Source organism: Campylobacter sp. IFREMER_LSEM_CL2101, assembly GCF_025771825.1.
In the GTDB taxonomy this organism is placed as follows: Bacteria; Campylobacterota; Campylobacteria; order Campylobacterales; family Campylobacteraceae; genus Campylobacter_D; species Campylobacter_D lari_C.
This window is the reverse complement of the sequence record NZ_JAKMQZ010000012.1, coordinates 1-42,856: the sequence shown is the minus strand read 5'-3', so window position 1 is coordinate 42,856 and position 42,856 is coordinate 1. Positions and strand designations below refer to the sequence as shown.

Sequence of the window (42,856 nt, the reverse complement as noted above, 5' to 3'; positions counted from 1 at the left end):
TTATTAAATGCAGGTGGTAATAATGTATTTTTAATTAATCCTAATGGGGTAATCATTACTAAAACAGGAACTATCAATGCTAATCGCTTTGTGGCTTCGACTTCGTCGATGAGTGATGGGGATATGTGGAAATTTGCTAAATCTACACAAGAACAAGCTGCAGCTTTTTCACCGGTGTTTAAACCACACAAAGCAGGTAATGTTGTAAATATGGGTAATATTAATGCTAATGATGTATTACTTATAGGGAATAAGGTAGACATACAAGGTGGTAAATTAGGGAATAAAAACTCAACTACACATTTAGTGGGAAAAAATGTGTATATAGACGCAGATAGTGCAAATTTAAATTCTACCATAAATGTAACAGCCACAGAAGGTGGTTACATACAAAGACAAATGATAAATTTTGCAAATGATGGCTATAAATTTGGAAATAATGCAAATATAAATGTAGTCAACTATACAGATTCTAGTGGCACAACTCATACAGGAAGCTCTAATTTTAAAAAAGCGTTAACTATAGGTAATATGGGGGATGAAAAGAAAAATGCTATAGAATGGTGGCACTTTGCTAAAGGTTGGAATGAAAATTTAGGTGTTAGAGAAATAGATGAGTTTAGATTGGTAGGGAATATTGATTTTAGTGGTAATAAAGGACAAGGAACAGAAGGTAAAGATTGGCAGAATTATGCAAATTATTGCATAGATGGATTAGGGTGTACTAGTATGATAGTTGGTTATGAAAATAGTTTTAATAAAATATTTGATGGACAAGGTTACACACTTAAAAATATTAATATAGATATAACATTCGATGAAGTTAAATACTACTCTCAACTTGTAGGTATATTTGGAGGTGCAGAATCTGGTGCAATTTTTCGCAATATCAATGTAGATTATATGGGTGGTGGAATAAAAGTTGATATTAATTCAGATGGACGTTATAATATTGGAGGATTTATAGGAGCTACAGATACTGAAGGAGGTAACAATGTAAAATTCTCTAATATATCTATAAATAACATAAATAATATTACTATCAATGGCAATTACTCTGTTGACGAACCCGCAGAATATATTGATGGAGTTAATGCTGGTGGTTTTGCGGGTAATTATTATGGCTCAACTGCAAAAAATATATTTATAAATAATATAAAAAACATTGAAAACAAAGGTTTTAATGCAAAAACAGGTGGATTTGCAGGCTCAATATCTTATGGAGATATTTCAAGTGTTTCTATAAGTAATATTGGAAATATTAGTAGTTTTATCAACTATAGTAATATTGGCTTTAGTCGTTCTGGTGGATTTGCAGGCTCAATATCTTTGGGAGATTATTTTATTTTATCAAATATTTCAGATATTTCTATAAGTAATATTGGAAATATTAGTAGTAATGGTCATAAATCATATTCTGGTGGATTTGCAGGCTCAATCTCTCTAGGGAGAGATAATGCTATTTCAAATATCTCTGTGAGTGATATTGCAAGTATTAATAGTAATGGTGATATAAATTATGATAGCCTTAGTCACTCTGGTGGATTTGCAGGCTCAATCTATCTAGAGAGAGACAATGCTATTTCAAATATCTCTGTGGGTGATATTACAAGTATTAATAGTAAAAGTAATGAGGCTTATTCTGGAGGATTTGCAGGGTATATTACTACAACAATGTATGATGAAGCAGGAGGAGTGTTTAAGAATATATCTTTAAACAATATAAGTAAAATTAATAGCACAAGTAGTTCTGATAGAATATTTAAAAAAGGATCATCTGGAGGATTTGCAGGGTTAGTTGAAAATGGTGTTTATTTTTCAGATATTTATATATTTTTTAATCCTAGAGTAGAAATTAATTCAAATAATAAAGTTGGTAAATTTGCTGGACACATAGATAATATAAAAGTTGACAATATCCACATTTATCACCATATAAACGATTTAGCTAATGCAACTGCCGATCAATCTTTTTGGAATGATTTTAATAAAAATGATTATGTTTCAGATAAAATAAACATTCACACTTATAACGATTCTACTCAAAGTGATGCATATAAAGACTTTTTATCTAAAGCAAATACTATAGAAAAACCATCTAAACCAACCAACCCTACAGATCCTACAGATCCTACAGATCCGAGCAATCCTGATGTTATCTTAGATAGTGATGATTTGTATGGTGGTATTATTGCAAGTATTATTAATGAAATAAGAAATGAAAAATATACCATAGATATTAAAAATCTAGTTAGTTTAATCAATGCTTTTAAAGGATTAGATAAAGATTCTAGTGAAAATGAGATTAAGGCTGTTATAAAAACACATTTAGGTATAGATGGTGATAAAGCTTTAAGTATGGCTCAAAGTATTAGCTTTTTACTAAACTATCAAGAGCATAATTTTGATGGTAGATTAAGTGAGCAAGCTAAAACTATTTATGATGGCACTATAAAACCAAATGTTAGTAATACTTTGGGTTTAATCTCATATTTAGATAAAAATAAAGATTATCTTTTAGAGCAATATAATAAACACAAAGAACTAGAACAAGTCTTTAAAGATAAAGAGCAAGCTTATAAAAAAGCAGAAGCTGAATTTAATAGATTATTAGATTTAGTTAATAAAGGAAAATTGAGTTATAATGATCTAAATTCACTCAAGCTTTTGATAACTGGCTTAATGCTTATAATGATTATAATGATTTATCAAATGATATCAGTGAATTAAATAATAATGTTGAAAAAATTGCTAATTATATTACAGATGAAAATAAAGGTTTAGCTTATACAAAATTTAGTTTTACTAAATTTGATGATATTGCTAAAATAGATTTGGTTAAACCTGAACTTCCTGATATAGACAATTCTCAAGGTGGAGATTTGCCTGCATTTGAACAAACAGCTTCGCTTAATTTAATAGGTGATAATGCTTTAGATGATGATGATGAGAAAAAAGAGATAGATGAAACCTCTTTAGCTCAAAAAAATAAAACCTGCATAGTTAGTGATAACTATAAAACTATGAATCCATGTGTAGCAGGTATGTAAACAACAACACTAGGATTTATCCTAGTGTGTATATAATGAGTATATTAATAAATACTCATATTAAATAATATTTTGATTCATCAATAATAGATATAAAAATAAAACCCATGATTTTAAAATACATCACTAAAAGGAAAAAATAAGTATGAAAAAACTTTTACTTAGCACTATAGCACTTAGCTCTTTAGTTTATGCTAATAATGGAAGTATTACCATAGCTAAAAATGATATAGAAAAGGTTATAGAATTATCCCCTGATAGAAACCTCCCTCAAAACAAAGCTATCAAAGAAAATCTAAAAACCAAAGATGATTATAAAAAAAGTCAAGAAGCTAAAAAAGACTTTGAAGAAAAAAAGAAAGAATTAAAAGAAAAACTCAATCAAGAAAATGAAACTAATGATGAAACTAACAATCAAACCACTAATAGTTCTAACACTAACTCTATTAACTCAAGTAATCAAACTAATACTACCACCACTAAACAAGTAATAACCAAATATAAATTTGTTATCACTAATGAAAACACTAGCTTTGAAAAGCTAGGTATTAAAGAAGAGGATTTACAAATACTCATTAGTGAGTTTAGTACTAGAAAATTTAGCTTACAAGATTTACAAGATATATCTAATATCATTGCTTATTATTTCCAAGTTAATGGCTATCCTGCTGCAACAGCTTATGTACCCCAACAAGAATTTGAAGATAGTGTGCAAATAAACATAGCCTTAGGAACATTAGGTAAGTATATAGTAAAGAATAAAACTAATATAAAAGATTATTTTATAGAAAGTAAGCTTAATGAAAGAATCAAAGGTAAAATCATCTCTACTAAATTAATAGAAGATAGTGTATATAAAGTCAATGAAATGTATGGCATTCAAACCCTAGCAGGTTTACAAGCAGGAGAGAATGTAGGAGAAACTGATATAGTTATAGAAGTAGTTCCTGATACTAAGGCTAATGTATTATTATATAGTGATAATTATGGTATTAAAAGTGCAGGGGATATTAGAGCTGGTATTAGTATGGGATTTAATTCTATATTTAATATGGGAGATTATTATAATTTTTACTTACAATCAAGCAATGAAAAGCAAATCAACTATGGGGCAAGTTATACTTTCTTTTTAGGAAATTTAAAAATTACTCCAAGCATATCTCAAGGCTCTTATTCTTTAGGTGGAGATTATGAAGGCTTAGGTTTTAGTGGTACTTCTAGAAATTTTGGTATAGACTTTTCTTATCCTGTATGGATTAATACTAATTCATCTTTATACTTTACTTCAAGTATTTATCATAAAATACTTAGTGATGTAACCTTAGATCTTTTAACCTTTGATAAAAGTTCTAATGTAGGTAGTATGGGTTTAGAAGGTTTATTTAGAGGCTTTGAGAATAATACCTTAAGTTATAGTGCTAAGATAAGTATAGGTAAAGTATATGATGATGGTACTACTATATTTGGAGATACCTCTAAAAGTGGAGGCAAAGGCTTTGGCTGGTTTAGAAAACTCAATGCTAGTTTGAATAATTATTATAGTATTAATGAATACATTACTCATACTTTAAATATAAACTATCAAAAGGTATTAGGAAATTTTGAATTAGATTCTTCTGAGAGTTCATCTTTAGGTGGAGCTTATGGAGTAAGAGCTTATGATAATGGAGAGGGTGATGGAGATAATACCATAGTAGCTAACTTTGGTATAAGAATAAATATACCAAATACTAATTTTTATTTTACTCCTTTTTATGATGTAGGTTATGCTTGGTATGAAAAAGCTTCAGGAAGTAGATTAGCAGATGAGCATTTTTTAGATGCAGTAGGCTTACAAATACTTTATAATAAAGCTAATGAGTATTATATAAAACTTGATGCAGCTAGAGCATTACATCAATACAAATACGATGATGAACATAGAATGAAATTATATTTAAGTGGTGGGGTGTATTTTTAAAATACACCACTTTTATAATTAAACCCCAAAGAAAATTTCAGGTTTTAATCTAAGCATTAAACAATATGCAGCCAAACTAGCTTGTTCTCTTGTGTAATTTCTATTGCCTTGTATGTGAATGCATTCTTGTAAAAAGGTTCCATCTTTATACATAGCTCCTATGTAGATGGTGCCTGCTTTGGTGTTTTTATCATTTTCTTCTCCAGCTACCCCACTAAGCGCTAAGGCAAAATCACAATTTGTGGTTTTAAAAACCCCTTTTAGCATAAAATAAATACAACGATCAGAGTATTCCCCAACACTTTCTAAGGTATCATTACTCACCCCAAGCCAAGAATTTTTTAAACGATTAGAATAAGTGATCAAAGAACCCTCAAATACACTAGAAATTCCTGAATTTTCAGCAAATTTTGAAGCACAAAGTCCTGCGGTGCAACTTTCTGCAAAGGAAATTTTTAAGTTTTTTTCTAAAAGTTTTTTAGCTATAAATTTAATAGGATCATTTCCTAAAAATACTTTTCCCGTAAAAAGTTTAAAAACTCCTTTTAAAAAGCCCTCTAGTTTTCCATACTGACTAGCGCTTGCTCTAATACAAATGAGATTATCTAATAATGCACTTGAGCTAGTTTGAATTTCAAAAGAAGTAGTAAGCGTGCTAAGTAAGATATTTGCGCTCATTTCATCTATATCCAAAAGACAAAAATACGCATAGTCAAGTTCAGGATTTTGTAAAATCATAGGCAATTTTTGCTCTATATTTATATTTAATAAATTAATATGGCATTTTTCAAAAGAACTTAAAAAGGAATTTTTTTCACGCAAAGCTTTTGAAGGTACTAAAGTATCATTTTCTAAGATTAAAACATCATCATTTAAGGTTGCTATGATTTTAGCTATGGTTGTATAGTATTCGCTAATGCTAAAAATGGTTATATAGTTATATTCTTTAGAAAGTTTTTCAAGTAAAAAAGGAAGTTCTTTGTCAGGTTTGTTTATAAATTTTAGTTCATGAAGTTCTAAAAACTGCTTTTTGTATTCTTCTTGTATATAATGCATATAATTTTCATTAATAATAATTTCACTACCTATAATGATGATAAGATGTTTCATGATTTTCCTTTTTTTCTTGCGATTATAACAAAAAAATAAGTGCAAATTAAAAGTATTTTAAGTAGAATTTACTATTTTTAAATTTTTCAAGGTGGATTATATGGATTATAAAGATACGCTATTGCTTCCAAATACGACTTTTGCAATGCGTGCAAATTTAGCAGAGCTTGAGCCTAAGCGTTTTAGCAAGTGGTTTGAAAACAACTATGCTTATGAAAAAATGAAACAAAAAAGACAAGGAATAAGCGAGAGCTTTACTTTACATGATGGCCCTCCTTATGCTAATGGACATTTGCATATTGGCCATGCTTTAAATAAAATTTTAAAAGATATCATCATCAAAATGCATTATTTTCAAGGTAAAAAAGTGCGTTTTACTCCTGGTTGGGATTGTCATGGTTTACCGATAGAACAGCAAGTTGAAGTTAAACTTAAAGATAAAAAGCAAAGTTTAAGCAAAAAAGAAATTCGTGAGTTTTGCAGAGAGCATGCGAGAGAATTTGTAAATATCCAAAGAGATGAATTTAAGTCTTTGGGTGTGATTGCTGGTTGGGATGAGCCATACTTGACTATGAAAAATGCTTTTGAGGCAGATATTTACAAAGCTTTATGTAAAATCGCTAAAAAAGGACTTTTGCTAGAAAGAAGTAAGCCTGTTTTTTGGAGTTGGGCTGCTAAGAGTGCATTAGCAGAAGCTGAAGTAGAGTATGAAGATAAAGAAGATTATTCTATTTTTGTAGCTTTTGAGCTTGATAAAACTTCCCTTGAAAAGCTAGGTGTAAAAAAAGCTAAAGCAGTCATTTGGACTACCACGCCTTGGACTTTACCGGCAAATCAAGCTATATCTTTAAATCCAAATGAAAAATATGTTATCACTGAAGAAGGTTATATTTTTGCTAAAGCCTTGCTTGAAAATATGATTAATAAAAACTTCACTCAAGGAAAAATTCAAAAAGAACTTTTAGGTTCTGAATTTGAAAATTTAAGTGCTATTAATCCACTCAATCAAAGAAAATCTACTCTTATTTTAGGCGATCATGTTTTAATGGAAGGTGGTACAGGGCTTGTGCATACTGCACCAGGACATGGTGAGGATGATTATTATGTGTGCTTAAAATATGGCATTGAAGTGATTATGCCTGTAGATGATGGTGGGTGTTATGATGAAACGCTAAGAGCTAAAGGACTTTTACCAGAACATTTGCTAAATGAGTTTATAGGACTTCATATTTTTAAAGCAAATGAGCGTATTTTAGAATTGCTTGGCGAAGCTTTGCTTGAGAGTTCTAAATTTATACATTCTTATCCATTTTGTTGGAGAACACATAAACCGGTTATTTATAGAGCTACAAAACAATGGTTTATCTTAATGGATGAGAAAAAGTTAGATGGAAAATCTTTAAGAGAGCTAGCGCTAGAGCAGTTAAATAATGTGAAATTTTACCCAGAAAGTGGGGTAAAAAGACTTAGTTCTATGATAGAAAATCGCCCTGATTGGTGTATATCAAGACAAAGAGATTGGGGTGTGCCTATAGCGTTTTTTAGAGATAAAAGCACCAAAGAAGTGATTTTTGATGATGATGTTTTAGATCATTTGGTGGGAATTTTTGAAGCAAATGGAGCTGATGCGTGGTGGGATTTAGAAATAAAAGATTTATTACCGCCAAATAGCAAATATGATCCAAATAATTTAGAAAAAGTTTATGATATTTTAGATGTTTGGTTTGATAGTGGTAGTACTTGGGAAGCAGTGTTAAACTCAGCAAGATATGATGCAGGGGAATATCAAGCTTCAATGTATCTTGAAGGAAGTGACCAGCACCGTGGGTGGTTTCAAAGCTCGCTTTTAATCTCCACTGCGATCAATCACAAAACCCCATATAAAAACATACTTACTCATGGCTTTACCGTAGATGAAAAGGGTCAAAAAATGAGTAAATCTAAGGGTAATGTGATCTTACCTCAAAATGTAGCTAAAAATTATGGGGTAGAAATTTTAAGACTTTGGATAATGCTTAGTGATTATTCAACGGACTTAAAAATTTCAGACAATATCTTAAAACAAGTAAGTGAGCAGTATAGAAAGATAAGAAATACTATAAGATTTTTACTTGCAAATACTAATGATATGGAATTTTTAGAAACAAAAAATTTCACACTTTTAGATAAGTGGATTTTAATGCGTGCGAAAGTTGCTTTTGAAGCATGTGAAGCTGCTTTTGAAAAATATGAATTTGCAAAAGGCTTTAGTGTGCTTTTAAATTTCTTAAGTGCGGATTTAAGTGGAATTTATTTAGATGTGTGCAAAGACAGATTGTATTGTAATGCAAAAGATGACACAAAGAGAGTAAGTGCGCAAAGTGCCATGGTGTTAATAGCTAGAAAACTTTTTGCGCTTTTAGCTCCAAGTTTAACTTACACCATAGATGAAGCTTTAGAGCATGCAAATGTGGCTATTAAAGAAAATGCTAAAGATGTGTTTGATTTGGTATTAAAAAATGGCTTTGATTATGAGTATAAAATCGAGGATGAATTATTTATAAAATCAAGAGAAAAATTCTTTGAGCTTGTAGATGTATTAAAAAAAGACAAAATCATCAAATCAACTCTAGAGTTAAGTTTACAAACAAGTGCAAATGAGCTTTTGAGTGAAGATATTGAAGAAGTAGCTGATTGGTTTATGGTAAGCTCAGTAGAAAGCTTAGATGATAAAGAAGCTTTGAGTGAGTTTAAAATAGATGATCATAGTTTTAAAATCGTGCGTTCTTCGTTACACAAGTGCCCAAGATGTTGGAAGTTTTTAGCAAAAGAAGAAGAATGCTTATGTCCAAGATGTAATAGTGTGGAAAAAGCAAAAAATGTTTGAGCAAGCTTTACCTTTTAGCGTGGTAGTGATTACTTTATTGAGCTTTTTATTTATCACGCTTTTTTTGTTTTATTTGGTTAAAAAATTTAAGGATAAATAATGGTAACTTTAAAAGAAGCTTTGAAATTTTCAAATGAAGAATTAGAAAATCTAAAAAAAGAATTAAATGAAAAAGCACATCAGCAAAAGCATTTGGGTGCTTATGTGGAGCAGTTTTTAAATAAAGACTTAAACACTTCAGGTGCAGGTGTGCCAGTAGCTATAAAAGATAATATTAGTGTAAAAGATTGGGAGTTAACTTGTGGTTCTAAAATTTTACAAGGCTATGTAGCTCCTTATGATGCAAGTGCTATTGTAAATTTACGCAAAAATAATTTTGCTCCATTTGGAAGATGTAATATGGATGAGTTTGCTATGGGAAGTACGAGTGCGACTTCTTTTTATGGTAAGACTTTAAACCCGCTTGATAATACTAAAGTCCCAGGTGGAAGTAGTGGAGGGAGTGCTACTGCAGTTGCTGCGGGGATAGCTTTGGCAAGTTTGGGTTCAGATACAGGTGGTTCGGTAAGACAGCCTGCTGCATTTTGTGGTTGTGTTGGGTTTAAGCCAAGTTATGGAAGAGTTAGTAGGTATGGTTTAGCAGCGTATTCTTCAAGCCTTGATCAAATCGGAGTTTTAACGCAAAATGTTGAAGATGCTGCGATTTTATATGATGCTATTGCAGGTTATGATGAAAAAGATAGCACAAGTGCAAACATAGCTTTTGAACCAACCGCGCCAAAACTAAATGCAAATAAAAAGCTAAAAATAGCTGTGATTAAAAACTATGTAGAGCAAACTAATGATGATGTAAAACAAGCTTTATTAAAAACCATAGATATGTTAAAAGCAAATGGCCATGAGATTGTATATAAAGACTTAATGGATTCTACATTTGATGTTGCGGCTTATTATATCATAGCAGCGGCTGAAGCAAGTGCAAATTTAAGCCGTTATGATGGCGTAAGATATGGTAGAAGAAGTGAAAAATGTGACAATCTTAGCCAAATGTATGTAAATAGTAGAAGCGAGGGCTTTGGAGAAGAAGTAAAAAGAAGAATTTTGCTAGGAACCTTTGTTTTAAGTAGTGGGTATTATGATGCATACTATATCAAAGCACAAAAGGCTAGAAGATTTATCAAGCAAAAATATGAAGAAATTTTAAATGATTGTGATTTGATTTTTATGCCAGTTGCTCCAAGTGTTGCTTTTGGTTTTAACGATATAAAAACTCCGGTGCAAATGTATTTAGAAGATGTATTTACTATTTCAGTGAATTTAGCAGGACTTGGTGGTATTAGTGTACCTGTAGGAAAAAATGAAAATGGACTTAATATCTCTGCTCAGCTTATATGTAAAGCTTATGATGAGCAAACTTTGTTAGATGGTGCTTTAAGCTTGGAAGAAATTATCAAAAACAAATAAAGGAAAAATTATGAAAATCATCAAACGCGCTTTGACTTTTGAAGATGTTTTGCTAGTTCCTCAATATTCTGAGGTTTTACCTAAAGAAGTAGATATCAAAACAAGGCTTACAAAAAATATCACTTTAAATATGCCTTTAATTTCAGCTGCTATGGATACAGTTACTGAGCATAGAGCCGCTATCATGATGGCAAGACTTGGTGGCATAGGGGTAATCCATAAAAATATGGACATAGCTTCACAAGTTAGAGAGATAAAAAGAGTTAAAAAAAGTGAAAGTGGCGTGATTATGGATCCTATTTATATAGGGCCTAAAGCAAGTGTTAAAGAAGCGCTAGAACTCATGGCTGAATATAGAATTTCAGGCGTTCCTGTGGTAGATGAGAATAAAACTCTAATAGGAATTTTAACTAATCGCGATTTAAGATTTGAAACTAACTTTGATAATTTAGTAGAAAATGTAATGACAAAAATGCCTTTAATCACTGCTAAAAAAGGCTCTACTTTAGATGATGCAGAAAGGATTTTCTCTACTAATAAGGTAGAAAAACTTCCTATTGTAGATGAAAATAATCACTTAGAAGGCTTAATCACTATAAAAGATTTAAAAAAGCGTAAAGAATATCCAAATTCAAATAAAGATGCCTATGGAAGATTAAGAGTGGCTGCAGCTGTGGGTGTGGGTCAGCTTGATCGTGTAAAGGCTTTAGTGGAAGCTGAAGTTGATGTTATAGTAATGGATAGTGCGCATGGGCATTCTAAAGGGATTATTGATACATTAAAAGCGATTAAAGCTGAGTTTAATGTAGATGTGATAGTAGGAAATGTTGCAAGTGCAAAAGCGGTTAAAGATTTATGTGAGGCAGGTGCGGATGCTATTAAGATAGGTATAGGACCTGGTAGTATTTGTACTACGCGTATTGTTTCAGGTGTGGGTGTGCCTCAAATTTCAGCTATAGATGAATGTGCGATAGAAGCAAGTAAATACGGCGTGCCAGTAATTGCTGATGGGGGTATAAAATATTCAGGCGATATCGCAAAAGCTATTGCAGCAGGTGCAAGTAGTGTGATGATAGGTTCACTTTTAGCAGGAACTGATGAGAGTCCAGGTGAGTTATTTACTTACCAAGGAAGACAATATAAGAGTTATCGTGGTATGGGAAGCTTAGGTGCTATGCAAAAAGGAAGTTCAGATAGATACTTCCAAGAAGGTACAGCTCAAGATAAACTTGTACCTGAGGGAATTGAAGGTAGGGTGCCTTATGTAGGAAGTATAAAAAGTGTAGTGCATCAACTTTTAGGTGGGCTTAGATCTTCTATGGGTTATGTAGGTGCAGTAGATATCAAAGCTTTCCAAGAAAGAGCTGAATTTGTAGAAATCACCGCAGCAGGGTTAAAAGAAAGCCATGTGCATGATGTAACTATCACTGCTGAAGCACCAAATTATAAGGTAAGTAATTAATGGAATTTGAAGATCACATCAAACAAGCCGAACTTTCTTTGGAAAAACTTAACGATAAAGATTTAGACCTTAAAACTTGTGTGGAAATTTATAAAGATGGTTTAAAAAGTATCAAACAAGCAAGAACTATGCTTGAAAATGCTAAATTAGAAATCGAGCAAGTAGATGAGTAGTGTTGTAGCTTTACAATTTCCCACTTTAGCTTTGAGTGAATCAAGGCTTGATTATTATCTAAAAGCTGCTAAGGAAAGTGGTGCAAATTTGGTGGTTTTGGGTGAGTATGTTTTAAATAGCTTTTTTAGTGAGCTAAAAACTATGCCAAAAAGTATGATCAAAGAACAAAGTCAAAGCAAAAAAGCAAGCTTGATAAAACTTGCTAAAAAATATGATTTAAACATCATTGCGCCTTTCATAAGTGTTGAAAATGATGGCTTAAAAAAATTATGCTTAAAAGTAGGCCCGCAAAATATAAAAGTATATGAACAACAAATTTTAATGCCTTATGCACACTGGAATGAAGAAAAATTTTTTAACAATAAAAAAACTGATAAGCTTAAACTTTTTACTTTCACACATGAGGGCTTAAAATGTGCTTTGCTTTTTGGCTTTGAAGCACATTTTGATATCTTTTGGCAAATGATCATGAAAAAAAAGATAGACTTAGTCATCATTCCTACGGCTAGTACTTTTGAAAGTAATCAAAGATGGCTAGAACTTTTAAAAACAAGAGCCTTTTTAAACTCAACAAGTATTTTAAGGGTTAATCGTATAGGTAATTTAAAGCAAGAAAATGAGTGGAAATTTTATGGAGATAGCTTTTTTATTAATGCTTTTGGCGAAGTGCAAGAGCAACTTGGCGATCAAGAAGAAATGCTTGTGGTAGAAGTTAGTAAAGCAAATGAAGCTAGAAATTTATGGGGTTTTGATAAGCTTGTGAAAAATTATGAAGAATAATCTTTTTAACAAGAGAATATTATTAAAGGAATATAATGAGAAAAATTTTATTACAAATTCTTTCTTTTAGTTTTATTTTTATGGGAATTTTTGCTTTAGTTAGGTTTTTGATGATAAAAAATTTAACTAATGAAAGTGAAAATAGCTTAATGGTATATGTATATGGACTAGGTCATGATATGAGAACCTTTAGTGCTATTTTTTTACCTTTATTTTTGTGTGGTTTATTTTCTTATATAAGTTTGGTTTTTAAGGATAGAAAATATCATGCTACGGGGGGGGGTAATCGCTAAATTTTATATTTATCTTTCTAGTTTTTATGTAGCTTTTATAGCTTTTGTTGTTTTAATTTCTGCGTTTATACATTATTATTACTTTCAACTTTATGCAAGCAAAATTGATATTTTTATTTTTGGTTTAAAAGATGATAATACTAAGGCGATATTATCTATAGTTTTTTCTGATTATCCCATTATAAAAGCATTGTTATTAGCTGTAATTTTTAGTATATTTTGTTTTTATCTTAATATTAAAATTCTTAGCTTAAAATTAGAGACTATTAAGGTAAAGCTAGTATTTTTTGTTTTATTAAACATTTTACTAATTTATGCTTATGTTGTGGCATTAAGAGGGCATTTTACCTATAATGCACTAAGAGCTTCAAGTTATGAATTTAGCACTATAAAAGCTTTTAATGAAATTTCCACAAATCCTTTAATGGCTTTTTCATGGGCATATAAAGAGTATAAAAATCAACAAGAATTTAAAAGCGTAGATATAAAACAGCTTAATCAACTAGAAGAAAAGCTTTTTCCTATATTTGATACTACTTTAGCACATCAAAATCATGCTAAAAATCATATTTATATTAACATCATGGAAAGTTTTGGTTTAAATTTAGCTGAGTTTAGCACTGAAAAAATTAATCTTTTGGGAAATTTAAAAAAACATATTGAGCAAGATGTTATTTTTACTAGATTTTTATCCAGTGCAAACAACACCATAGAAAGTTTTAATCGTTTGGTTTTTTTAAGTCCAAATATTATTTCAAATGGATTGTATCAAAAAGAAAAATTAGCCTTTACGCCTTTGCAAATTTATAAAAATGCAGGGTATAAAATAGTTTTTGTTTATAGTGGTAATGCTTCTTGGTATAATCTTGGAAATTATTTTAAAAATCAAGGTGTAGATGAAATCATAGATGAAAATACACTGATGCAAGATTTTCCACAAGCTAAAAAAACAAAACACAAATACGGTACAGCTGATGAGTTTATGTATAAAAAAATATATTCAATATTTGAAAATGCTAAAAATCCTACGCTAGTTATTTCTCTTAGTATTTCTACTCATAGACCTTATATACACAAAAGCAAAACACAACTTATTGATGAGAATGCTTTAGATGAAAAGATATTAAATCAATTTATTATCAGTGATTCTATAGGTGCTTTAAATGCTTATGCGTATGCAAATGATGAATTTGGAAAATTTTTAGATCGCATAAAAGAAAGTAGTTTTAGGGAAAATATTATTGTTGCTGCTACGGGTGATCATAGATTTAGAGATATTAAGATGGATATTAAATCCCAAAAAGCTTTTGCTTGTAGTGTGCCTTTTTATTTATATATTCCAAAGTATTTAAAAAATGATATTTATTATGATAAAAATCGTGTAGGTTCGCATAAGGATATTTTTCCAACACTTTATAGTCTTACTCTTAGCAATACAAAATATTTAAGTTTAGGAGGAAGAAATATGTTAGCACCTATAAAAAATGAAAAGTTAGAATTTGGTTTTAATGAGCTTGTTTGGATTGATCAAAATGGAGTGTATAGTGGAGATAATGGTTATTATTTTGAAAATAATACTAGTATAAAAGATACAAATAAAGCTTTTGAGCTAGATTTATATCATAAAAAATTTTCAAAAAATTATAAAGAGTTGTTTCAAAAGCAATTAAATTATAGACTAGTCAATCTCAAAACATCAAATGATAGTGATTAGATTTTATCTCTAAGGGCTTTTTATATTTTATTTTTAGTAAATAAATGATAGAATTTTGCCTTAAATTTTCAAAAAATTTGAGGCAAGAATGCAAAAAATTCATTTTATAGGTATAGGTGGTATTGGAATTTCAGCTTTGGCGAGATTTTTAAAAGAACAAGGCTTTAAGATTAGTGGTTCTGATATCAAAGAAAGTAAAATCACAAAAGAATTAGAAAAAGAAGGTATAGATATAAAAATTCCTCATCATAAAGACAATGTTAAAGATGTGGATTTAGTGGTGTATTCAGCTGCTATCAAAGAAGACAATGAAGAATTAATCAGCGCAAAAAAACAAAACATCACAACACTTTCAAGAAAAGAAGCCTTGCCTATGATTTTAAAAGACAAAAGAGTTTTTGCAGTTGCGGGAGCTCATGGTAAAAGTACAACTTCAAGCATTTTAGCAAGCTTGATAGAAGCTTCTGTGATTATTGGTGCGGTGCTAAAAGAAAGTGGCACTAATATGCTTTATAAAGAAAGCGAAAATCTCATCTTTGAAGCTGATGAGAGTGACAGTTCTTTTTTGAACTCAAATCCTTATTTAGCTATAGTGACTAATGTTGAAGCAGAACATTTAGATCATTATGGAAACGATCTTGCAAGATTACACAAAGCTTATGAAGACTTTTTGCGTTTGTCTAAAATTCAAGTGATTAATGCTGAAGATGAGTTTTTATCAAGTTTAAATTTAAATAATGCAAAAAAGCTTTATCCAAGTAAAGATATCGCTAATATTTACATGAAAGTAGAAAATTTTAAGCCAAAAACCTATTTTACACTTAAAGATTTAGGCGAATTTAGTGTTTTTGGTATGGGTGAGCATGTAGCGATGGACGCTGCTTTAGCTATTTTGGCTGCGAGTGAATTTATAAATATAGAAGAGCTAAAAACTAAGCTTTTAAAATATCAAGGGATTAAAAAAAGATTTGATATTTTATTTGCAAATGAAAATATGGCTTTGATTGATGATTATGGACACCATCCAACAGAAATCAAAACAACACTTAAAGCAGCAAGTGAGTATGCAAGGCTAGCTGGATATGAAAAAATCATAGCTATTTTTGAGCCTCATCGTTATACACGTTTAAGCGCAAATATAGAGTATTTTAGCGAGGTTTTAGCAAATGTTGATGAGCTTTATATTTTACCTGTGTATGCAGCAGGGGAAGCTAAAATAGAAATTAATATGCAAAAATACTTTCCAAAAGCTAAATTTATAAAAGAAATTAAAAGAGAAGAAAGCGCTATTTATCTTGATGATGAGTTGATTGAAAATGGTTTGGTAATTGGCTTTGGTGCGGGAGATATAAGCACAAAGCTTAGGGGAAAGTATGTTTAAGATTTTTTTATATATCTTAGCTTTTTTTGCGATTTTGCTTTTTTTCATTTTTTTGCGTAAAAAAATAGGCAAGATTAGTAATTATCTTTTGATTTTAGTGTTGATTTTAATGATTGCTTTTGCGATTAAATTTGAGCTAAGTGCTACAAGAAGTGGTGTTTTAAAAAAAGAAACACTCAATGCATTTTTACAAGGACAAAGTCTAATTTGCAAAGATGTTAATATCACTAAAGAGTATTTTAACTTTGAGCATGGAACGCAAAGTTTTATTTCAAATGGTAAAAATAAACAATTTAAAGCCTATGTTTTTGATATAAAAGATTGCAAGGTAGATAAATAATGCAAGAGCAATTTTTTAAAAAGCTAGATTTAGATGGCTATATAGAAGACTTTAGGGGACTTTTTGCAAGAGATAAAGAAATTTTTTTACAAGGTGATAGCAAGCTTCATTATAAAAGGATCAATGAGCTTTCGCTGATTGATTTTAATCCTCCACCTATGATAGAAGAGTTAAATAGTGCTTTAACTCATCTTAGCAAGCAAGGAATTTTACATTTAAGTCAAAGTTTTGAATTTATTAAAATCTGTATGTATTTTAGATACTTAAAGGATTTAAAATTTGAAGAAAGTTTAAAAGAATGGCTTTTAAAAATAGAAATTCCACAAACTATTTTAGAGCTTTTTGAGTATTTTGATGAAAAGGGTGAGATTAAAGAAAGTGTTGATGAAAGACTTGTTAATCTAAATTTAGCTCTAAAAATGAAAAAAGAAAGCTTGGTGGGTGAGTTTAAAAAACTTACCTATACTAAAAATCTTAGCGCTTATTTAATTGATACGCAAATTCATCTTATCAATGGTATGGAAACTTTGCTTTTACGTGGCGGGTTTAATCATGTCTTAAAAGCAAAAATCATAGGTAGAAGTAGCGGCGGTGGATTTTATGTGGTGCCTTTAAGTGTAGAAAAAATCCAAAGTCAAATAGATGAAATCAAAGATGCCAAAGAAGAAATTTTTTATGAGTATGCTAAAAAAATCAGTTTGATTTTTTATAAAAATTTGATGTTTTTGAAATTTATCAATAATGCTTTTGATTTATTTGATCATTATAGTGCTAGAGTTTTGATGGCTAAAAAACATGATTATGAGTTTGTTTTAGCTGATAGTTCTAATAATTTAAGCTTATATAACTTTGCACATCCGGCTTTAAAAAATGCAAAAAGTGTTAATATAGAGTTTAATAAAAAAGTTTTAATCATCACAGGTGTAAATGCAGGTGGTAAATCTATGCTTTTAAAAGGAATTTTAAGTGCAGCTTTACTTGCAAAGCATTTGCTTCCTATGAAAATTAACGCACAAAAAAGCCAAATAGGAAATTTCAAAGAATTTGATGCGATTTTAGAAGATCCACAAAATGTAAAAAATGATATTTCTACTTTTGCAGGAAGAATGTTGCATTTTTCTAAGCTTTTGGGTAAGAAAAATGTTTTATTAGGGGTTGATGAGATAGAGCTTGGGACAGATTTTGAAGAAGCTGCGTGTTTATATACTGAGCTTATTTCTAAGCTTTTAGAGCAAGATAATAAAATCATCATCACAACTCACCACAAACGCCTTGCTATGCTTTTGGCGAAAAATTCACAAGTAGAACTCATCGCTGCTTTGTATGATGAGGAATTATCACGCCCAAAATATGAGTTTTTAAAAGGCACCATAGGTAAATCTTATGCATTTGAAACAGCTTTAAGATATGGCATAAGTGCAAATTTAGTGCAAAATGCTAAAAAGCTATATGGAGAAGATAAAGAAAATTTAGAAGAAATGGTAAGTAAAAATATCAATCTTGAACTTTCTTTACGCAAGAAAAATGAAGAGCTTGAGAAAAAAGAAGCTAAGGTAGATGAAATTTTACTTTCACTTAAAGATCAAAAAGAAAAAAATGAGCAAGAATTTAAAAAGCTTATTTCTAATTTAGAATTTAAATATCACAAAGCCATAGAAGAAGCTAAAAAAACAATAAATCTAAAAGACATTAAAGAAAAACAAAGAAGTTTAAACAAAGCCAATGAACTTAAAAAAAGCATTGTTTTACCAAGTATGGAGCAAAATGAAGAACTTAGAGTTGGGGATTTTGTAAAATATGAAAAAATCAAAGGTAAAATCACTGCAATTTCAAAAAATGATGCGATGATTCAAAGCGATGGTTTAAGTTTGCGTGTGCCTTTAAAGCTTCTTAAAAAAAGTAATCAAACCCCAACGCAAAAGGTAAAATCAAGTGTTAATATAACCCGTCCAAGTGCTTTAAATATGACTTTAGATTTACACGGCTTAAGAAGTGATGAGGCACTTGAAAGATTAGATAAATTTATCTCTGATGCCTTGATAGTGGGTTTTGATGAGGTGATAGTTTATCATGGTATAGGTACAGGAAAATTAGCTTTTGCGGTAAAAGAGTTTTTAAAAGCTCACAAAAGTGTAAAAAGCTTTAATGATGCTCCGATTAATCAAGGTGGTTTTGGTGCTAAGGTGGTTAAGCTTTAAGTAAAATTATAGTAAAACCTTTAAAATAATAATGAGGTTTATTAAATGAAACAAGTGATGATTTTAAGTGGAGCAGGTTTATCCGCTCCAAGTGGTATAAAGACTTTTAGAGCTAGTGGTGGATTATGGGAAGAACATGATGTGATGGAAGTTTGCTCAGCAACTGGCTTTAGAAAAAATCCTAAAAAAGTTTTGGAATTTTATAATAAAAGAAGAAAAGAACTAGCTGGTGTCAAGCCAAACCATGCACATAAAATCATCGCTTTATTAAAACAAAAATTTCCAAAACAAATTAGCATTTTAACACAAAATGTAGATGATTTGTTAGAGCGAGCAGGTTGTGAAGAAGTGGTGCATTTGCATGGTTTTTTACCTGAACTTAGGTGTTTAGAGTGTGAAAATATTTTTAACATAGGCTATGAAAGTAGTGATGATAAAATTTGTCCTAAATGTCAAAGCAAAAGTGTAAGGCACAATATCGTGATGTTTGAAGAAATGGCGCCAAATTATAAAATTTTATATGAAAAATTGCAAAATTGTGATTTATTTGTATGTATAGGTACAAGCGGGCAGGTTTTACCGGTGGGAGAGTATGCAAGAGTATGTAAGCAAAGTATATTAAATAATCTTGATGAGGATAAATATTTAGAAAGTAATTTTACTAAAGTTTATATAGAAGATGTTTGCACGGCTATTGATAAAATCAAAATTGATATAGAAAAATTTCTTGGAAGCAAAATGCTAGAAGTAATCTTACAAGGTATAGTTTTAGGTATGGGTGTGTCTGTGCCTTTTGGGCCTGTGAATATTTTGATCTTAAATACTGCTTTATCTTCTTTTAAAAATGCTTTTTGCGTTGGGCTTGGTGCTTTAAGTGCTGATATACTTTTTTTGATTTTGATTAATCTTGGGCTTTTAAGCTTTGCAAATAATGAATTTTTTTATAAAATACTAGCAGTTTTTGGCTTTTTCTTTTTGAGTTTTATGGTGTTTTTAATGCTAAGAAAAACAAGAAAAGTCGATCTTAATAAAATAAATAAAACTCATCCTTTAAAAGGTTTTAGTAAAGGATTTTTTTTAAATGTTACAAATCCTTATGTTATAGGTTTTTGGGTGAGTGTAGCAGGACTTAGCATGCAGAGTAAAAACTCTTTTGCCTTGCTTTTTGGTTTGGTGGGTTTTATTGTGTTTTGGATTTTTACTTTATCGTTTTTTGTGTCTAAATTTAAAGCCCTTGTAAAAAACAAACATATATTTTATATCAATCTTTTTTCAGCATTTATTTTAGAGTATTTTGCTCTTTCTATGCTGTATAAAGCTTTTATAGGATAAAACATGCAAGTAGTTGAAATTTTTAAAGAATTGAGCAAATTTAAATCCATCACCCCAGATGATGATGGAGCGTTAAATTATATCGCAGTGGAGTTAAGTGATTTTGAAGCTTTTTTTATAGAAAAAGAAGGTGTGAAAAATCTTTTGCTGACTAAAAAATTTAGTGATGATGGCGAGCATTTGGCTTTTGGCGGGCATGTGGATGTAGTGCCTGCAGGAGAGGGTTGGAGTAGCGATCCTTTTGAGCCTTTAGAAAAAGATGGGTTTATTTATGTAAGAGGTGCACAAGATATGAAAAGTGGCGTGGCTGCTTTTATGTGTGCGGTTAAGGAAGTAGAAAATTTTAAAGGAAGAATTTCGCTGATTTTAACAAGTGATGAAGAAGGCGAGGCTAAATTTGGCACGCTTGAAGTGCTTAAATTTATGCAAGAAAAAGATATGCTACCTGATTTTGCTGTGGTTGCTGAGCCAACTTGTGATAAAAAATTTGGAGATAGTATTAAAATAGGGCGTCGTGGCTCTATCAATGCAAAATTACTCATCAAAGGTAAGCAAGGCCATGTAGCATACCCGCAAAAATGCATTAATCCTGTGCATAATTTTGCTTCGGCTTTGAAATTTTTAGCAGGATTTGATCTTGATCCAGGTGATGAGGTATTTGCACCATCTAAAATTGTCATTACTGATATACGCGGTGGTATGGAAGTGTGCAATGTAACCCCAAATGATTTAAAATTGATGTTTAATGTAAGAAATTCTCCACAAACTAGCTTAGAAGATGTAAAAGCTTATGTAGAAAAGACTTGCGAAGGGCTTGATTATGAGTTGTGTTTGAATCAAAGTTCAAAGCCTTTTTTAACACAAAGTGATTCTAAAATTGTACAAAAACTAAATGAGAGCGTACAAAAAATTACCCAAATAGTGCCAGAACTTAACACCAAAGGTGGCACAAGCGATGCAAGATATTTTGCTGAGTTTGGTGTGAAAGTAGTAGAATTTGGCGTGTGTAATGATAGAATTCATGCTATTGATGAAAGAGTGAGTATAGAAGAGCTTGAAAAATTGTATTTAGTTTTTAAAGATTTATTAGAGAATTTTAACTAGGAAAAAACATGGATATAATAGGAATTTAGAGTAGCCTCTCATTTAAGAGTACCTTGCAGCTACCGGCAAGTTAGCCCTCTAAACTTCTAAAATTATATCATTAATTTTTTAAAATGGAATTAATAGGAAGTAAAATGTCTTTTGAGCTTGATGTAAGTAGCTATGAAAAAATAGAAAAGCTATTTATCAATTTTAAATTAAAATGTGATTTTAAATTTAGAATGATAAAAGGGATCAATGTTTTGCATTTTGGATATTTGTGGGGAGCTTGCAAAGAAGCACAAAAGATTTTAGAAAAAAATCAAAAATGCGAAGATTTGTTTAAGCTAATTATGAAAATTTATTCCAAAAGACGCAAAAATCATCAAGCAAATTTTTTACTTTTACAATGTTATGAAAATGCTCTAAGAAGTACTTTAGCAGTAAAAATAGCAAATTTGTATAATAAGTTAGATGATGATTGGTTTAAATCTAGTGAAGAAGTTTTTAATCCTGCTTTGAAAAATCTTTTAAAAAAAGTTAAAAAGAGATGTCGAAAAATAGATGAATATAATAGCACTTGGCAAATTTTTGATGATTTTTGTTTGATTGATTTAGAAGAGATATTGATAGATCATTGGAGTGAATTTGCTTATATATTTAAAGATAAAAAAATATATAAAAATCAAGTCTTACCAAGTTTTGGCACCAAAGAACATCTTAAGACAAAACTAAGTCAAATAAGAAAAGCTAGAAATGAAACCTATCATAATAAACCTACAAAAATAAAATTTAAAAAAGATTTGGAAATTTTACTTTTGAGACTTGGTTATAATTTAGAAGATGCTATTGATATTGGAGAGGTAAAAGAAGCTATTATTTTAAGATTTAATTATAATAATGCAAGCGAGTAAGTATTTTAAGTAAAATAAATAAAGGTTTTAAATGATTATCAATGGACAAAAGCTTGAGTTAAAAGAGCTTAGATTTATGGATTATGTTAAAGAAAAGCAATTAAAAATAGAATTTATCGCCTTAGAATTAAACGGAGAAATTATCCCAAGGGATAAATTTGAAAATTTAATTTTGAAAGAAAATGATAAAGTAGAGATTGTTACTTTTGTGGGTGGTGGTTGATGAGAATTAAATTTAATGGTAGTGTGATAGACACACATTTTAAAAACACTTTGGAATTTTTTCAAAATGTGAGTAAAAATGAAAATGATGTGTGGATAGTCAATGGTTTTGCGACAAAAGAAAGTTTGGAGCTAAAAGAAAATGATGAACTTTTTTGTATAGAAAAAAATACTTTACCCCCATATGAAGCTCTTGATGCGATGATGAGGGCAAGACATACTCCAAAGCTTCATGATAAACTTAAAAAGGCAAGTGTAGCAGTGTGTGGGCTTGGTGGGCTTGGCTCGCATATAGCTATAAATTTAGCAAGAAGTGGGGTTGGTAGGCTTCATTTGATTGATTTTGATGTAGTGGAGCCAAGTAACCTTAACCGCCAAGCTTACATGGTGGAAGATTTGGGTAAATTTAAGGCTGAAGCTTTAAAAGATCAAATTAGTAAGATTAATCCTTTTATAGAAGTATTTGCACAAGTTTTAAAAATAGAAAAAGAAAATATGGCTGAACTTTTTATAAATGATGATATGGTTTGTGAAGCCTTTGACAGTGCAAAATACAAAGCCCTTTTAGCGCAAAATTTTCACCAACACTATCCTCAAAAAACATTAATTTGTGCTTCTGGTTTAGCAGGATATGGCGATAGCAACAGCATACAAACAAGAAAAATCGCAAAAAACTTTTATGTTTGCGGTGATTTAAAAAATGAGGCAAAAGTAGGCAATGGACTTATGGCACCGCGTGTAAATATTTGCGCAGGACATCAAGCAAATTTAGTTTTAGAACTTTTAGCGAGTGAGTAATGGAAAAATTAAAAATAGGAAAATATGAATTTAATTCTAGGTTTATTCTAGGTTCTGGGAAATTTTCTTTTGAGCTTATAAAATCAGCCATTGAAGAAGCAAAAGTTGAGATTATTACCTTAGCTTTGCGTAGGGTAAATGATAAAGGCATAGAAAATATACTTGATTTTATCCCAAAGCACATTAAGCTTTTACCAAATACTTCAGGTGCAAGAAATGCCAATGAGGCATTGCGTATAGCAAGACTTGCAAGAGAGCTTGGCTGTGGAGATATGATTAAGGTTGAAGTAATTAGCGATAGTAAATATTTATTACCGGATAATTATGAAAGTATAAAAGCAGTGGAACTTTTAGCAAATGAGGGTTTTACGCCTTTGGTTTATATGTATCCTGATTTATATGCAGCACGTGCTATGGCTAGTGTGGGAGCTGCTGCTATAATGCCTCTTGGAGCACCTATAGGAAGTAATAAAGGCTTAAAAACTAAAGAATTTATACAAATTTTGCTTAACGAAATTAGCTTGCCTATTATAGTTGATGCAGGCATAGGAAATCCCGCACAAGCTTGCGAAGCCATGCAAATGGGAGTAAGTGCAGTGATGGCAAATACTGCCATAGCTCAAGCTAAAGATGTAGCAAAAATGGCAAAGGCTTTTGCTTTGGCTATAGAGGCAGGACATAATGCGTATTTAGCAGGCATAGCAAATGAAAGCATGCCAAGTGCAAGCTCGCCTTTGAGTGGTTTTTTAAGAGATTAAAATGCAAAAATATCCTCATATGCAAAGTATTGAAAGTGAAATTTTAACTAAGGTTTTAAAAGAAGTTGAAAATTTTGATGAAAGTAAATTTAGCGCTTTTGATGTAAAACAAGCTTTAGCTAAAGATTATCTTAACTTAGATGATTTAAAAGCTTTGCTTTCAAGCACAGCAGAAGATTTTATAGAAGATTTAGCACAAAAATCAAGCAAGATTACTCAAAAATATTTTGGAAATTCCATTTCGCTTTTTACACCTTTATATCTTTCTAATTTTTGCAATAGCAAATGTACTTATTGTGGATTTCAAAAAGGAAATAATATTAAAAGAGCTAAGTTAAATGAGGCTGAAATTTACAAAGAAATGCAAGAAATTAAAAAAAGTGGTTTGGAAGAAATTTTACTCTTAACAGGTGAGGGCAGGGAATATGCTAGTGTAGAATATCTTGCCAAAGCTTGTGAGATAGCAAAAGAGTATTTTAAGGTCGTTGGGATTGAAGTTTATCCTATGAATGTTGATGAATATGCATTGCTTCATGAAAAGGGTTGTGAATATGTAAGTGTTTATCAAGAAACTTATAATCAAAAAACTTATTCTAAAATTCATATTGAAGGTGAAAAAAGTGTATTTGAGTATCGTTTTCATGCGCAAGAGCGAGCATTAAAAGCGGGTATGAGAGGGGTTGCTTTTGGAGCTTTACTTGGTATAGATGATTTTAGAAAAGATGCTTTTGCTACGGCTTTGCATGCGTATATTTTACAGCAAAAATACCCTCATGCTGAAATAGCTTTATCTATCCCTAGATTAAGACCTATTATCAATAATAAAAAAATTCATCCAAAAGATGTAAGCGAAACAAGACTTTTACAGGTTTTATGTGCTTATAGATTGTTTTTGCCTTTTGCTAGCATTACTATTTCTACGCGTGAAAGAGCAGGGTTTAGAGATGGGGTTATTAAACTTGGAGCTACTAAAATGAGTGCAGGTGTGAGCGTGGGGGTAGGTGAGCATCAAGGCGATAAAAAAGGTGATGATCAGTTTCAAATTAGTGATATGCGTAGTGTTGATGAGGTTTTAGCTATGTTAAAAAATGCAAATTTACAAGCTATAATGAGCGATAGTATTTATGTGGGATAAAAAAATCATTGCTATTAGTGATAGTCAAAATACCCAAGGAGATTTTTTAAATTTTATTGAAAAACTAAGCCAAAGTAGTATTGATGCTTTAGTGCTTAGAGAAAAACATTTAGATGAGTTAGAATATACTAAATTAGCCAAAGAAGTATTAAAAATTTTTAATAAAACTCAAAAGATTTGCTTTTTGCATTATTATTATGAAGCTTGTTTGAAATTAAATCATCAATTTTTTCACGCTCCTTTATTTGTTTTACAAAAATACCCACAAAGCTATAAAAAATTTGAGCTTTTGGGTACTTCCATCCATTCTAAAGAAGAATTAGATTTGGCTTATAAGCTTAAAGTAAGTCATGCTTTTTTTGGGCATGTATTTGAAAGTTCTTGTAAGGCTGATTTAACACCAAAGGGTATAAAAAATTTAAATGATTTGTTAAAAGTTTCAAAAATACCCATTTATGCCATAGGTGGTATAAATACTCAAACTATAAACCACTTAAAAGATTTAAATTTGGCAGGTGTGTGCATAAGAGAAGCTTTGTATAAAAGCGAAAATGTAAAAAAATATATTTTAAGATGTAAAGATCTTTTAGTCCAAAAGGACTAAAAGATTATAACCAAAAGAAATAAGCAATTATTGCAAGACTAATTGAGCAGAATACATTTAGTATAATTCCTACTCTTACCATTTCTTGTTGTTTGATATGACCAGTACCAAAAACTATAGCATTTGGTGGTGTAGCAACTGGTAGCATGAAAGCACAAGAAGCACCGATTGCAATGATTAAAGCAAGTCCTAAAGCAGGAACACCTAAAGTATCTGCTATAGAGATAAACAAAGGCACAAGTAAGGCTGCTGAAGCAGTGTTTGAGGTAAATTCTGTTAAAAATACTATAAAAAAGGCTACGATTAAACCTATAACAAATAAATGTCCATTTTCTATAAATGAAATGATAGTATCAGCCATAACCTTGCTAGCACCTGAATCTTTTAGCACCACACTTAGAGTAATACCTCCACCAAAGAGCATTAATACACCCCAATCAGTATTTTTTTGTATATTTTTCCAATCAATTACCTTAAAAGCACATACTAAAACAGCAGCTAATAAAGCAATAATTGCATCAAGATTTGCTATTTTATGTCCAAAAACACTCGTGATGATAGGACCTATATTGCCACTAAAAATCCAAGATAGAGCAACCACTAAAAAGATTATTAAAGTGATGATTCTAGGTCTTGTAAGCTCTATATTTTCAGTGTGTAAATCAACTTGTAGATTAAATTTAGGTTTAAACATAAAATACAAAATTAAAATCATTGCAGGTAAGAAGATTAAAACAATAGGAATACCATATTTTAACCATTGTGCAAAACTAATGTGTAATTGAGTAGCAACGATAGCATTTGGTGGAGTTCCTACTATAGTGCCTATACCACCTATACTCGCGCTAAAAGCTATACCTAAAAGGATAAAAACATAAGTGTTTCTATCTTTTTCTGGGTCAAGTGAAGCTAACATACCTATAGCAAGCGGAAGCATCATGGCAGCTGTTGCAGTATTACTCATCCACATGGATAAAAACGCAGTGGTAATAAAAATATACAAACTAGAAAGGCCTAAATGTCCTTTTGCTAGGGTTAAAATTTTATGTGCAATTAGCTTATCTAGTTTTTGATGATGCATAGCTGCAGCTAAAGCAAAACCACCAAAAAATAAAAAGATATTTGAATCAGCAAAGCCGGTTAAAGCTTTAGCAGTAGGTAATAATCCTAAGATGGCTGCTAAAACAGGCACTAAAATAGCTGTAATAGTAACATGTAAAGCTTCGCTAAGCCATAAAATAGCAATAAAAACTAACAATGATAAACCTTGATTTACTTTAGTTTCGCCAAAAGGGGAGAAATAAAGCAAAGCGATAAATAACACCAAATCAGCAACGACTATGAGTGTTTTTGTATTTGAACTCATTTTTAATAACTCCTTTTAAATATTGTAGTTTTGTAACATATTCTAAATGAATTTTCTTTTAAATGTCAATTTTTATATAAATTTTTTTATATAAAACTTTTCTTGTGTGAAAAAAAGTAAGTTTTAGTAAAATTTATTTGTTTTTGGTATAATTTTTGCTAATTAAAAATCATCTATAAATAAAGATGATTCTAAGGAAAGAACATGTTTAAAAAAATATTTATATTGACTCTAGCTTTATTTTTTAGTGCTTGTGCCATAAATTCTAAAAATCAAGGTGTAGCTAAGGTTAATGAAGTTATAAAAATTCAAGCACAATGTTATAACCCTTCTAGTCCTAAAGCCTATGAAGCAAAAATTAAAGGTCTTGTATATATTAGTGATATAGGGCTTAAGTATTGTGCAAATAAAAGAACGCTTGATAAAAGTGTTTCTTTGAAAAAAGTTTATATTCATAGAGTGTATGATTTAAATGAGAACTTAAAATATTCTTCTTCTAATGGAAATAATTATTATATTAATGAGAATTTTAACTACTATTTTTATGTGTTTTTAAAAGAAGAATTAGAAAATAGAGGTATAGTGGTGGTTGAAAATACACAAGATTCTCCTTATGTTTTAAAAGTGGATTTAAGTTTTAATGATTTTTATTCTAAATTTGATTCTAATTCTTTATTTTCAATTATTGCTAGTCAGCTAACATTAAAAGATATTAATACTAACAAAACTATTAATATTAAAACTAAACAAGAAGTTAAAGGTTTTTATAATATAAAAGATTTACCTTTCTTCACTCAGCTTCTTATAAAACAAGTGGCTAATAAATCCGCAGATATCATTAGCTCTTTGTGAGGTGTTTTAACTGCCATGGATTTTCCTTTGCGAGCTTTTGTCCAGCTTGCAAGGAAGAGCTTTTAGAATATTCTTTGGGTATAAGAGAGCTTGATAAAGGTTTTAAAGTTTATTATTTTTATCAATATGAACAAATTAAACATCTAATTTATTTTAAACACAAATTTCAAGGATATTTTGTTTTAAATGCGCTTGCAAAATTAAGCTTTGCCAAATTTAAAGATTTTTTTCAACCCTCTTGTGAAATTAACGCCATAGCCTTAGATGATAAAACATATAAAAACTACTCTCATACTGCTATTTTAACCAAACATTTAAAAACTCAATTTATAAAACCTATGTATTGCACCTTACAAGCTAATTCAGAATTTAAATATAGTGGAAAAAGTTTGCAATTTCGTAAAGATAATAAAAGATCTTATAAGCTTTTAAAGCATCCAAAATACCCTGTAATTTTAATAGATGATGTGGTAACTACGGGTTTAAGTTTGCTTGAAGCAAAAGAGTTTTTAGAAAAAAATAATATCGAAGTACTTTTTGCTTTAGTTTTAGCTAATGCAAAATTTGATACAATATAGGCATTAATTTTAAGGATTTTTATGGAAAATATTTTTACTAAAGATTCAGATATTGAAAATATAGATATAGAAAGTTCTATAAAAAGTAGTTATTTAGATTATTCTATGAGTGTTATTATAGGTCGTGCCTTACCTGATGCTAGAGATGGGCTTAAACCTGTTCATAGAAGAATTTTATATGCTATGAATGATTTAGGTGTTGGAAGTCGTAGTGCGTATAAAAAATCAGCACGTATAGTGGGTGATGTAATCGGTAAATACCATCCACATGGTGATACAGCTGTATATGATGCTTTAGTAAGAATGGCGCAAGATTTTTCTATGCGTTATCCAAGCGTAGATGGGCAAGGAAACTTTGGTTCTATTGATGGTGATGGCGCTGCTGCAATGCGTTATACTGAAGCTAGAATGACAATTTTAGCTGAAGAACTTTTGCGTGATATAGAAAAAGATACGGTTGATTTTATACCAAATTATGATGATTCTATGAGTGAACCTGATGTTTTACCTGCTAGGGTGCCAAATTTATTACTTAATGGTTCAAGTGGTATTGCAGTAGGTATGGCTACTAATATTCCTCCGCATAGTTTAAATGAGCTTATTGATGGTTTGCTTTATTTAATTGATAATAAAAATGCAAGCTTAGAAGAAATCATGCAATTTATCAAAGGCCCTGATTTTCCAACCGGTGGTATTATCTTTGGTAAAAAGGGTATTATAGAAGCTTACCGCACAGGTCGTGGTAGGGTAAAAGTAAGAGCAAAAACCCATATTGAAAAAAGAGCTAATAAAGATATTATTGTAATAGATGAACTTCCTTATCAAACTAATAAAGCAAGATTGATAGAGCAAATTGCTGAACTTGCTAAAGAAAAACAAATCGAAGGTATTGCTGAAGTTAGAGATGAGAGTGATAGAGAAGGAATTCGCGTGGTGATTGAGCTAAAGCGCGATGCTATGAGTGAGATTGTGTTAAATAATCTTTTTAAATCTACCACTATGGAAAGCACTTTTGGTGTGATTATGCTTGCTATACACAATAAAGAACCAAAAGTTTTTTCTTTAATTGAACTTTTAAATTTATTCTTAAATCATAGAAAAACTGTAATTATTAGAAGAACTATTTATGAGTTGCAAAAAGCTAGAGCTAGAGCGCATATTTTAGAAGGTTTAAAAATTGCTCTAGATAATATTGATGAAGTGATAGCTTTGATTAAAAACTCTCCTGATAACCCAACGGCTAAAAATTTATTAATGCAAAAATTTGGCCTAAGCGAGCTTCAATCTAATGCTATTTTAGATATGAAGTTAGGCCGTTTAACAGGGCTTGAGAGAGAAAAGATTGACAATGAATTAAGAGAATTATTAGCAGAAATTGAAAGACTTGATCAAATTTTAAAAAGTGAAACTTTGCTTGAAAATTTAATCAAAGATGAATTAAAAGAAATTAGAACCAAATTTGATGTACCAAGAATCACTCAAATTGAAGATGATTATGATGATATTGATATAGAAGATTTAATACCAAATGAAAATATGGTAGTTACCATTACTCATCGTGGTTATATTAAGCGTGTTCCAAGCAAGCAATATGAAAAACAAAAACGTGGTGGTAAAGGTAAGGTTGCAGTTACAACTTATGATGATGATTTTATTGAAAGCTTCTTTACAGCAAACACACATGATACTTTGATGTTTGTTACTGATCGTGGGCAGCTTTACTGGCTTAAAGTTTATAAAATTCCTGAAGGAAGTAGAACTGCTAAAGGTAAAGCTGTGGTTAATCTCATTAATCTACAAGCAGATGAAAAAATCATGGCAATTATCCCAACTACTGATTTTGATGAAAGTAAATCATTGTGTTTCTTTACGAAAAATGGTATTGTAAAACGCACAAATTTAAGTGAATATCAAAATATTAGAAGCGTGGGTGTAAAAGCGATTAATCTAGATGAAAATGATGAGCTTGTTACTGCAATTATCGTAGCAAGAGATGAAAGCGAAACGCAAGAGCAAAATTATGAAGAAAATTTAGAAAATGAAATGCTTGAACCTAATGAAGAACTTGAAAATGTTAGCGGTAAAATGCTTTTTGCAGTTACTAAAAAAGGTATGTGTATTAAATTCCCGCTTGCTAAAGTTAGAGAGATTGGTCGTGTAAGTAGAGGGGTAACTGCGATTAAATTTAAAGAAAAAGATGATGAGGTTGTGGGTGCTGTTGTTATAGAAAATGACGCTCAAGAAATCTTAAGCGTAAGCGCTAAAGGCATAGGCAAGCGTACTGATGCTGGAGAATATAGACTTCAAAGTAGAGGTGGTAAGGGTGTTATTTGTATGAAACTTACTGCTAAAACAAAAGACTTAATCGGTATAGTTATAGTTGATGAAAGTATGGATTTGATGGCATTAACAAGCAGTGGTAAGATGATACGTGTTGATATGCAAAGTATTAGAAAAGCAGGTAGAAATACAAGTGGTGTAATTGTTGTTAATGTTGAAAATGATGAGGTTGTAAGCATTGCTAAATGTCCTAAAGAAGAAGATGAGGAATTAGATGCTGAAACTAATATAGATTTAAATTTAGAATAGTAAAATTTTTTGGAATGCTTTTTGCTATTTTAATAAAATCAAATAAATTGAAGGTGTAAAAAATGAAAAAAGTTGTTTTTATGTTTTGTTTGGCTTTGGGTTTTAGTGCATGTGCGCTAGATCAAAGAGGTGTGAATCCAAATCAAACTCAAGCTGCTCAAGCTGCAAGTTCTGATGTTGTGGTTCAAAAAGTAGATAAAGATGATGTGCGTAATATCATTAGAGAAGAAAAAATGCTTGCAAATGATACAAGCACAGACAATGATCTAACTTTTACAGCGGTGGGTGAGGGTATTGCTCCTTTAAATACAGTTTCTGTTGGTCAAGCTTTGGCTTTGGCTAAAAGAGCAGCAATCACTGATGCTTATAGACAATTAGCTAGTAAGTTATATGGTGTAAGAGTTAATGGTAAAGATACAGTAAAAGATGCAATGCTTAAAAGTTCAACTATCACAGCGCAGGTAAATGGTTTGATTAAAAATGCAAGTGTGGTTGATCAAGATTTTAAAGATGGTCTTTATAGAGTAAATGTAGAACTTAAAATCGATGCTGACAAGTGGAAAGAATTGTTTGCTTATTAATCCTTATAATTTTTAATGCCACTGCCCAAGATGAATTTATATTTTGGGCAGAACTCTCTAATAAAAATTTTATCCTTTATCATCAAAATGAAACTATTTCTATAGCTATGACTAAAAGCAAAAAAAAGAATTTAGAATATGCTTGTGAGTTGGTATATACACCAAGTGATTTAAAATCTTTAATACGCAATGATTTTGGTATGGTAGATGAAGAGCAAATGACAAAGTTAGATAAATTTAACTTTTTAAATGCTCATAAAAATGATTTAATTGATTGCTTTTTTAATTCAAAAATAGATGTAAAAGATTTTGTAAAAAGTGAACAAGCAAGCGCACAAAGTGAAACTTATGTGAGAATTTTGCCTTTAAGATTTATAGTTGAATTTCACGATAATAGCGCCTTTGTATATTATCTTAAATAAATACAAAGCTAGCTTTTATAAAAATCAAGTTAAAATACTTAAAAAAATATTAAGAGTATAAAATGCAAAAAAGTATCCCTCGTTATTTATTATTTAAATATTTGCGTTTTGATAAAGATCAACCCTTTATCATGCTTTCAAAAATTTTAGCCTTTTTAGGTGTAAGCATAGGGCTTTGCGTGCTTTTAGTTGCAATGGCTATTATGAATGGTTTTGATAAAGAATTTGAGAGAAAACTTTTTACGATGAATTATCCTATCACTATATTACCGCGTTTTGGAGCGAGTGTGGATGAGAAATTATTGCAAGAATTAAGAGTTAAATTTCCAAATTTATTATTTAGTCCTTATATTGCTACTCAAGTTATAGCAAGAAATGATTTAAAATTAGAAGGTGGTATGCTTTTTGGGGTTAATTTTGAAGATGAAAAAAAAATTAATGAAGTCATAGCACAAGCTTTAGAAAATAAAAAATTAGACAATTTTGATATTTTAATCGGCAAGGGTTTAAAGGATGAATTTGGGCTTGATTATAATGAAAAAATTACTTTAATTTTTTCAAATCTAAATGCAAGCGGGCTTTCGCTTATCCCACAGGTTAAAAGATTTGATGTTAAGGCTGATTTTTCTTCAGGATTATTGGCCTATGATAAAGCTTATATGTATACAGATGCTAAAGCCTTAGCTAAAATTTTATCATATCCTCAAGGAAGTTATGATGGAGTACATGTGTATTCAAATAAACCTTTTGAGGATATTAAGCAAATTGAAGCTTTTTTGGGTGCAAGGTATGCTAGCATAGGTTGGTGGGAACAAAATGGGAATTTCTTTGCAGCGCTTGCTTTAGAAAAAAGAGCTTTGTTTATAGTATTAATGTTGATTATTTTAGTTGCAAGTTTAAATATAGTAAGTTCTTTATTAATGATAGTGATGAATAGGCGCAGTGAAATAGCTTTATTGCTTTCCTTAGGAGCTAGTAAATTAGAGATTAAAAAAACCTTTTTTTCTTTAGGTTTTTTAATAGGTGGAAGCGGCATTATAGCAGGTGTGATTCTTGCAGCTATTGCTTTGTGGGTGCTTGGAAATTTTGACATTATCTCTTTGCCAAGTGATGTTTATGGTATGAGTAAATTGCCATTAGAACTTTCTTTAGTTGATTTTTGCACTACACTTTTTGGCGCTATTGTGATTGTAAGTTTATCTTCTTATTATCCTGCCAAAAAAGCAACTCAAGTAGATATTTTAGATACTTTAAGAAACGAATAAATTGTAAAAATTTATTCGTTTAAGAATTTTTGAATTTCATTAAAAAAGCTTTCATAGCTAATATCTTTTATGGTTTTAATAAATTTTCCATTTTCATCAATCAGATAAAATTCGCCACTATGTGCTATAGAATATCCCATAGCAGAATCTTTAAGATTGATTTTTTCATATACCACGCCATAATTTTTAGTAACTTTTTCTAATTCTTTTTCATCTTTGGCAACTAAAGCAGTAGAATTTGGATAAAAATATTTTACCCATTGACTAGTTTGAGTTAGATTGCTATCTCTTGCTGGATCTAGTGAGATAAATATCACATGAGCTTTTTCTTTATTTGGCATTTTTTCTAAAACATTAGCAATCAATGCAAGCTCACTAGGGCAAACATCGGGACAATATGTATAGCCAAAATATACAATTAATTTTTTACCGATAAAATCTTTTAAACTAAGCATGCCTTTTTCGGAATTTAAGTGAAAATTGTATTTGTTATTTTCAAAATACTGCACAGATATAAAAAACACCCCAAAAATTACCACAATTAATAAAAAAATATTTATTTTTTTCATATTTTACCTTTTTACATCAAAGTCAAAATAAAAATCTAGCGGAGTTTCATCATCAAAAAGTTCTATTCTAAAACGCATCACATCTAGTGTGCAAGAACTTAAAACTAATTTAGCATGATAAGTGTTGTTGATTTTTTTAAATTGTGGAACAATATCTCCCATATACATATTAAGCCCATAAACTCTAGCATTAAGTTTTTTAAACTCACCTAAATTGGTAATGTTTAAATCAAGCTCGTTTAATGCGGCTATAGGCTTTGGATTTAAATTTACTAATACCTTTTTATCTTTAAAATTATACTCACACTCTTGGGTATTTAGATCGCATGCTAAAGGCGTTAGAGTGGTGATTAACTCTCTTTTTTTTCCGGTATTTGATGAATTAGTATAAAAATAAGCCCCGCATATAGCAAAGACTATAGTTAGGGCAAAGACAAGTAGATTTTTCATTATTTTTTAATGCTTCTTGACTTGATATCTTTTAGTTTGATTGTGCTATTATCATCAAAATAAAGTGTTAAATTAGCTTTGGTTTGAGGTGTGATATTTTCTTTAAGATTTAAAACCATAATATGCATGCCACCTGGTTTAAGTTCAGCGCTTGAATTAGCTTTTATAGTAATTTGAGGGATTTGTACCATCATTTTTTTACCATTTTCCATGATATGATCGTGAATTTCAGTTGTATCACTTAATGAGCTTTGGGCTTTGATGAGTTTTATGTCTTGATTAGAATTATTTTTAAGTTCTAAAAAAAAGGCTGTGGTTTTAGAATTTGGTGGAGTTTGTCTTACATAGGGATCATTTACAGTGATGTTGTTAGCTAAGGTAAAAGTGCTTAAAAGAGCTAAGCTGAGTATTTTTTTCATTATTTTCCTTTATATTTTTAGTCAATTATAAACATTATACACGGAAAAAATTAAAAATATATTTATTGTAAAAATATTATAATTAGCTCTTTGTTGTTTTAAATTTTAGTAGAAAGGTATAAATTGTTTAAAATTATATTAGCATTGTTTAGTTTAGCTGTATTTGCAAATGCAAGTGAACTTGCAAAAATTTATTTAAATCAAGGTATTAATGCAGTTGAAAAGGTATTAGAACAAGAATTAAGCAAGAAAGATTTTTGGCTTGATGAGATAAAAGATAAAAATGTTAGCCTTGGTTACTATGAAGAAAATGTAGCAATCGTTTTAACTAATAAAAGTGATAAAATCATTAGGGTTTATCATTATAATAATGGCAAAGTAGAAAAGAAATTTATCCAAAAAGATGTTTTAACTGGTTTGGCTGGAGATAAAGAAGTGGAAGGGGATTTAAAAACCCCTATAGGTTTTTATGAGCTTGGAAAGAAATTTTATCCTGGTGATCCATATTATGGACCATTTGCTTTTGCAACAACTTATCCAAATGTTTTAGATAAAACTTTAGGTAAAACAGGTGGTGGAATTTGGATTCATGGTTATCCTTTAGATGGAACGCGTTTAGACACTTATAAAACTAGAGGTTGTATTGCTGTACAAAATGATTTATTAGAAGATTTTAATAAATTAGTAGCCGATAGAAAAGCTTATGCAATGACAGAGGAGAAAAATAAGGTAAGAGCAAATCATGAAGAAATAGCTGTTTTATTAGCAAATTTATTTGCTTGGAAGGATAGTTGGCAAAAAAGCGATATTAATAAATATTTATCTTTTTATGATAAAAATATATTTAAACATAAAAATAAATTTTCATATGAGCAGTTTGCAAAAAATAAAGAAAGAATTTTTGCTAAAAAAGAAGAAAAAACTATTAAATTTTCAGATCTTAGCATAAGTCCTTATCCAAATGAAAAAAATGAAAAGATTTTTAGAATAGGATTTTATGAAGATTATCGCAGTACTAATTATAAATTTAAAGGAGAAAAAGTTCTTTATGTTAAGCTGGTTGAAGACAAAATGCAAATTTTAGCTGAACAATAATGGCTTATATAAAAATTAATCGCTTAGCTTATGAGCATAATCTTGATTTAATAGCCTCTAAGGCTGGGGGTTATGAAAAAGTAATTTGTGTTTTTAAAGATAATGCTTATGGGCATGGAGCTAAGCTTTTAGCTCCTATAGCTAGAGCAAAAGGTATAAATTTTATAGCAGTAAAAAATGAAGCTGAAGCAAAAGAGCTTGAAAATATTTTTGATAATATCTTAATTTTATCTCATCATCCACATGGTAATGAAAGTGAAAAATTTATTTATGCTTTAAATGATAAAAATGATATAAAAAAACTCAAAAAAAATACCAAAATTCATTTAGTTATAGATACAAATATGCATAGGAATGGAATTTTGCCTGAAGAAATTCAAGAAGTGATGCAAGAGCTAAAAAGCAATAATTTGATACTTCATGGAGTGATGATGCATTTTGCAGGAAGCGATGAAGTAGATGCAAGTTATTTTGTGCAAAAACAAAAATTTCAATATGCTAAAAAAATAATTTATGGTTTATTACAAGAAGAGGCTAAAAACTTAGTATTTCACTCTCATAATTCTGAAGCCTTATTTAGAGCAAATACTTTAGAAGATGATGAGTATTGTAGAGTAGGGCTTGTGCAATTTGGTTATGCGCATTTTAATAAAGACTTGCGTAAGGTTTTGAGTTTATGGGCTGAAAAATTAAGCCAAAGAGTATTAAAAAAAGGTCAAAGTGTTGGTTATGGTGGAATGTATAGTGCAAAAGAAGATATTGAAATAGCAACTTATGATTTGGGTTATGCTGATGGGCTTTTGCGCTATGATGGAAAAAAAGAATTTTTTCTTCCTAATGGCAAAAAAATACTTGGAAAAATGTCTATGGATAGCTTTTCTTGTGAGGATGATAGTGAGGTGATTTGTGTTATGAATGATGCGAATGTTATGGCTAATTTTTTCAATACTATTAATTATGAAATTTTAGTCAAACTTTCCCCTAATTTAAAAAGAATTGTAATTTAAGATAAAAAATACTAATATATCTAAGGAGAGATAAATTATGGCGTTTTTGAACTGGGCTATTTTAATTTTATTTTTATTTATAGTGTTTTTACTAATTAATCGCTATGAAAGGAAAATAAAGATTTTATATAAAAATATAGAAATCTTAAAAAATGAGTGTAAAAAAAATAGTGAAAACATAGAACAAAATAGAATTTTAATAGAAAAAAATAGATCGAATATTGAAAGTATAAAAAATCAAGATTAGTTTTTAATCTTGAAGTGATTTTGCTATTAATTCTAAAGGGTGTAAGAATTGTGTGGAGATTTTTTCATACTCTAATGCGTTTGAAATTTGCATTCTACAAGCTGAGCATTCTGCACTAATGATTTCTACATCACTTTTTTGTATGTTTTGAGCTTTTTTTGTGCCAACTTGCAAAGCTTTTTCATAATGATCTGTTTGCATACTTACTCCACCAAAGCCACAGCACTCATTTGACTTGATAAGTTCTTTAAAAGCATAATTTTGTTTTAGCAGGGCTCTTGGTTCTTTAAAAACCCCTTGCATTTTTCTTGCATGGCAAGGATCATGATATGCAATTTTTGTATTTATTTTTTTCTTTGTTTTTAAAAGTTCTTCTAAATTAGTGTATTCGTAAAAATATTTTGTTGCAAGTAGTATTTTACTAGAAATATTTTTAGCTCTTATTGCCCATTCTTCATTTTTTTGCATATGGAAAAAATGTTCATAGTCTATATTAATCATCGCAGAGCAGGTCGCTTCTGGGATAATGATATAGTCTAGTGTTTTTAATTTTTCCTCAAAATAAATGATATTTTTTTTAGCTAATTTTTCTACACTGCTAAAATCTCCGGTAAAATAATGAGGAGCGCCACAGCAAGATTGATCTTTTAATAAATCCACATTGATTTTAAGATGCTTACAAATTTCAAGCAAAGCAAAACCTGTATTAGTGTAAGAATAATTAGATAAACACCCTATAAAAAGTCCTATGGTTTTTTCACCTTGATTGTTTATAAAATCAGGATTAGAGGCTAAAAAACTTTTCTTGGCTAAAGAAGGAAGCAAACGATCTTTTTTGATTAAAGGTAGGCTAAATTTGGCTTTCATTCCCAAATTTTTATGTTGCAAGCTAAAGGCACAACTTTGAAAAACATAGCCAAATCTTGCTAAAATATCTAAAATCTTTCTGTGTCTTAAAAAAAAGAAAGCAAGTTTTTTATACCATGCTATACCAAATTTTTGAGCTATATCAAAGCGTACTTTTTCAATAGCACTATCTACTCTTAAATGACTTGGGCAAACTTCAACGCAATTTGTACATAAAAAACATGATTCAAAAGTTTTTTTAAGATTTTTATCAAGTTCTAGTTCTTGGTTTTTATAAGCACTAATTAAATCCAAAAAACCACGAGGGGAAGTACTCTCATCGCGGTTTATTTCATGTATAGTACAAACTGGTATGCATTTGCCACATTTTACGCAAGCATTAGAAATTTCATTAACATTTAGCATATTAAACCGTTTTAGAAAATACTTTTTTATCTTCACTAATGCGTTTTAAATATTTATCAAAACACATAGCAATATTACGTATTAAAAGCACCCCTGTTTCATTAACCTTGATATGGTTTTTATCTATAGTAACAAATTCGCTAAGCCCCTCAAGTTCTTTTAAATCTTGTTGAAAATATTCAAAAAAATCAATCTTAAATTTATTTTCTATATTTTTTATATTAAGGGCAAAATTACTCATAAGTTCCATAATAACAGCTTTTCTTAGTTCATCATCATCATCAAGCATAATACCTTTTTCACAAGGTAATCTACCCTCATCAATAGCTTTTTCATAACTTGGCATGTCTTTGAAATTTTGCATATAATGTCTTTGTCCTTCACCTATACTTGTTAAGCCAATGCCAATTAAATCAGTTCCACCTTTTGTAGTGTAACCTTGGAAATTTCTATGTAAGCTACCATTTTCCAAAGCTTTAAAAAGTTCATCTTGTGGTTTTGCAAAATGATCCATTCCTATCATTTTATAGCCATTTTGAGTTAAAAATTTTTCACAGTATTCTAAAATTTGAAGTTTTACATCAGGACTTGGCAATGTGCTTTCATCAAATTTTCTCATATTTTTTTTAAGCCAAGGCACATGCGCATAATTAAAAATAGCAAAACGATCAGGATTGATTAGTAATGCTTTTTCTAAAGTTTGTTTAAAACTTTCTAGGCTTTGATAAGGAAGGCCATAGATTAAGTCCATATTTACTGAGTTAATTCCCTTTTTTCTTACCATATCTACTGCGTTTTTGGTTAATTCAAAAGGTTGAATTCTATGAATTTCCTTTTGAACCTTTTCATCAAAATCTTGCACACCAAAACTAATACGATTAAAACCATTTTGGATTAAAACATCAGCTTGTTCTTCATTTAAAAATCTAGGATCAATCTCACAGCTTACTTCACTATCTTGAGTAAAATTTGGAAAAATGCTTTTAATTTTTAAAATCAAACTTTGCAATTGTTTAGCGCAAAAGAAAGTAGGGGTGCCACCACCAAAATGCATTTGAGCTACTTCTCTTTGAGTATTAATGATATTTGCTAAAAGATCAAGCTCTTTAAAAAGATAGTTTAAATATCTTTCTTTGCTTTCTTCTTTAGCAGTATATATTACATTACAACCACAAAAATAGCAAGCGCTTCTACAAAAAGGCAAGTGAAAATACAAAGATAATTGTGCTTTTTGTTCTTTTAAAATTTGTATATAATCTTCATATTTAAACTGAGTGTTAAACTCCACTGCGGTAGGATAAGATGTATATCTTGGGCCTGCTTTAGAGTATTTAACAAAGCTTTTATAGTCTTTCATTTGGCTTTACCTTTTGCATCATTTCTTTCATATCAATAAATAAATTAGGATGTTTTATATGAATATTGCTGATTAATTGATCTAAATCAATATTTACTTCTTTTATACCTTTAGCAACTTGATGTTTAATTTCATCCATAGCAACTGTCCAAACATCATTAAAGTCAATAGGAATTTGTTGATAAATAGCCTTTTCTAATTTAAGCTCAAAATTATCTTTTTGCATTTCCTTGGCATTTTGCAAAAACTCGATTAAGGTTTTTACAGAAAACATAGTCTTAACATCATCATTTTCATCTACTATAAACCATGGTTCAGGTGCTAACTCATGACCATTTTTTAGACTTAATTTTTTTTCTTTTTCATTAATATGGGTGAGATGAAATATGGTTTGATTATGTTTTTCTATGCCTAAATGGCTTGATAATTCGTTGATAATATCTTGGGAACTTTTTTTACTTAGACTATTCAATCTTACTCCTTGTTTAATAATTTTGCAATTTCTTTTGCATGATAAGTTATAATAAGCTTAGCTCCTGCTCTTTTAAATGCAAGCATAGTTTCAAGCACTATTTTTTCATAGTCAATTACACCTGCTTTTTGACCTGCTTTTAATAAAGCGTATTCTCCACTTACATTATATACACAAAGTGGAAGCTTAGAGTGATTTGCTATATCTTTAACTACATCTAAATACGCAAGCGCTGGTTTAACCATCAAAATATCAGCACCTTGTTTTTCATCTTCTAAGCTTTCACACAAGGCTTCTTTACCATTAGCAAAATCCATTTGATAGGTTTTTCTATCTCCATAGCTTGGAGCAGAATCAGCCACATCTCTAAAAGGCCCATAATAAGCTGAAGCAAATTTAGTAGAATAAGCCATAATAGGTAAATTTTCAAAACCATTTTCATCTAAGGTTTTTCTTAAAGTTTCAATAATACCATCCATCATACCGCTTGGTGCTATCATGTCAGCGCCATTTTTGGCATGAATTAGAGCTTGTTTAGCTGAAATTTCTAAAGTTAAATCATTATCCACGCTTTTGCTTTTTGGATCAATAATGCCACAATGACCATGATCGGTATATTCACAAAAACAAAGATCAGTAATCACTACTAAATTAGGAAATTTTGCCTTAATAGCTCTTAGACTTGTAGCAATCAAACCATCATCGCTCAATGCATCGCTGCCACAGCTATCTTTTTTAGAACTTTCCAATACTCCAAATAAAATAATCGCTTTAATACCAAGATTAACTAACTCTTCGCATTCTTTTAAAATTTCATCCAAGCTCATTTGAAACACACCTGGCATAGATGTAATTTCATTTTTAATATTAGCGCCATTGACAACAAAAAGTGGGTAGATTAAATCATCCAAATTTAAGGTATTTTCTTTTACTAGGCTTCTAATGTTTTCATTAAGTCTTAATCTTCTAAAGCGTTTAAACATAAATTTCCTTTTTGTTTGTTAAAATTGCTTAAATTCTAGCATATTTTTTATAAAAAGGTAAAGTAAAATAATGACTATTCAAATTTCTGAAATAGCAAAACTTCCCACTCGTTTTGGAGAATTTAATATACAAAGTTTTAAAGAAAATGACAAAGAACACCTTTGCATTTTTAAAGGAAAATTAGATAAAGAAGTTAATATTAGAATCCATTCAGAATGTTTAACGGGTGATGTTTTGGGAAGTTTAAAGTGTGATTGTGGAGAACAACTTGACTTTTCATTAAAATATATCCAAGAGCATGGTGGTATGGTAATTTATCTAAGACAAGAAGGAAGAGGTATAGGGCTTTTTAATAAAATTAACGCTTATGCTTTGCAAGATAAGGGTTTTAATACCATAGAGGCAAATCATCAATTAGGTTTTAAAGCAGATGAGCGTAGTTATGAAATAGTAGATTTTATACTTAAGCATTATAAGATTTCTAAGATTAATCTTTTAACTAATAATCCTGAAAAACTAAATTCATTAAAAGAAAAAATTAATTTAAGAGTACCTATTTTGATAAAGGCAAATCGTTTTAACAAAGATTACTTAGAAATCAAATACACGCAAATGGGACATTTAAATTGAAAAAATATGAAGAGCAATTAAATTTTTTAAAAGATTTTGCAAATAAAGATGATTTTTTTAAAAACATCACGCTCTATAAAGAGTTATTAGAAAAATTTAACGCCGTGCATAATCTAACTCATCTTGAAAATATAGATGATAATATTATTGATAGTATAAAAATTTTAGACTACTGTGATTTGACTGATAAAAAAAAGATTATCGATATTGGAAGTGGGGCTGGTTTTCCTGCATTATTTTTAGCTTGTATTTTGCAAGATAGTGAATTTTTTCTTTTTGAGCCTAGTGCTAAAAAAGCTTCATTTTTAAGGGTGGTTAAAACCGAACTTAATTTGATAAATGTAAGTATTATAAAAGAAAAATTACAAAACTATCCACCTTTTAAAGTAGATTTAATCACTTCAAGAGCTTTGATGGATGTAAAACCTTTGATTGAAATTTCAAATGGTTTTTATGATGAAAAAACTTCATTTTTGCTTTATAAAGGTAGTGAGGTTTATGATGAACTACAAGGATTGAAAGATTATAAAATTTTTAATCAAGGCTTTAGGAATTATTGTCTTTTAAGAGTAAAGGAAAAAATATGTTAATTTTTGGACATCCTTTGATAAATATGCAAAAATTTAGTCATTATGAAAATATTTTTATTAAAACAAATGTAAATTGTTTTGATTATAATGAGCAAAATATAAAAAGCGCAAAAGAGGAAAAAATAGATTTTGCTATATATGCTAAAAATGAAGAAGAAATTTTACTTTCAAATGCATTAGGTGCTAAATATATTTTAATAGAAGATGAGAATTTGGCAAAAATTGCTTCAAAAATGGCTGAGTTTTATATGTTTGATTCTAAAATTTTATTTTTGCTTGATACTTTTAAAAACAATCTAAAAAAAGCTTATGAGTTAAGTGTTGATGGAGTTTGTCTAAAATCTTATATTGGATAAAGTTAAACCCTTAATGGGTTTAACTTTTTTTAGAATTTTTTCTTCCTAGCATCTTCTAAGATATCATTAGCTATTTGGTTTACATTGTCTGCAACCACCGCACTATCTTTTGCTATT

General features: G+C 30.0%; 42 protein-coding genes and 1 pseudogene. 34 read left to right on the top strand and 9 right to left on the bottom strand.

Annotated elements, in window-relative coordinates; genetic code table 11:
• The 3 genes from L8V88_RS07230 to L8V88_RS07220 form a co-directional block, all read left to right on the top strand.
• On the top strand, positions 1-2,730 hold a 2,730-nt coding region (locus L8V88_RS07230), incomplete at its 5' end, for a filamentous hemagglutinin N-terminal domain-containing protein (RefSeq protein ID WP_263727386.1).
• Positions 2,731-2,834: 104 nt separating this feature from the next.
• Complete coding sequence (locus tag L8V88_RS07225) at positions 2,835-3,050, top strand: hypothetical protein (protein ID WP_263727385.1); 216 nt, start codon at positions 2,835-2,837, stop codon at positions 3,048-3,050.
• A 145-nt stretch (positions 3,051-3,195) separates the two neighbouring features.
• Entirely contained in the window at positions 3,196-5,010 is a 1,815-nt protein-coding gene (locus tag L8V88_RS07220; protein WP_263727384.1) for a ShlB/FhaC/HecB family hemolysin secretion/activation protein, read from the top strand.
• Positions 5,011-5,028: 18 nt separating this feature from the next.
• Here L8V88_RS07220 and L8V88_RS07215 read toward each other — a convergent pair whose 3' ends face one another.
• The gene (locus tag L8V88_RS07215) at positions 5,029-6,120 is read right to left on the bottom strand and encodes a CinA family protein (RefSeq protein WP_263727383.1); all 1,092 of its coding nucleotides are present in this window, start codon (positions 6,118-6,120) and stop codon (positions 5,029-5,031) included.
• A 100-nt stretch (positions 6,121-6,220) separates the two neighbouring features.
• Here L8V88_RS07215 and ileS point away from each other — a divergent pair, with 100 nt between their 5' ends.
• The 19 genes and pseudogenes from ileS (at position 6,221) to L8V88_RS07120 (ending at position 25,638) form a co-directional block, all read left to right on the top strand.
• Positions 6,221-8,986 (top strand): isoleucine--tRNA ligase, encoded by a 2,766-nt coding sequence (gene ileS / locus L8V88_RS07210; protein ID WP_263727382.1) that lies wholly within the window; start codon positions 6,221-6,223, stop codon positions 8,984-8,986.
• A gap of 99 nt (positions 8,987-9,085) precedes the next feature.
• Complete coding sequence (gatA, locus tag L8V88_RS07205; protein ID WP_263727381.1) at positions 9,086-10,450, top strand: Asp-tRNA(Asn)/Glu-tRNA(Gln) amidotransferase subunit GatA; 1,365 nt, start codon at positions 9,086-9,088, stop codon at positions 10,448-10,450.
• Positions 10,451-10,460: 10 nt separating this feature from the next.
• The gene (gene guaB / locus L8V88_RS07200; protein WP_039618890.1) at positions 10,461-11,912 is read left to right on the top strand and encodes an IMP dehydrogenase; all 1,452 of its coding nucleotides are present in this window, start codon (positions 10,461-10,463) and stop codon (positions 11,910-11,912) included.
• Positions 11,912-12,085: an exodeoxyribonuclease VII small subunit gene (gene xseB, locus L8V88_RS07195; protein WP_039618888.1), complete on the top strand. Its 174-nt coding sequence runs from the start codon at positions 11,912-11,914 to the stop codon at positions 12,083-12,085. The genes guaB and xseB overlap by 1 nt, the downstream gene beginning before the upstream one ends.
• Entirely contained in the window at positions 12,078-12,866 is a 789-nt protein-coding gene (locus L8V88_RS07190; protein ID WP_263727380.1) for a carbon-nitrogen hydrolase family protein, read from the top strand. Before xseB ends, L8V88_RS07190 begins: the two co-directional genes overlap by 8 nt.
• 35 nt (positions 12,867-12,901) lie before the next feature.
• Positions 12,902-13,159, top strand: a complete 258-nt coding sequence (locus tag L8V88_RS07185) for a hypothetical protein (protein WP_220567308.1) — start codon at positions 12,902-12,904, stop codon at positions 13,157-13,159.
• Positions 13,134-14,873, top strand: coding sequence for an LTA synthase family protein (locus L8V88_RS07180; RefSeq protein ID WP_263727379.1), 1,740 nt, complete (start codon positions 13,134-13,136; stop codon positions 14,871-14,873). Before L8V88_RS07185 ends, L8V88_RS07180 begins: the two co-directional genes overlap by 26 nt.
• Before the next feature lie 88 nt (positions 14,874-14,961).
• Positions 14,962-16,254, top strand: a complete 1,293-nt coding sequence (gene murC, locus L8V88_RS07175; protein ID WP_263727378.1) for a UDP-N-acetylmuramate--L-alanine ligase — start codon at positions 14,962-14,964, stop codon at positions 16,252-16,254.
• Entirely contained in the window at positions 16,247-16,594 is a 348-nt protein-coding gene (locus tag L8V88_RS07170; protein WP_263727377.1) for a hypothetical protein, read from the top strand. The genes murC and L8V88_RS07170 overlap by 8 nt, the downstream gene beginning before the upstream one ends.
• On the top strand, positions 16,594-18,792 hold the full coding sequence (locus tag L8V88_RS07165; protein ID WP_263727376.1) for an endonuclease MutS2: 2,199 nt from the start codon (positions 16,594-16,596) through the stop codon (positions 18,790-18,792). The genes L8V88_RS07170 and L8V88_RS07165 overlap by 1 nt, the downstream gene beginning before the upstream one ends.
• A 45-nt stretch (positions 18,793-18,837) precedes the next feature.
• Positions 18,838-19,521 (top strand): annotated as a pseudogene (locus tag L8V88_RS07160) (SIR2 family NAD-dependent protein deacylase); the annotation flags it as partial.
• A gap of 9 nt (positions 19,522-19,530) precedes the next feature.
• Entirely contained in the window at positions 19,531-20,124 is a 594-nt protein-coding gene (locus tag L8V88_RS07155) for a LysE family transporter (protein WP_214100547.1), read from the top strand.
• Between the two features lie 3 nt (positions 20,125-20,127).
• A complete protein-coding gene (dapE, locus tag L8V88_RS07150; protein WP_263727375.1) occupies positions 20,128-21,228 on the top strand; it encodes a succinyl-diaminopimelate desuccinylase in 1,101 nt (366 codons plus the stop codon).
• Between the two features lie 113 nt (positions 21,229-21,341).
• Entirely contained in the window at positions 21,342-22,121 is a 780-nt protein-coding gene (locus tag L8V88_RS07145; protein WP_263727374.1) for a CAAX protease, read from the top strand.
• A 31-nt stretch (positions 22,122-22,152) separates the two neighbouring features.
• Positions 22,153-22,344, top strand: a complete 192-nt coding sequence (gene thiS / locus L8V88_RS07140) for a sulfur carrier protein ThiS (RefSeq protein WP_066006795.1) — start codon at positions 22,153-22,155, stop codon at positions 22,342-22,344.
• Positions 22,341-23,141, top strand: a complete 801-nt coding sequence (thiF, locus tag L8V88_RS07135; RefSeq protein ID WP_263727373.1) for a thiamine biosynthesis protein ThiF — start codon at positions 22,341-22,343, stop codon at positions 23,139-23,141. The genes thiS and thiF overlap by 4 nt, the downstream gene beginning before the upstream one ends.
• Positions 23,141-23,899, top strand: a complete 759-nt coding sequence (locus L8V88_RS07130) for a thiazole synthase (protein WP_263723915.1) — start codon at positions 23,141-23,143, stop codon at positions 23,897-23,899. The genes thiF and L8V88_RS07130 overlap by 1 nt, the downstream gene beginning before the upstream one ends.
• A 1-nt stretch (position 23,900) precedes the next feature.
• Positions 23,901-25,034, top strand: coding sequence for a 2-iminoacetate synthase ThiH (gene thiH / locus L8V88_RS07125; RefSeq protein ID WP_263727372.1), 1,134 nt, complete (start codon positions 23,901-23,903; stop codon positions 25,032-25,034).
• Entirely contained in the window at positions 25,024-25,638 is a 615-nt protein-coding gene (locus L8V88_RS07120) for a thiamine phosphate synthase (protein ID WP_263727371.1), read from the top strand. Before thiH ends, L8V88_RS07120 begins: the two co-directional genes overlap by 11 nt.
• Before the next feature lie 4 nt (positions 25,639-25,642).
• Here the strand turns inward: L8V88_RS07120 and L8V88_RS07115 are convergent, their stop codons facing one another.
• The gene (locus L8V88_RS07115) at positions 25,643-27,004 is read right to left on the bottom strand and encodes a DASS family sodium-coupled anion symporter (protein WP_263727370.1); all 1,362 of its coding nucleotides are present in this window, start codon (positions 27,002-27,004) and stop codon (positions 25,643-25,645) included.
• A gap of 204 nt (positions 27,005-27,208) precedes the next feature.
• Here L8V88_RS07115 and mapA point away from each other — a divergent pair, with 204 nt between their 5' ends.
• The 6 genes from mapA (at position 27,209) to L8V88_RS07085 (ending at position 33,291) form a co-directional block, all read left to right on the top strand.
• The gene (gene mapA, locus L8V88_RS07110) at positions 27,209-27,856 is read left to right on the top strand and encodes an outer membrane lipoprotein MapA (protein ID WP_263727369.1); all 648 of its coding nucleotides are present in this window, start codon (positions 27,209-27,211) and stop codon (positions 27,854-27,856) included.
• The gene (locus L8V88_RS07105; RefSeq protein WP_263727368.1) at positions 27,853-28,434 is read left to right on the top strand and encodes a ComF family protein; all 582 of its coding nucleotides are present in this window, start codon (positions 27,853-27,855) and stop codon (positions 28,432-28,434) included. The genes mapA and L8V88_RS07105 overlap by 4 nt, the downstream gene beginning before the upstream one ends.
• Before the next feature lie 21 nt (positions 28,435-28,455).
• On the top strand, positions 28,456-31,023 hold the full coding sequence (gene gyrA, locus L8V88_RS07100; protein ID WP_263727367.1) for a DNA gyrase subunit A: 2,568 nt from the start codon (positions 28,456-28,458) through the stop codon (positions 31,021-31,023).
• 62 nt (positions 31,024-31,085) lie between these two features.
• The gene (locus L8V88_RS07095; protein WP_263675521.1) at positions 31,086-31,604 is read left to right on the top strand and encodes an LPP20 family lipoprotein; all 519 of its coding nucleotides are present in this window, start codon (positions 31,086-31,088) and stop codon (positions 31,602-31,604) included.
• Positions 31,580-32,026 (top strand): hypothetical protein, encoded by a 447-nt coding sequence (locus L8V88_RS07090; RefSeq protein WP_263723921.1) that lies wholly within the window; start codon positions 31,580-31,582, stop codon positions 32,024-32,026. The genes L8V88_RS07095 and L8V88_RS07090 overlap by 25 nt, the downstream gene beginning before the upstream one ends.
• 62 nt (positions 32,027-32,088) lie before the next feature.
• Entirely contained in the window at positions 32,089-33,291 is a 1,203-nt protein-coding gene (locus L8V88_RS07085) for an ABC transporter permease (protein ID WP_263727366.1), read from the top strand.
• Positions 33,292-33,302: 11 nt separating this feature from the next.
• On the opposite strand, the gene L8V88_RS07080 is transcribed toward L8V88_RS07085, so the two are convergent.
• Genes L8V88_RS07080 through L8V88_RS07070 form a run of 3 tightly spaced genes read right to left on the bottom strand, consistent with a single transcriptional unit; the run spans position 33,303 to position 34,729 of the window.
• Positions 33,303-33,860 carry an SCO family protein gene (locus tag L8V88_RS07080; protein WP_263727365.1) on the bottom strand — a complete coding sequence of 186 codons (558 nt, stop codon included), beginning with the start codon at positions 33,858-33,860 and terminating at the stop codon, positions 33,303-33,305.
• A 3-nt stretch (positions 33,861-33,863) separates the two neighbouring features.
• Positions 33,864-34,310 (bottom strand): hypothetical protein, encoded by a 447-nt coding sequence (locus L8V88_RS07075; RefSeq protein ID WP_263727364.1) that lies wholly within the window; start codon positions 34,308-34,310, stop codon positions 33,864-33,866.
• Entirely contained in the window at positions 34,310-34,729 is a 420-nt protein-coding gene (locus L8V88_RS07070) for a copper chaperone PCu(A)C (RefSeq protein ID WP_263677113.1), read from the bottom strand. The genes L8V88_RS07075 and L8V88_RS07070 overlap by 1 nt, the downstream gene beginning before the upstream one ends.
• A 102-nt stretch (positions 34,730-34,831) precedes the next feature.
• Here L8V88_RS07070 and L8V88_RS07065 point away from each other — a divergent pair, with 102 nt between their 5' ends.
• Genes L8V88_RS07065 through L8V88_RS07055 form a run of 3 tightly spaced genes read left to right on the top strand, consistent with a single transcriptional unit; the run spans position 34,832 to position 37,078 of the window.
• Positions 34,832-35,824 (top strand): L,D-transpeptidase family protein, encoded by a 993-nt coding sequence (locus tag L8V88_RS07065; protein WP_263723956.1) that lies wholly within the window; start codon positions 34,832-34,834, stop codon positions 35,822-35,824.
• Entirely contained in the window at positions 35,824-36,831 is a 1,008-nt protein-coding gene (locus tag L8V88_RS07060; RefSeq protein WP_263727363.1) for an alanine racemase, read from the top strand. Before L8V88_RS07065 ends, L8V88_RS07060 begins: the two co-directional genes overlap by 1 nt.
• Before the next feature lie 37 nt (positions 36,832-36,868).
• Positions 36,869-37,078: a hypothetical protein gene (locus L8V88_RS07055; RefSeq protein ID WP_263675514.1), complete on the top strand. Its 210-nt coding sequence runs from the start codon at positions 36,869-36,871 to the stop codon at positions 37,076-37,078.
• Between the two features lie 3 nt (positions 37,079-37,081).
• On the opposite strand, the gene L8V88_RS07050 is transcribed toward L8V88_RS07055, so the two are convergent.
• The 4 genes from L8V88_RS07050 to hemB are packed head-to-tail and all read right to left on the bottom strand — an operon-like array spanning position 37,082 to position 41,162.
• Positions 37,082-38,350 carry a (Fe-S)-binding protein gene (locus L8V88_RS07050; RefSeq protein WP_263727362.1) on the bottom strand — a complete coding sequence of 423 codons (1,269 nt, stop codon included), beginning with the start codon at positions 38,348-38,350 and terminating at the stop codon, positions 37,082-37,084.
• Between the two features lies 1 nt (position 38,351).
• A complete protein-coding gene (gene hemN / locus L8V88_RS07045; protein ID WP_263727361.1) occupies positions 38,352-39,707 on the bottom strand; it encodes an oxygen-independent coproporphyrinogen III oxidase in 1,356 nt (451 codons plus the stop codon).
• Positions 39,694-40,179, bottom strand: coding sequence for a DUF2603 domain-containing protein (locus L8V88_RS07040; RefSeq protein ID WP_263675511.1), 486 nt, complete (start codon positions 40,177-40,179; stop codon positions 39,694-39,696). Before L8V88_RS07040 ends, hemN begins: the two co-directional genes overlap by 14 nt.
• 2 nt (positions 40,180-40,181) lie before the next feature.
• Entirely contained in the window at positions 40,182-41,162 is a 981-nt protein-coding gene (hemB, locus tag L8V88_RS07035; protein WP_263727360.1) for a porphobilinogen synthase, read from the bottom strand.
• A 70-nt stretch (positions 41,163-41,232) separates the two neighbouring features.
• Here hemB and ribA point away from each other — a divergent pair, with 70 nt between their 5' ends.
• The 3 genes from ribA to L8V88_RS07020 are packed head-to-tail and all read left to right on the top strand — an operon-like array spanning position 41,233 to position 42,739.
• Complete coding sequence (gene ribA, locus L8V88_RS07030; protein ID WP_263677104.1) at positions 41,233-41,793, top strand: GTP cyclohydrolase II; 561 nt, start codon at positions 41,233-41,235, stop codon at positions 41,791-41,793.
• Positions 41,790-42,383, top strand: coding sequence for a 16S rRNA (guanine(527)-N(7))-methyltransferase RsmG (rsmG, locus tag L8V88_RS07025; protein WP_263727359.1), 594 nt, complete (start codon positions 41,790-41,792; stop codon positions 42,381-42,383). Before ribA ends, rsmG begins: the two co-directional genes overlap by 4 nt.
• Positions 42,377-42,739 carry a hypothetical protein gene (locus L8V88_RS07020; RefSeq protein WP_263675507.1) on the top strand — a complete coding sequence of 121 codons (363 nt, stop codon included), beginning with the start codon at positions 42,377-42,379 and terminating at the stop codon, positions 42,737-42,739. Before rsmG ends, L8V88_RS07020 begins: the two co-directional genes overlap by 7 nt.
• Positions 42,740-42,856: the final 117 nt, after the last annotated feature.

Excerpts from the sequence above, each read along its gene's own strand:
- L8V88_RS07220 (WP_263727384.1), top strand. The coding sequence starts at position 3,196 with ATGAAAAAACTTTTACTTAGCACTATAGCACTTAGCTCTTTAGTTTAT.
- L8V88_RS07215 (WP_263727383.1), bottom strand. The coding sequence starts at position 6,120 with ATGAAACATCTTATCATCATTATAGGTAGTGAAATTATTATTAATGAA.
- ileS (WP_263727382.1), top strand. The coding sequence starts at position 6,221 with ATGGATTATAAAGATACGCTATTGCTTCCAAATACGACTTTTGCAATG.
- gatA (WP_263727381.1), top strand. The coding sequence starts at position 9,086 with ATGGTAACTTTAAAAGAAGCTTTGAAATTTTCAAATGAAGAATTAGAA.
- guaB (WP_039618890.1), top strand. The coding sequence starts at position 10,461 with ATGAAAATCATCAAACGCGCTTTGACTTTTGAAGATGTTTTGCTAGTT.
- xseB (WP_039618888.1), top strand. The coding sequence starts at position 11,912 with ATGGAATTTGAAGATCACATCAAACAAGCCGAACTTTCTTTGGAAAAA.
- L8V88_RS07190 (WP_263727380.1), top strand. The coding sequence starts at position 12,078 with ATGAGTAGTGTTGTAGCTTTACAATTTCCCACTTTAGCTTTGAGTGAA.
- L8V88_RS07185 (WP_220567308.1), top strand. The coding sequence starts at position 12,902 with ATGAGAAAAATTTTATTACAAATTCTTTCTTTTAGTTTTATTTTTATG.
- L8V88_RS07180 (WP_263727379.1), top strand. The coding sequence starts at position 13,134 with ATGCTACGGGGGGGGGTAATCGCTAAATTTTATATTTATCTTTCTAGT.
- murC (WP_263727378.1), top strand. The coding sequence starts at position 14,962 with ATGCAAAAAATTCATTTTATAGGTATAGGTGGTATTGGAATTTCAGCT.
- L8V88_RS07170 (WP_263727377.1), top strand. The coding sequence starts at position 16,247 with ATGTTTAAGATTTTTTTATATATCTTAGCTTTTTTTGCGATTTTGCTT.
- L8V88_RS07165 (WP_263727376.1), top strand. The coding sequence starts at position 16,594 with ATGCAAGAGCAATTTTTTAAAAAGCTAGATTTAGATGGCTATATAGAA.
- L8V88_RS07155 (WP_214100547.1), top strand. The coding sequence starts at position 19,531 with ATGCTAGAAGTAATCTTACAAGGTATAGTTTTAGGTATGGGTGTGTCT.
- dapE (WP_263727375.1), top strand. The coding sequence starts at position 20,128 with ATGCAAGTAGTTGAAATTTTTAAAGAATTGAGCAAATTTAAATCCATC.
- L8V88_RS07145 (WP_263727374.1), top strand. The coding sequence starts at position 21,342 with ATGGAATTAATAGGAAGTAAAATGTCTTTTGAGCTTGATGTAAGTAGC.
- thiS (WP_066006795.1), top strand. The coding sequence starts at position 22,153 with ATGATTATCAATGGACAAAAGCTTGAGTTAAAAGAGCTTAGATTTATG.
- L8V88_RS07130 (WP_263723915.1), top strand. The coding sequence starts at position 23,141 with ATGGAAAAATTAAAAATAGGAAAATATGAATTTAATTCTAGGTTTATT.
- thiH (WP_263727372.1), top strand. The coding sequence starts at position 23,901 with ATGCAAAAATATCCTCATATGCAAAGTATTGAAAGTGAAATTTTAACT.
- L8V88_RS07120 (WP_263727371.1), top strand. The coding sequence starts at position 25,024 with ATGTGGGATAAAAAAATCATTGCTATTAGTGATAGTCAAAATACCCAA.
- L8V88_RS07115 (WP_263727370.1), bottom strand. The coding sequence starts at position 27,004 with ATGAGTTCAAATACAAAAACACTCATAGTCGTTGCTGATTTGGTGTTA.
- mapA (WP_263727369.1), top strand. The coding sequence starts at position 27,209 with ATGTTTAAAAAAATATTTATATTGACTCTAGCTTTATTTTTTAGTGCT.
- gyrA (WP_263727367.1), top strand. The coding sequence starts at position 28,456 with ATGGAAAATATTTTTACTAAAGATTCAGATATTGAAAATATAGATATA.
- L8V88_RS07095 (WP_263675521.1), top strand. The coding sequence starts at position 31,086 with ATGAAAAAAGTTGTTTTTATGTTTTGTTTGGCTTTGGGTTTTAGTGCA.
- L8V88_RS07085 (WP_263727366.1), top strand. The coding sequence starts at position 32,089 with ATGCAAAAAAGTATCCCTCGTTATTTATTATTTAAATATTTGCGTTTT.
- L8V88_RS07080 (WP_263727365.1), bottom strand. The coding sequence starts at position 33,860 with ATGAAAAAAATAAATATTTTTTTATTAATTGTGGTAATTTTTGGGGTG.
- L8V88_RS07075 (WP_263727364.1), bottom strand. The coding sequence starts at position 34,310 with ATGAAAAATCTACTTGTCTTTGCCCTAACTATAGTCTTTGCTATATGC.
- L8V88_RS07070 (WP_263677113.1), bottom strand. The coding sequence starts at position 34,729 with ATGAAAAAAATACTCAGCTTAGCTCTTTTAAGCACTTTTACCTTAGCT.
- L8V88_RS07060 (WP_263727363.1), top strand. The coding sequence starts at position 35,824 with ATGGCTTATATAAAAATTAATCGCTTAGCTTATGAGCATAATCTTGAT.
- L8V88_RS07055 (WP_263675514.1), top strand. The coding sequence starts at position 36,869 with ATGGCGTTTTTGAACTGGGCTATTTTAATTTTATTTTTATTTATAGTG.
- L8V88_RS07050 (WP_263727362.1), bottom strand. The coding sequence starts at position 38,350 with ATGCTAAATGTTAATGAAATTTCTAATGCTTGCGTAAAATGTGGCAAA.
- hemN (WP_263727361.1), bottom strand. The coding sequence starts at position 39,707 with ATGAAAGACTATAAAAGCTTTGTTAAATACTCTAAAGCAGGCCCAAGA.
- hemB (WP_263727360.1), bottom strand. The coding sequence starts at position 41,162 with ATGTTTAAACGCTTTAGAAGATTAAGACTTAATGAAAACATTAGAAGC.
- ribA (WP_263677104.1), top strand. The coding sequence starts at position 41,233 with ATGACTATTCAAATTTCTGAAATAGCAAAACTTCCCACTCGTTTTGGA.
- L8V88_RS07020 (WP_263675507.1), top strand. The coding sequence starts at position 42,377 with ATGTTAATTTTTGGACATCCTTTGATAAATATGCAAAAATTTAGTCAT.